This window comes from bacterium (assembly GCA_035380285.1).
Classification (GTDB): Bacteria; Auribacterota; Erginobacteria; order Erginobacterales; family DAOSXE01; genus DAOSXE01.
The window spans coordinates 57,672-98,666 of the sequence record DAOSXE010000010.1; the positions used below are offsets into that span (position 1 = coordinate 57,672).

44 protein-coding genes and 1 pseudogene (1 of these 45 cut by a window edge) are annotated in these 40,995 nt (G+C 64.9%); 28 read left to right on the forward strand and 17 right to left on the reverse strand.

Translation table 11 applies throughout. The features are described 5' to 3' along the window. From gyrA to dnaA, 5 genes are all read right to left on the reverse strand, one after another. Positions 1-725, reverse strand: the 5' portion of a protein-coding gene (gene gyrA / locus PLZ73_05280; GenBank protein ID HOO77284.1) for a DNA gyrase subunit A. It extends 1,843 nt beyond the left edge of the window; only the first 725 of its 2,568 coding nucleotides appear in the window; its start codon is at positions 723-725; the stop codon falls past the left edge of the window. A gap of 18 nt (positions 726-743) precedes the next feature. Continuing rightward, positions 744-3,158 carry a DNA topoisomerase (ATP-hydrolyzing) subunit B gene (gyrB, locus tag PLZ73_05285; protein ID HOO77285.1) on the reverse strand — a complete coding sequence of 805 codons (2,415 nt, stop codon included), beginning with the start codon at positions 3,156-3,158 and terminating at the stop codon, positions 744-746. Positions 3,159-3,173: 15 nt separating this feature from the next. Beyond that, entirely contained in the window at positions 3,174-3,518 is a 345-nt protein-coding gene (locus tag PLZ73_05290) for a DUF721 domain-containing protein (GenBank protein HOO77286.1), read from the reverse strand. Then, positions 3,518-4,609 (reverse strand): DNA polymerase III subunit beta, encoded by a 1,092-nt coding sequence (gene dnaN, locus PLZ73_05295; protein HOO77287.1) that lies wholly within the window; start codon positions 4,607-4,609, stop codon positions 3,518-3,520. Before dnaN ends, PLZ73_05290 begins: the two co-directional genes overlap by 1 nt. A gap of 267 nt (positions 4,610-4,876) precedes the next feature. Further along, positions 4,877-6,214 carry a chromosomal replication initiator protein DnaA gene (gene dnaA, locus PLZ73_05300; protein HOO77288.1) on the reverse strand — a complete coding sequence of 446 codons (1,338 nt, stop codon included), beginning with the start codon at positions 6,212-6,214 and terminating at the stop codon, positions 4,877-4,879. Positions 6,215-6,731: 517 nt separating this feature from the next. On the opposite strand from dnaA, the gene rpmH reads away from it, so the two are divergent. The 5 genes from rpmH to mnmE are packed head-to-tail and all read left to right on the forward strand — an operon-like array spanning position 6,732 to position 10,606. Continuing rightward, positions 6,732-6,869 carry a 50S ribosomal protein L34 gene (gene rpmH, locus PLZ73_05305; GenBank protein ID HOO77289.1) on the forward strand — a complete coding sequence of 46 codons (138 nt, stop codon included), beginning with the start codon at positions 6,732-6,734 and terminating at the stop codon, positions 6,867-6,869. Positions 6,870-6,903: 34 nt separating this feature from the next. Then, positions 6,904-7,233 (forward strand): ribonuclease P protein component, encoded by a 330-nt coding sequence (rnpA, locus tag PLZ73_05310; GenBank protein HOO77290.1) that lies wholly within the window; start codon positions 6,904-6,906, stop codon positions 7,231-7,233. Further along, positions 7,230-7,460: a membrane protein insertion efficiency factor YidD gene (gene yidD / locus PLZ73_05315; protein ID HOO77291.1), complete on the forward strand. Its 231-nt coding sequence runs from the start codon at positions 7,230-7,232 to the stop codon at positions 7,458-7,460. The genes rnpA and yidD overlap by 4 nt, the downstream gene beginning before the upstream one ends. After that, the gene (yidC, locus tag PLZ73_05320; protein ID HOO77292.1) at positions 7,460-9,199 is read left to right on the forward strand and encodes a membrane protein insertase YidC; all 1,740 of its coding nucleotides are present in this window, start codon (positions 7,460-7,462) and stop codon (positions 9,197-9,199) included. Before yidD ends, yidC begins: the two co-directional genes overlap by 1 nt. Positions 9,200-9,202: 3 nt before the next feature. Further along, positions 9,203-10,606, forward strand: coding sequence for a tRNA uridine-5-carboxymethylaminomethyl(34) synthesis GTPase MnmE (gene mnmE, locus PLZ73_05325; GenBank protein ID HOO77293.1), 1,404 nt, complete (start codon positions 9,203-9,205; stop codon positions 10,604-10,606). A gap of 41 nt (positions 10,607-10,647) precedes the next feature. Here the strand turns inward: mnmE and PLZ73_05330 are convergent, their stop codons facing one another. Further along, positions 10,648-11,424, reverse strand: coding sequence for a helix-turn-helix domain-containing protein (locus PLZ73_05330; protein HOO77294.1), 777 nt, complete (start codon positions 11,422-11,424; stop codon positions 10,648-10,650). Positions 11,425-12,033: 609 nt separating this feature from the next. Between PLZ73_05330 and PLZ73_05335 the strand changes: the two are divergent. The 22 genes and pseudogenes from PLZ73_05335 (at position 12,034) to PLZ73_05440 (ending at position 30,629) form a co-directional block, all read left to right on the forward strand. Continuing rightward, positions 12,034-12,789: pseudogene (locus PLZ73_05335) on the forward strand (AAA family ATPase). A gap of 88 nt (positions 12,790-12,877) precedes the next feature. Continuing rightward, positions 12,878-13,738 carry a ParB/RepB/Spo0J family partition protein gene (locus PLZ73_05340; GenBank protein HOO77295.1) on the forward strand — a complete coding sequence of 287 codons (861 nt, stop codon included), beginning with the start codon at positions 12,878-12,880 and terminating at the stop codon, positions 13,736-13,738. Further along, positions 13,735-13,950, forward strand: coding sequence for an AtpZ/AtpI family protein (locus PLZ73_05345; protein HOO77296.1), 216 nt, complete (start codon positions 13,735-13,737; stop codon positions 13,948-13,950). Before PLZ73_05340 ends, PLZ73_05345 begins: the two co-directional genes overlap by 4 nt. Positions 13,951-13,954: 4 nt before the next feature. After that, on the forward strand, positions 13,955-14,311 hold the full coding sequence (locus PLZ73_05350; GenBank protein HOO77297.1) for an ATP synthase subunit I: 357 nt from the start codon (positions 13,955-13,957) through the stop codon (positions 14,309-14,311). Next, entirely contained in the window at positions 14,312-15,142 is an 831-nt protein-coding gene (atpB, locus tag PLZ73_05355) for a F0F1 ATP synthase subunit A (protein HOO77298.1), read from the forward strand. It begins immediately after the preceding gene. Then, complete coding sequence (locus PLZ73_05360) at positions 15,142-15,630, forward strand: ATP synthase F0 subunit C (protein ID HOO77299.1); 489 nt, start codon at positions 15,142-15,144, stop codon at positions 15,628-15,630. The genes atpB and PLZ73_05360 overlap by 1 nt, the downstream gene beginning before the upstream one ends. A 49-nt stretch (positions 15,631-15,679) precedes the next feature. After that, positions 15,680-15,937, forward strand: coding sequence for an ATP synthase F0 subunit C (gene atpE / locus PLZ73_05365; GenBank protein ID HOO77300.1), 258 nt, complete (start codon positions 15,680-15,682; stop codon positions 15,935-15,937). Positions 15,938-15,958: 21 nt separating this feature from the next. After that, complete coding sequence (gene atpF, locus PLZ73_05370; protein ID HOO77301.1) at positions 15,959-16,447, forward strand: F0F1 ATP synthase subunit B; 489 nt, start codon at positions 15,959-15,961, stop codon at positions 16,445-16,447. Then, on the forward strand, positions 16,440-16,988 hold the full coding sequence (atpH, locus tag PLZ73_05375; GenBank protein HOO77302.1) for an ATP synthase F1 subunit delta: 549 nt from the start codon (positions 16,440-16,442) through the stop codon (positions 16,986-16,988). Before atpF ends, atpH begins: the two co-directional genes overlap by 8 nt. A gap of 39 nt (positions 16,989-17,027) precedes the next feature. Beyond that, positions 17,028-18,623, forward strand: coding sequence for a F0F1 ATP synthase subunit alpha (gene atpA, locus PLZ73_05380; GenBank protein ID HOO77303.1), 1,596 nt, complete (start codon positions 17,028-17,030; stop codon positions 18,621-18,623). 5 nt (positions 18,624-18,628) lie between these two features. Continuing rightward, positions 18,629-19,486, forward strand: a complete 858-nt coding sequence (gene atpG, locus PLZ73_05385; GenBank protein ID HOO77304.1) for an ATP synthase F1 subunit gamma — start codon at positions 18,629-18,631, stop codon at positions 19,484-19,486. 33 nt (positions 19,487-19,519) lie between these two features. Further along, the gene (atpD, locus tag PLZ73_05390; GenBank protein ID HOO77305.1) at positions 19,520-20,962 is read left to right on the forward strand and encodes a F0F1 ATP synthase subunit beta; all 1,443 of its coding nucleotides are present in this window, start codon (positions 19,520-19,522) and stop codon (positions 20,960-20,962) included. A gap of 5 nt (positions 20,963-20,967) precedes the next feature. Next, a complete protein-coding gene (gene atpC / locus PLZ73_05395) occupies positions 20,968-21,423 on the forward strand; it encodes an ATP synthase F1 subunit epsilon (GenBank protein HOO77306.1) in 456 nt (151 codons plus the stop codon). Further along, a complete protein-coding gene (gene rsmI, locus PLZ73_05400; GenBank protein ID HOO77307.1) occupies positions 21,410-22,291 on the forward strand; it encodes a 16S rRNA (cytidine(1402)-2'-O)-methyltransferase in 882 nt (293 codons plus the stop codon). The genes atpC and rsmI overlap by 14 nt, the downstream gene beginning before the upstream one ends. A 105-nt stretch (positions 22,292-22,396) precedes the next feature. After that, on the forward strand, positions 22,397-23,587 hold the full coding sequence (locus tag PLZ73_05405; protein HOO77308.1) for a cysteine desulfurase family protein: 1,191 nt from the start codon (positions 22,397-22,399) through the stop codon (positions 23,585-23,587). Next, entirely contained in the window at positions 23,584-24,219 is a 636-nt protein-coding gene (locus tag PLZ73_05410; protein HOO77309.1) for an iron-sulfur cluster assembly scaffold protein, read from the forward strand. The genes PLZ73_05405 and PLZ73_05410 overlap by 4 nt, the downstream gene beginning before the upstream one ends. 16 nt (positions 24,220-24,235) lie before the next feature. Then, positions 24,236-25,546 carry an O-acetylhomoserine aminocarboxypropyltransferase/cysteine synthase gene (locus tag PLZ73_05415; GenBank protein ID HOO77310.1) on the forward strand — a complete coding sequence of 437 codons (1,311 nt, stop codon included), beginning with the start codon at positions 24,236-24,238 and terminating at the stop codon, positions 25,544-25,546. Then, positions 25,543-26,700: a homoserine O-acetyltransferase gene (locus PLZ73_05420; protein HOO77311.1), complete on the forward strand. Its 1,158-nt coding sequence runs from the start codon at positions 25,543-25,545 to the stop codon at positions 26,698-26,700. Before PLZ73_05415 ends, PLZ73_05420 begins: the two co-directional genes overlap by 4 nt. Before the next feature lie 95 nt (positions 26,701-26,795). Next, positions 26,796-28,055, forward strand: a complete 1,260-nt coding sequence (gene eno / locus PLZ73_05425; protein HOO77312.1) for a phosphopyruvate hydratase — start codon at positions 26,796-26,798, stop codon at positions 28,053-28,055. Positions 28,056-28,103: 48 nt separating this feature from the next. Further along, a complete protein-coding gene (locus tag PLZ73_05430; protein HOO77313.1) occupies positions 28,104-28,406 on the forward strand; it encodes a septum formation initiator family protein in 303 nt (100 codons plus the stop codon). Then, positions 28,403-29,866 (forward strand): sodium:solute symporter, encoded by a 1,464-nt coding sequence (locus tag PLZ73_05435; GenBank protein ID HOO77314.1) that lies wholly within the window; start codon positions 28,403-28,405, stop codon positions 29,864-29,866. Before PLZ73_05430 ends, PLZ73_05435 begins: the two co-directional genes overlap by 4 nt. Next, a complete protein-coding gene (locus PLZ73_05440; protein HOO77315.1) occupies positions 29,856-30,629 on the forward strand; it encodes a hypothetical protein in 774 nt (257 codons plus the stop codon). The genes PLZ73_05435 and PLZ73_05440 overlap by 11 nt, the downstream gene beginning before the upstream one ends. A 5-nt stretch (positions 30,630-30,634) precedes the next feature. On the opposite strand, the gene PLZ73_05445 is transcribed toward PLZ73_05440, so the two are convergent. From PLZ73_05445 to PLZ73_05475, 7 genes are all read right to left on the reverse strand, one after another. Next, positions 30,635-31,849, reverse strand: a complete 1,215-nt coding sequence (locus tag PLZ73_05445) for a tetratricopeptide repeat protein (GenBank protein ID HOO77316.1) — start codon at positions 31,847-31,849, stop codon at positions 30,635-30,637. A gap of 27 nt (positions 31,850-31,876) precedes the next feature. Further along, positions 31,877-32,923, reverse strand: a complete 1,047-nt coding sequence (locus PLZ73_05450; GenBank protein ID HOO77317.1) for a bifunctional oligoribonuclease/PAP phosphatase NrnA — start codon at positions 32,921-32,923, stop codon at positions 31,877-31,879. After that, on the reverse strand, positions 32,920-33,255 hold the full coding sequence (locus tag PLZ73_05455) for a hypothetical protein (GenBank protein HOO77318.1): 336 nt from the start codon (positions 33,253-33,255) through the stop codon (positions 32,920-32,922). Before PLZ73_05455 ends, PLZ73_05450 begins: the two co-directional genes overlap by 4 nt. 137 nt (positions 33,256-33,392) lie before the next feature. Next, positions 33,393-33,980 carry an outer membrane beta-barrel protein gene (locus tag PLZ73_05460; protein ID HOO77319.1) on the reverse strand — a complete coding sequence of 196 codons (588 nt, stop codon included), beginning with the start codon at positions 33,978-33,980 and terminating at the stop codon, positions 33,393-33,395. A 49-nt stretch (positions 33,981-34,029) separates the two neighbouring features. Beyond that, positions 34,030-34,605, reverse strand: a complete 576-nt coding sequence (locus tag PLZ73_05465) for an outer membrane beta-barrel protein (protein HOO77320.1) — start codon at positions 34,603-34,605, stop codon at positions 34,030-34,032. A 60-nt stretch (positions 34,606-34,665) separates the two neighbouring features. Further along, positions 34,666-35,868, reverse strand: a complete 1,203-nt coding sequence (locus PLZ73_05470) for a hypothetical protein (protein ID HOO77321.1) — start codon at positions 35,866-35,868, stop codon at positions 34,666-34,668. Continuing rightward, positions 35,865-36,668: an ATP-binding cassette domain-containing protein gene (locus tag PLZ73_05475; protein ID HOO77322.1), complete on the reverse strand. Its 804-nt coding sequence runs from the start codon at positions 36,666-36,668 to the stop codon at positions 35,865-35,867. The genes PLZ73_05470 and PLZ73_05475 overlap by 4 nt, the downstream gene beginning before the upstream one ends. Positions 36,669-36,731: 63 nt before the next feature. Here PLZ73_05475 and PLZ73_05480 point away from each other — a divergent pair, with 63 nt between their 5' ends. Next, entirely contained in the window at positions 36,732-37,304 is a 573-nt protein-coding gene (locus tag PLZ73_05480) for an NUDIX domain-containing protein (protein ID HOO77323.1), read from the forward strand. A 6-nt stretch (positions 37,305-37,310) separates the two neighbouring features. Here PLZ73_05480 and PLZ73_05485 read toward each other — a convergent pair whose 3' ends face one another. The 4 genes from PLZ73_05485 to PLZ73_05500 form a co-directional block, all read right to left on the reverse strand. After that, complete coding sequence (locus PLZ73_05485; GenBank protein ID HOO77324.1) at positions 37,311-38,462, reverse strand: DUF2334 domain-containing protein; 1,152 nt, start codon at positions 38,460-38,462, stop codon at positions 37,311-37,313. Next, positions 38,447-39,541, reverse strand: coding sequence for a phospholipase D-like domain-containing protein (locus tag PLZ73_05490; GenBank protein HOO77325.1), 1,095 nt, complete (start codon positions 39,539-39,541; stop codon positions 38,447-38,449). The genes PLZ73_05485 and PLZ73_05490 overlap by 16 nt, the downstream gene beginning before the upstream one ends. A 37-nt stretch (positions 39,542-39,578) precedes the next feature. Beyond that, on the reverse strand, positions 39,579-40,259 hold the full coding sequence (locus PLZ73_05495; GenBank protein ID HOO77326.1) for a glycosyltransferase family 2 protein: 681 nt from the start codon (positions 40,257-40,259) through the stop codon (positions 39,579-39,581). After that, positions 40,259-40,995 (reverse strand): lipid II flippase MurJ (locus PLZ73_05500; GenBank protein HOO77327.1); only part of this gene is annotated, 737 nt, incomplete at its 5' end. The genes PLZ73_05495 and PLZ73_05500, both read right to left, overlap by 1 nt.

Consider the following 40,995-nt stretch of genomic DNA (forward strand, 5'->3'; position numbering starts at 1 on the left):
ACCCGGAGACGCCCGCGGCCGGTGGCGTAGGCGCGCTTGATCTCCTCGATGCCCGTGATCACTCCCCCGGTGGGGAAATCGGGCCCCGGAACGACCCGGATGAGTTCGTCGAGAGCGACATCGGGGTCGTCGATGCAGAGTTTGATCGCGGCCGCTATCTCCTTGAGGTTATGGGGGGGGATGTTGGTCGCCATCCCCACCGCTATCCCGGTTCCGCCGTTGCAGAGCAGGTTGGGGAACCGGCCCGGGAGCACGGTCGGCTCGGTCAGGGTTTCGTCGTAGTTGGGCACGAAATCGACGGTGTTCTTCTTGAGATCGGCCAGCATCTCCATGGCCACCGACGTGAGCCGGGCTTCCGTATACCTCATCGCGGCGGGGGGATCGCCGTCGATGCTCCCGAAGTTTCCCTGGCCTTCCACCAGCGGGTAGCGGAGGTTGAAGTCCTGGGCCATCCTCACCAGGGTGGGATACACCACGCTCTCCCCGTGGGGATGGTAGTTGCCGGAAGTATCTCCGCAGATCTTGGCGCATTTGCGGTAATGGGAGCGGGGACCGAGATTGAGATCGTTCATGGCCACGAGTATCCGCCGCTGGGACGGTTTCAGACCGTCCCGGGCGTCGGGGAGGGCCCGGGCCACGATCACGCTCATGGCGTAGTTGAGATAGGACTCCTGAAGCTCGTCCTTGATATCCTTGTCGATGATCTTTTCGTTGGGGTTATACATGGGCAGGCAACTCCGGGATCAAACATCCAGGTTCTTGACGAAAAGGGCGTTGGAGAAGATGAATTTTTTCCTGGGCTCCACGACATCCCCCATCAAAAGCGTAAACGCTTCGTCGGCGGCGACCGCATCGGCCATGGTTACTTTGACCAGGGTCCGCTTTTCCGGATCCATGGTCGTCTCCCAAAGCTGATCGGCGTTCATCTCCCCCAAACCTTTGTAGCGTTGAATACTCAAACCCTGCCGGCCGATCCTGCGGATGGCCGGAAGAATGTCCCTGACCCTCATGACCGGGTGCTCGGCATCCCCGTCCATGATCCGGTAAGCGGGCCCGTTGTCCTCCTTGCGCTTAATCAGGGGGATCCCCAATTCCTGCAGATGCTTGAGACATTTCACTATTTCCCGGGATTCGTATATTTCCACGACTTCGTAATCGTCGACCGCGCCGCCGTTTTCGTTCTCGGCGCCGTCGGTCTCCGCGGCTTCGCCTTCCAGCGAGGCGGAGAAGCGGGACAAGCCCTCGTCGTCGAAGATAAAGGTATGCTCGTGACCGAGTCGGGCCTGATAGCGGGGGAGCGCCCCCGTTTCCGCTTCCTGCTGCCCGATGTACGAGTCCCAGTTGATCGCGCGTTTTTCCACTTGCCCGATCAGATATTCGAGTCGCCCGAGTTCCTTGAGCACCTTCTTGAGCATGGCGGCGGAGAAGTCGTGCCCGTCGGCCAGGCGGGTCAGCTTGATGTCCTCCATTCCCATTTCCAGGAGGTACCGGTTCATGTGCTCGTCGCTTTCGACGTAGAACTCCCGTTTCTTGCGCTTGATCTTGTAGAGGGGGGGGCGGGCCAGATAGATAAAGCCGTTTTCCAGCAGTTCGGACATCTGCCTGAAGAAAAAAGTGAGCAAGAGGGTGCGGATATGAGACCCGTCGATATCGGCGTCGGTCATAATGACTATTTTATGGTACCGCGCTTTCTCGATGCTGAAATCCTCGCTCCCGATCCCGGTGCCGATGGCCGTAATCATGGTCTGGATCTCCTTGTTGGAGAGGACCTTGAGGGGAGCGGCTTTTTCGACGTTGAGGATCTTGCCTTTGAGGGGAAGAATGGCCTGGAAATGGCGGTTCCGTCCCTGCTTGGCCGAGCCGCCGGCGGAATCGCCTTCGACCAGGAACAGTTCGGAGACGCTCGGGTCGCGGGACTGACAGTCGGCCAGTTTCCCGGGAAGACCCCCGCTTTCCAACGCGCCTTTGCGCCGGGTTAGATCGCGCGCTTTGCGGGCGGCGTTGCGGGCCTTGGTGGCGTTGATGCATTTGCCGATCACGGCCCGGGCGGCGGTCGGGTTTTCCTCCAGAAACGCGCCCAGCCCGTCGTTGACGACGGCCTGAACGATCCCCTCCACTTCCCCGTTGCCCAGCTTGGTCTTGGTCTGTCCCTCGAACTGGGGTTCCGGGACCCGGACGCTGATGACGGCGGTCAACCCCTCCCTGACGTCGTCGCCCGCCATAGCCGGGTCTTTCTCCTTCAGCAGCTTATGGGTCTTGGCGTAGTAATTCAGGGTCCGGGTCAGGGCCGATTTGAACCCGGACAGGTGGGTGCCGCCCTCGATGGTGTTGATGTTGTTGGCGTAGCTGTAGATATTTTCGCCGTAGGAATCGTTGTACTGGACCGCGACCTCGACCTCGATCCCGTCCCGGCCCTTTTCCAGGTAGAGCACCTTGCGATGCAGCGTGTTCTTGTTCTGATTGAGAAACTGAACGAAACTCTGAATTCCTCCCTTGTAGCGGAATTCGTCGCTGCGGTCGGTGCGTTCGTCCGTAAGCGTAATCCGGACGTCTTTGGTCAAAAACGCCAGTTCGCGCAACCGCTTGGCCAGGATGTCGTAATTGAACTCCTGCTCCCCGAAGATCTCGGGGTCGTGCTTGAAGGTCACCTTGGTCCCGGTGCTCTTGGTCTTTCCCACGACCTTCAGCGCCTTTTCCCGTATCCCGCGGGCGAAGGTCATGTGGTAAATTTTCCCCCCGCGCTTGACCTCGACCTCGAGCCATTCGGAAAGAGCGTTGACCGCCGATACCCCGACGCCGTGGAGCCCCCCGGAAACCTTGTAGGTCGAGGAGTCGAACTTTCCTCCGGCGTGAAGAACCGTCATCACCACTTCCAGGGCCGGTATTTTTTCGGTGGGGTGCTTTTCGACGGGAATGCCCCGGCCGTCGTCGGTCACGGAAATGGAATTATCGCCGTGGATCACCACCTCGATCCGGTTGCAGAAACCGGCCATGGCTTCGTCGATGGCGTTGTCCACCACTTCGTAGACGCAGTGGTGGAAGCCCCGCGACCCGGTGTCGCCGATATACATGGCGGGGCGCTTGCGCACCGCCTGGATCCCCTTGAGGACCTTGATTTTCCCGGCATCGTATGCCTTGACTTGTGCTTCCCCGGCCATTCCTACCTCTGTCGGTTATTCGCGGTTTTCCAAGACGGAGTTATCGGGCCCGCCGATTCTAAAAATCAACCCGGTCACCAGCGCCCGGCCCAGATTCGAGTTCAGGGACTCGATAATCCGGCGCTTATGAAATCTTTCCAGCTGATAGAGCCATGCCGAGCTATCGACCAGAACGGTAAGCGTTCCTTCCCGGAAAGAACCGGGACGCGCATGGCGGGCCACCGCCGCTCCCACCGCGTCCTCCCACTTGGCCAACACCCGGCCGGCGGCCAGCAAGCCGCCGATCCTGTAGCCGTCCAGCAAGCCCTCCAGGACGTCCCCGACGGCGACGGGCCCCCCTCTCTCTCCCGCGCTTCCCATCAAAGAAGCTTTATCGGCATGATCAGGCAGAAAAAATGCTCGGATCGGAAAATCCCGGGCCTTCCGCCGTCTATCAATTCCAGCACCACCTCGTCTTTGTCGTCAACCGCCCTCAGTATTTCCAGAAGGAACTGAGGGTTAAACGCGATCGCCAGGGAATCTCCCTGGAAATCGATGTTCATTTCGTCGCGGGACTCGCCCACTTCGGGAGTCGTCGAAGATACCGTGAGCATTCCCGGCGAAAAGTCGAACCGAACCGAGTTCGATTTTTCGCTGGAAAGAAGCGAACCGCGGCGGACCACCTGCATGAATTCTTCCCGGGGCACCATCATCTTCACCGTGCTCTCCGAGGGAATGACCTGGCGGTAATCGGGGTAGCGCCCGTCGACCAGACGCGCGACGAGGAGGACGTTGCCCGCCTCGAACGCCGCCTGCTTCTGCCCGATCCGGATTTCCACGTCCCCGGAATCGCCGAGAATACGAAGCAGCTCGGAGACCGTCTTTTCCGGAAGCACCATCTCCCGGTCCAGCTCGTCGGGAAGTTGAGCCGGGTGCTCCGAAACCGCCAGCTTTTTCCCGTCGGTGGCGACCGCGGTCACCGCCCCCGATTTAAAACTGATATAGACTCCGTTGAGGATGTACCGGGACTGATCCTGGGACATGGCGAATGAGGATTGGCGCAGGAGCCGCTTCAGCTCCGCCTGGGGAATCCGGACGTCGACGGTCTCCCCCAACCGCGGTTCGGCGGGAAACTCGGAACAGGGGACCCCTACCATCTTGAACCGAGACCGGCCGCAGGAGATTCGGCTGGAGGTCTCGTCTCCTTCCAGAGAGATGGGATCGACCGGCGCTTCCCGGCAGATATTGAGAAAGCGGCGGCCCGGCAACGTGATCGACCCCGGATTTTCCACGACGGCTTCGAACCTGGAAGCGATCCAGATCTCCAGGTCGGTGGCTACGAGACAGCAACCGGTAGAATCCGCGGTTACAAGGATATTCGACAGGACCGGGACCATGCTTCTGGATCCGATGAGCCCTTGAAGCGGATGCAGCCCGGCCGCCGCCGCTTCCCGGGAAAACGATATTTTCATGCGCTTCCTCCAATGGGTCTATTAACAATGTAATTATAATGATAAACCTCTTTTATTAAAGGAAATAATAGTAATAAGGTCTGTTGATATCTGGATTTCTCCCTTGTCCCACGTTCGGGTCCGTCCGGGGATAACCGGTGGATGATCCGTTCGTTTCCGCATCCGTTTTGGGGACGACCGGCCGCGCCCGAGTTTTCCCCATCCTTTCCACACCGTTTCGTCGAGGTTATCCCGAACCCGGTGAGGATGGAACGTCCGGAGGGGGCGTCAGGCGCCGACGCCCTGGCGGATTCGGTTGCCGAGATGGGAAACGGTTCCGGCCAGATTCTTGTCCCACGTGGTTTTTTCCTCGATCGTGCGGCAGGCGTGAATAACCGTGGTGTGATCGCGTCCGCCGAACGCTTCCCCGATTTCGGACAAGGAACAGGGGGTCAGCTCCCGGGAGAGGAACATCGCGATCTGACGGGGAAAGGCTATGGTCTTGGGCCGGCGGGAGCTTTTCATGTCCGCTACCCTGATATCGAAAAACTCGGCTACCTTCTTCTGGATTTCATCGATGGAGATAAATCGCTCGACCTCGTTGTCGATGCTCCCCGCCAGCAGTTGCTCGACCAGGGGTATGGTCAACGGGGCGTTGGTCAAGGAAGCGAAGGAGGCGACCTGGATGAGGGCGCCCTCCAGTTTACGGATATTGGAGTGAATGCGTTCGGCGATGAACTGAAGGATTTCGTCGGGGATGTGCAGATGCTGCCATTCCGCTTCCTTGCGGAGGATGGCCACTCTGGTTTCGTGGTCCGGCGGCTGCAGATCGACCACCAGGCCCCACTCGAAGCGGGAGATCAGACGTTCCTCGATATCGGGAATATCTCCGGGGGGGCGGTCGCTGGAGAGAATGATCTGGCGGTGGGAGTCCCATAAGGCGTTGAACGTATGAAAAAACTGTTCCTGAGTCCGCACCTGTCCCCCCAGAAAATGGATATCGTCGATCAGCAGGGCATCGACCCCCCGGTACCTCTGCCGGAACCTGTCGGTGGTGCGGTTGGCGATGGAGTCGATGAACTCGTTGGTGAAAGTCTCGCTGGAAAGGTAGAGAATCCTGGCCCGGGAATTTCTGGCCAGGATCTCCTGGGCGGCAGCCTGCATCAGGTGGGTTTTACCCAAACCGACGCCCCCGTAGAGGAAGAGGGGGTTGTAGGCCTTGCCCGGTTCTCCCGACACCGCCAGGGTCGCGGCGTGCGCGAACCGGTTGCAGTTGCCGACCACGAAACGGTCGAAATTGTATTTGGGGTTGAGGGTGGGCGCCGGCGGCTTGGGGACCGCCGGCGGAACGACCGCCGCCGGCGCCGCCGGAGGGGCCGGCGACAGGGATTGATCGACGACGAACGCGGCCCGGGAAGGACTGCCCGAGATCTCCGCGGCCGCTTCCTCGATGACCTCCTGGTAATGTTCGCTGATCCAATCCCGGTAGAATTGGCTGGGGACGGAGAGCGACAGTGTTTCGTTTTCCCAGGACTGCACCGACAGCGGATAGATCCAGGTCTGGAAAATCTGGTCGCCCAACCGGTTTTTTAAGGCGGCAAACAGGTTTTCAACCTGGATATTCATGGTCCCACGCCCGGGGTGGAGGTTGAAGATGAACAGGTATTATCCACAGGGTATTGGAAGATACTTCATTTTTACGCAATAGCAAGCTCAAAGTGGTTTTCCGGGGTTCCGGAACCGGAACGGACAACGCGCGACGGCGCCCCGGGTAAAGCCATGAAGCTCGCAACATGTTCCCGGGCATGTGATTATAGTGTCAATGCCTTTAATTTCCAGCCCCCGCCAGCCTTTACGCCCCTTGTTTCCACGTCGGTGCTTGCCTAAGCAGGCTTACGACAACTGCTCCCGACCGCGGCCCCTATTCCTCACAAGTTATCCACATCCTTCTCCTTCCGCCCCCGCTTGCCAGCCGAAGTATATCTCCGGGGAAAGCGGAAATCAATGAAAAAGCGTCCGCGCAACGCCGCGGGCCGGAGCCGCCCGGGGAGACCGCGGGCGTGTATTATCGTGGTTGACACCGTTGCCGGGGTGAAGGATAATGCCCCGCTATCGTCGTTTAAACCGATTTGCGAGCACTGCAATGAAAAGAACGTACCAGCCATCGCGCCGCAAGAGGAAGAACAAGCATGGCTTTCTGGCGAGGAAGGCCACCAGAGGCGGACGCGCCATCATCCAGCGCCGGCGGAGCAAAGGCCGGAAAAGACTTGTGCCCTGCTGAACCGGTCCGCCGGAGTTTTCGCCTCGCTCCCTCCATGCGTCTGCGCCGAACCCGGGAATACGAAAAAGTCTACCGGGAAGGCCGCAGTTTTCGGGGGAGTCGGATCAGGGTTCATTGCCTGGAGACCGGGACGCCCGGGGTCCGGTGCGGGTTTTCAACCTCAAGGGGCCTGGGAACGGCGGTAGCCCGCAACCGGGCCCGGCGCCTGATGAAGGAAGTCTACCGGCTCAACGGTCATCGGCTGAGGTCCGGTTGCGAGATGGTGCTGGTCTGGTTCGGACCGGTGCAAGGTTGGAAGTACAGCCAGGCGGAGAAGGAGATCGGCGAACTGTGGAAAGCGATGCGCCTGCTGAAGGAACGATGAAGACGGTTCTGACAACCCTGATTCGCCTCTACCAGCGGCTCGTTTCTCCCTTCATACCGGCGCGGTGCCGGTTTTATCCCACCTGCTCGGAATACAGCCTCCGGGTTTTGGAACTGTGGGGAGTCCGGCGGGGCCTGCCCCGGGCCCTGGCGCGGATTCTCAAGTGCCACCCTTTTCATCCGGGAGGATACGATCCTGTTCCCGAGCCACCGGAAGGAACCGAATAATGGATAAGATCAGCAAGATCGGCGTCGGCATCTGCGTGGCGCTGTTGGCGGGCTGGTTCATCTACCAGTCGAAACAGGCTCCCCGGGAAGAGGCCGCTTCGGAAACGAAAGCTCCCGCCTCCGCCGGGGAAGAATCCCGAGCCGTCCCGCTCCCGCCCTCCCCCACCCCCCCCCGGCCCGCACCCTCGCCGGAGCCGGTCGTGGAGGAGAACCCCGCCGCCTCCGGACCGGTTTTCGGGGCGGCGGCCTCGGAAGTGAAGATAACGAACGGCTGGCTGGAAATCGCTTTCAGCAGCACGGGCGGCGTCCTGAGAAGGGTGGTGATCGGGGAAAACCCCGAGAACGGGGTCCGGGGCCTTCCCGGGGAGAACGGCGACGTCGTTCTCCAGGATTCGGTCGCTCCGGATAAAGCCCTGGGCTGGCTTCCTTTCGCTCCCTGCGGGGAGATGGAATCCGCGGTGCGCGACCGCGACAACGGGGACCGGGAGGTCAGCTTCCGGGGAAGTACGGCGGACGGGGGACTGGAAGTCGTCAAGACCTACGTGATCCACCCCGAAAAGTACCTGCTCGACCTGGAGATCTCCGTGAAAAACCTGGGGGCGACCCCCCTCGCGCTTCCGGGGGGGGCGAGCATGGTCTGCGGCTCCATGGGGCCGATCGATCCCCAGGACAGCCTGGGCGTCGACGTCATGACCCCCACCGGGATTCAGCGGCAGAGCGGCGTCGTCGAGCCGACCGCGGCCCGGATCGCCTGGCTGGCCCTGAAGACCAAGTATTTCACTTCCATCGTCAAGCCGCGGGAAGAGGACGCTTCCTCCTACCGCGTCGACGGTCTCCTCAAAGAGGTGGCGGCGGCGCGGGCGATCATCGGCTGCGGCCGGGGAGCGGCCGCCAGCCCGTACGAATACCTCAGCGCCGTTCTCAGCTTCAAGGAACGGACCCTGTCTCCGGGGGAAACGCTCTCCCGGTCGTTCGTGCTCTACCTGGGGCCGTCCGATTACAACCTGCTGCGGGAAGCCGGATTCGGCTTCGAAGACGTCATCAACCTGGGTATGCTGGCGCCGCTGTGCAAAGCCATCATCTGGCTCTTGGACCTGATCTACGGGTTCATCGGCAGCTACGGCTGGGCCATCATCTTCCTGACCCTGATCGTCAAGATCGTCCTCTGGCCGCTGACGCACAAGAGCTTCAAGTCGATGAAGGAGATGCAGAAGCTTCAGCCCAAGATCCAGGCCTTGAAGGAGAAATGCAAGGGGGACAGCAAGAAGCTCCAGGCCGAGACCATGAAGCTCTACAAGGAGCACGGCGTCAACCCCATGAGCGGATGCCTGCCCATGCTCCTGCAGATGCCGATTCTCTTCGCTCTCTACAACGCCCTGCGCAACACCATTCTCCTGCGCAACGCCCCGTTCTGGATCATCCCCGGGCGCTGGATCCGTGACCTCTCGGGGCCGGACCGGTTGGCGACCCTGCCGCAATCCTACCCGATCATCGGCGATCAGGTGAACATTCTCCCGTTGCTGATGGGGCTCACCTTCTACCTCCAGCAGAAACTGACCCCGCAGGCGCCGGCGGCCAACGACCAGGCCGCCCAGCAGCAGAAAATGATGGGGACCCTGATGCCGGTGCTCTTTACCCTCATGTTTTATACCCTGCCTTCCGGCCTCAACCTTTACTTCACCCTGAGCACCGTCATCACCATCCTCCAGCAGGGAGCGCTGCAGAAACGAGGTGCGTAAGGGGTGCCGGAAGCCCTGCCCGGGGAGATGAACGCCGCCGCCGGGACAATCGCGGCGATCGCCACCGCGGCGGGGCCGGGGGCGATCGGAATCGTCAGGATTTCCGGCCCCGGGGCGCGGTCGGTCGGCGCCCGGATTTTCCGGCCCTCGGGGGGAAAGCCGTTTTCGGCCCTTGAACCCAGGCGGATGCAGCCGGGATGGATCGTGGGCCCGGCGGGGGAGTTGGACCGCGCCCAGGTCTGCTTCTACCCGGAACCGGGGAGTTACACGGGGGAAGACCAGCTCGAGATCTTCACCCACGGGGGCCCCGGGATCATGGGCGAGGTTCTGAAGCTGGCGTATGCCGCCGGCGCCCGTCCCGCCGCCCCCGGTGAATTCACCCGGAGGGCGGTGCTGGCGGGGAAGATGGACCTGTTCCAGGCGGAAGCGGTCGCCTGGCTGATCGACGCCGAATCCCCGGCCGAGATCGAACAGGCCGCGCGCCAGCTCCGGGGCGGACCGAGCGAAGCTCTGCGCCGGATCCGCGGGCGTTTGATCGCTTTACGGGCCGAGGTCGAAATTTCGCTCGATTTCGAGGAATACGAGGAACGGCCCCTCCCCTACCCGGCCCTGGAAGCGGGGCTGGCCGGGGCCGCGGCGGAACTGAAAGAACTCGCCGCCGCGGCGGCTTCCGGGGAACAACTGCGCCGGGGACTGCGGGTGGTGCTGGCGGGGAGTCCCAATACCGGGAAATCCAGCCTCCTCAACCGGATCCTGGGGAGGGAGCGGGCCATAGTGTCTCCGCAGCCGGGGACGACTCGGGACACGCTGGAGGAGGAGATGGTTTTGGACGGTATGCGCCTGCGCCTGATCGACACCGCCGGTATCCGCGCTCGAGCCGAGGGAGTGGAGGCGGAGGGTATCCGCCGCGCGCGCGAGGAGGTCCGCTCCGCCGATCTGGTGGTGCTGGTGCTCGACGGTTCCGCCGCCTTGGGCAGCGACGACCTGGAAGCCTGCCGGCAGGCCGGCCGGGGAAGGCTGCTGATCGTGGCCAACAAAGCGGATCGGCGGCGCCGTCTCGAAAACCGGGCCGTAGTCCGGGAATTTCCCGGGGCCCGGGTCCTGGACGTATCGGCGGCCGACGGATCGGGGTTGGAGCGTTTTCGGGAGGAGTTGGCGCATTCGCTGCGCGAGCTTGCCGGGGTGGGCGCCCGGGCCCTTGCCGTCAGCCGCCGCCGCCGGGTGCTGCTGGAAGAGTGCGCGGAGGCGGTAGCGCGCACGCACGCGCTTCTCCGGGAGGAGCCGGGAGCGGAGCTGCTCGCCCTGGAACTGGGCGAAGCGGTCGACCGGATGGGGAAGGTGTTGGGGGAAGGCCATCCGGGCGAACTGCTCGATGAAATTTTCTCGCGCTTCTGCGTGGGAAAGTAAGATCCCCCCCCCCTGCCCCGCGTCGGCCTGGCGTATCGGGATTATTCGGATGTCGGACCGGGGGACGGAGCGGGAAGGACATCCGCGGATTCGGGCGCGGAAGGTGGCGCGGCGATCGCGGCCTGAAGCTCCGACCAGTCCCGGCGCCGGGCTTCGTCGCTAGCGGCCAGCAGCGTCCGGAGATCGGAGATTCCGGCTTGAAGTCCGGCTACCTGAGCCCGCAGGGTCTCGATTTCGATCCGGGCTTCCTCCAACTCCCGCAGCGAGGCCTCGCCCAGGCCCCGGGCGGTTCTGGCGCTGCGCATGGCGGTGGAGATATCGCGCCGGCTCCGCGCTTCCGCGCCCGCCACCAGAGTTCCGAGCTCTCCTTTGAGACTACGGGCGTCATCGCGGCTGAGACGATAAAACCAGTCCGCGCTCAGCATCACCGCGCCAACGAGGGCCAGCAGAACCGCGCCCATGCCGACCAGGAGCAGGATGCGGGTGCGCCTGAGACCGGAATCGCTGCGCCTGTGCCATTCGGAGACGGCCAGCCGCAGCATCTGTTCGGTATCGGCGGAGACCAATCCCGGGGCGTTGCCGGATTCGGCCCGGGGGTGGGAAGCGGCCAGGATCAGATCGAATGATGGAGCTTCTCTGAGCACGTCTTCCCGGGATACCAGGCGGATGGCCTTGTTCCCGCGGTATTCGACCATGCTCTTCATCTTGCCGGATTCCACCCGCCGCCGGATGGTTTTAATGCTGCAGTTGAGCAACAGCGCGGCTTGCTTCAGGGTGATCCAGTCGGGAAACGAAGGGCGATCTGAATTTTCCGGCATAAGCGGTACCTTTATTTTGGACATTTGTCCCGGACACAAGGATTCTAAAGGTGGACATCGCGGCAATATGTCCAGGACTCGTCGATCCGGTCAAAACCATACCAGGAGCACAACGTCCTGTCCAGAAAAAAATAAACAGGGCCGATAGGCCCAGTGTGGTGTACATATGTCTATATGCTGGGCTTTTTGTCCCGGACAATAGCCTGTCAATCGGGCAAATACGGTCAAATGACCGGATAAAGTCCATATAGGACATCTACCGGTCTGACGGCTTGTTCGGGCTTTATTCTAAACTACCTACCGGTAGGTATATGCCCTTCCCTTTCTCGGGGTCGCATGGATACTATTGGTTTCACGTGGAACATACCATATCCGAGGGGACGGAGAAGAGTGCGAAGCGATCAGGGGCTCCAGAAAGCGCCGGAGGGGCGAATATTCGACGGGCACCCGGAGAAACGGGGAGAAGAAGCAGGGAACGGAAAAAAAGAGGGTACAGTGGTGCCTTCCCCGGAAGATGATCCGTTCCACGTGGAACATCCGTATATTTTTCTAGCAAAGCCGGCCGCCCTGGTTTACTATACCCGGCATCGTTACCGGAGATTTGCAGCCATGGCCCGCACCATCGCGGTGGTTAATCAGAAAGGCGGCGTGGGGAAAACCACGACCGCCGTCAATCTGGCGGCCGAACTTGGAATTGCAGGGAGCAGGGTGCTGCTCTGCGATCTCGACCCCCAAGGCAACGCCACCAGCGGGGTGGGGCATCCTCGTGACGATCGGGACAAGAACGTGTACGCTCTGCTCGCGGGGAAAATCATGGCGGATGCAGCGGTGGCGCCTACGGCTTTCCGCAACCTCAGTCTGCTCCCATCCCACCCCGACCTGACCGGGGCGGAGGTCGAACTGGTGGGGATGCTGGGGCGGGAATTCATTCTCAAGGAACGCCTGGCCCCTCTGAGCCCAAACTTCGATTACATTATCATCGACTGTCCTCCCTCCCTCAATATCCTGGTCATCAACGCCCTGACCGCCGCCGGAAGTATTCTGCTGCCCATCCAGTGCGAATATTACGCACTGGAAGGGCTGTCGTTGCTGGTCAATACCGTGGCCCTGGTCCGGGAGCGGCTGAATCCGCACCTGTGTATCGAAGGTGTGGTCATGACCATGCGCGATGCCCGTACCAACCTTTCGACTCAGGTCATCGAAGAAGTGAGAAACTATTTCCGGGAACAACTCTTCACCACGGTGATTCCACGCAACGTCCGGTTGAGCGAAGCTCCCAGTTTCGGTCAACCCGCTGTCTATTACGACCCGGAATCTTCCGGCGCGGCCGCTTATCGGGAACTTGCCCGCGAACTTGTGGCCCGCGCCTTGCCCGGCAGCATGAACCGGCGGCATTTCGAGGCGGGAGCCGCCGCTGAAGAAACTTCACAACCCCGTTTCGAAGGAGAAGACCATGGCGCTTGGCCGGGGATTGAATGCCCTGATCGGAGAGAAACAACTTGATCGGGTCAGCGGGCCGGTAACGCACATTCCGCCGGACCGGATCGAACGCAACAGTTATCAACCCCGCGATCGGTTCGATCCACAGACCTTGACCGAACTTCAGGATTCGATCCGAGAAAAGGGAATCCTGCAACCTTTGCTGGTTTCGCGCACTCCCGAGGGATACCGGCTTATCGCCGGGGAGCGCCGTTTGCGGGCAGCCCTCGAACTGGGCCTCGATCTGGTTCCGGTGCTGGTTCGGGAGGTCGAGACCGACCAGGACTATCTGGAACTGGCGCTGATCGAAAATATCCAGCGCAGCGATCTCAACCCCCTCGAGCAGGCCGAGAGCTATCGACGGCTGTGCTCCGATTTCGGCTTGAGCCAGGAGGAAGTCGCCCGGAAAGTGGGTAAGGACCGGTCGACGGTGGCCAACACCCTGCGGTTGTTGGAGCTGGAAGAGGAGATCGCGGCCTTGGTGAGAAACGGGCGCCTTAACTTCGGCCAAGCCCGAACCTTGCTGGGGGTTGAAGATCCCGGAGACCGCCTGCGACTGGCCCGCCGCGTCGTCGCCGAGGGGATTCCGGTCAGAACCCTGGAAAAGCTGGTGGCCGACCGCAAAGGCCGGGCATCCGGACCTCGTCGCCGCCGGGCAACCCCGCCGCCGGATCCCCATGTGGCCGAGGCGGAAAGCCGACTGCGCGACGCCCTCAAGACCAAGGTTACGATCAAACCGGGCGGGAAACAAAGCGGCAGGATCGAGATCGAGTATTATTCATGGAACGACCTAGAAAGGATATATACTATTATTGAAAATAGTTTAAAATTATGAATAGCGATTGGAAGCCGATTATTGAGAATTTTTCGCTGGTCACCCAGGTCGGGCTGGTGGTGGTGATCTGCCTGGCTTTGGGCCTGGGGTTGGGCATGGTCGCCTCGCGCCTGGTGGGCCTGGCTTCGCTCTGCCGGGTTGCGGGGGTGGTCCTGGGCCTGGCGGCCGGGCTTTATCAGGCTTACCGGATTTTAATGGAAAAGATCGGGTAGGGCGGTGCCGGGGCTTCAGGTAAGCGGGAAATCGGGGCGGGTTTGCCTGGCGGCCGGCGCGGCCGGTTTCGTCCTGCTCTGGTTCGGCCTGGGGCCCGACCCGGCCTTCAGTTTTCTGGCCGGGGTCGTGCTCGCCTACATATATCTTGCCATGATGAACCGCCAAATCATAAAATCCCTGACCATGCATAAGGAACGGGTGCGCCAGGCCGTACTCCGAGGGCTGTTTTTCCGATATCTGTTTCTGATCGCGGCCTTGGCCCTGGTGAGTACGGTTCCGGCGGTGCGCCCGGTCTGGCTTCTGGCCGGGATCGCCCTGATACCGGTTTCGGTCATTGCCGCGGCCTGGAGGAGGGCCTGAGTGAAGCTGACCAAGGCGCAAAAATACGGTCTGTGGAGCGGAATCGCCGTTCTGCTCCTGGTCTGGCTGGCGGCGGCGACCCCGCTGGGCCCGGCGCTGGGAATTGTCAAGGCTCCCCTCATCGGCACCGATGTCTCCGGGATCGGGGAAGCGCCGGCCAAATGGCGCTCGATCTTCGGAATCGAGCTCCCGGGCGGTCTCAATATCGTCACCATGGTCATGACCTGGGCGATCATGGGCCTGATTCTTTTCTTCGGTTTCTCCGCCACCCGCCGCCCGCGCCGGGTCCCGGGGCGCCTGCAGCTGCTCTTCGAGATGTTCGTGGGTTTTTTCGATCAGATCTGCGCGGATTCGATGGGCCCTCAACTGGGAAGGAAGTACGTCCCCTTCGTCGCCACCATCTTCATCTTCGTCTTCATCTCCAACTGGATCGGCGTCGTCCCCGGCCTGGAGGAGCCGACCCGCGACCTCAACACCTGCCTGGGGTTGGGGGTGATCTGTTTCTTCGTCGCCCACGTCTCCGGGATCCGCTATAAGGGCTGGAAAAAATACCTGCTCGAATACGTCGAACCCGTCGGGCCGCTCTCGCCGTTTTTTCTCGTCATCAACGTCGTGGGCGAGATCGGCAAAACCCTCTCCCACTCCATCCGTCTTTACGGCAACGTCATGGGGGGAGCGGTCCTGATCCTGGTCATCAACCAGCTCAGCAAACAGCTGCCGCCCCTGAGCCTGTTCCTCACGCTCTGGTTCGGGCTGTTCGTGGGGCTGGTCCAAGCTTTCGTTTTCGCCATGCTGGCCATGACGTATATCGCGGTCAAGGTGGGCGACTGATGGACCTGGCGGCCCTCAGTCAGATCGCCGCGGTCGCCGGCGCCGCTCTCTGCATGGGCCTGGGCGCGATCGGGGCGGCGGTGGGGGAGGGGTACAGCGCCTTCAAGGCCGTTCAGGCCATCGCCCGCCAGCCCCGGGCTTCGGACGAGGTGGTCAGGCTGATGCTGGTGGGCATGGCCGTGGCCGAATCGGCGGGCATCTTCGCTCTCTTCATCGCCATCGTCCTGGCCATGACCAACCCCCAGGCGGCCGGCATCGTTCAGGTCGGCGGTTTTCTGGCCGCCGGCATCTGCATGGGAGTGGGGGCGCTGGGCCCCGGTATCGGGGCGGGCCTGGCCGCGGGGAGCGCCTGCGAAGGGGTGGGGGTGATCCCCGAAAACAACGCTTTGATCATGCGGACCATGCTCATCGGCCAGGCGGTTTCCCAGTCGACCGCCATTTACGCGCTGTTCGTGGCCATGCTTTTGATTTTCGTGGTCGGAGGCTAGGCTCCGGCGATCGGGACGACGAACGGGAACATCAACCAGGAGGTCAACCATGACGGAAATAACGGGACAGGAATTGATCAGGGTCGCCGCCCTCTTGGGGGCGGGCATCTGTATGGGCTTCGGCGCGATCGGCCCGGGGGTGGGGGAAGGCTTCGCGGCCGGAAAGGCCTGCGAGGGAGTCGCCCGGGAGCCGGAGAACGCCAGCCTCATCACCCGGACCATGCTCATCGGCCAGGCCGTCTCCGAATCCACGGGGATCTATTCCCTCTTCATCGCCATCCTCCTGCTCTTCGTGGTCAAGAGCTGACGTCGGGCGCCGGGGCAGACCATGGTCGATATCAGCGCCACAATCGTTTTCCAGTGGATTAACTTCGGGATACTCCTCTTCCTGATGACCGTGCTGGCCTACCGCCCGATCCTCGCCTTCATGGACCGCCGCCGCCGGGAGATCGGCGACACCCTGGAAGAAGCCGAGGGCGTGAAACAGGAGGCCGAACGGACCCTGGGCGAATACCGGCGGCGCCTGGACGCGGCGGAAGACGAAGCCCGGGGCCTGCTGGCCGAGGCCAGGACCAGGGGGGACAAGGAAAGAGCCCGGATCCTCGCCCAGGCCCAGGACGAGGCCCGCGGCATCCAGGACCGGGCCCGCCAGAATATCGAGCTGGAGGAGCGCAACGTCCGTCGGCGCCTGCAGGAGGACGCGGTGGGGATTTCCATCGCCGCGGCCGGGCGGCTCTTGGGCCGGGAGTTGACGGGCAAGGACCAGCGGCATTTCGTCGAGGAATCGATCCGAGAACTGGAGAAAACTCATGGCTGAGGATTCCTCGGGCCGTATCTACGCCCAGGCGCTTTTCAACGTCGCCCGCGGGGAAAAGGCGGTGGAGGAGTGCGGGTCGGCCCTGCAGCGCCTGGCCGCCGTCGTCGCCGGGAACCCGGATTTCCGGCTGTTTCTGGCCGCGCCGACGGTGCCCCCGGCCCGGAAGACGGCGGCGGTCGAAGCCGTCGCCTCGGCGCTGCGGCTCCCGGGACCGGTGGCGGGGATCTTCAGGCTGGCGGTCAAGCGCCGCCGGACGGCGGTACTGGCGGCGGCATCCCGGGAATACCGGGTCCTGGAAGACGAAAGCCGCCGCCGCGTCGACGTCACCGTGGAGACGGCGGAAGCCTTGAACGAAACCGAGAAATCCCGGTTGGAAACGGCCGTGAAACGCCGCCTCGACCGGGAGCCGAGAATCGAGTATCGGCTCGTCCCCGGCCTCCTGGCGGGGCTGGTGGTGCGCGCCGGGGGCAAGGTTTTCGACTGCAGCCTGTCCGGGCGCCTGAAGCGCCTCGAGGAACGAATGTTATGCCGGGAACGCTGACGCGGCTCCCGGCGCGGACAAGAGAGAACAGAGGGAACCATGGCAATAAATCCGGATGAAATAACGGCGATCATCGAAAAGCAGATAGCGTCTTTCCGCGACGTCCTGGAAGTCCGCGACGTGGGCACCGTGGTCGAAGTCGGCGACGGCGTCGCCACCATCTTCGGGTTGGAAGAGGCGATGGCCGGCGAGCTGGTCCGCTTCAGCGGCGGAGTCTACGGCATGGTCATGAACCTCAACGAGGACAACGTCGGAGTCGTGGTCCTGGGCGCGGACGAATCCGTCTCCGAGGGAGAGGAAGTCAAGACCACGGGCCAGGTGGTGGAGGTGCCGGTCGGCGACGCGCTTCTGGGCCGGGTCGTCAACGCTCTCGGCGCTCCCCTCGACGGGAAGGGGGAGATCGAGACCAAATCCCGCAACCCGGTGGAGCGTCTGGCACCGGGAGTGGTCGTCCGGCAGCCGGTGAAAGAGCCGCTGCAGACCGGGCTCAAGGCCGTCGACTCCATGGTTCCGATCGGGCGGGGACAGCGGGAGCTGATCATCGGCGACCGGCAGACCGGGAAGACGGCCATCGCCCTGGATACCATCCTCAACCAGAAGGGAACCGGCGTCGTCTGCATCTACGTGGCCGTGGGGCAGAAACGGTCGACCGTGGCCCGGGTGATCAAACTCTTCGAAAAGTACGGAGCCATGGATTACACGATCGTGGTTTCGGCCACCGCCAGCGATCCGGCCCCGCTCCAGTACCTGGCCCCGTACGCGGGGTGCGCCATGGGGGAGTATTTCCGCGATCACGGCCGTCACGCCCTGGTCGTCTACGACGATCTCAGCAAGCACGCGGTGGCGTACCGTCAGATCTCCCTGATCCTCCGCCGTCCCCCGGGGCGCGAGGCTTACCCCGGGGACGTTTTTTACCTGCATTCGCGCCTGTTGGAACGGGCGGCCAAGTGGGACGACGAACACGGCGGGGGCAGCCTGACGGCTCTTCCCATCATCGAGACCCAGGCCGGCGACGTCTCCGCCTACATTCCCACCAACGTCATCTCCATCACCGACGGCCAGATCTACCTCGACAACGACCTCTTTTACGCCGGCCAGCGGCCGGCCATCGACGTCGGCCTTTCGGTTTCGCGGGTGGGGGGCAACGCTCAGATCAAGGCCATGAAACGGGTGGCCGGGCACCTGCGGTTGGAACTGGCCCAGTATCGGGAACTGGCGGCCTTCGCCCAGTTCGGAACCGATATGGACGCTTCCACCCGCCGCCAGATCGAGCGGGGGAGGAGAATGACCGAGCTGCTCAAACAACCCCAATACCGGCCCATGCCGGTGGACCATCAGGTGATGGTCCTCTTCGCCGGGATCAACGGTTTCCTCGACGATATTCCCGTGGCGGACTGCCTCCGGTTCGCCGCCGAGTATCTCGACTTCGCGGCCGACCGCGACCCGGAACTGGGCGCGGATATCGCGGCCAAACAGGACCTCGACGATGCCCTCACCGGCCGGCTCAAGTCCTCGATCGAGGAGTTCAAGAAAACCTTCGTGCCCTCGGTCAGGCCCGGTGAAAGCAGGGAGGCGGAAGCGGCTTCCGAGGCGGCCGGGGAAGGCGCCGGCGGGGAAGAGACGGAGGCCGGCTGAGTACGGTGGCGACCCTCAGGGACATCAAGACCCGGATCCGCAGCGTCCGCCAGATCCAGAAGATCACGGCCGCCATGAAACTGGTCTCCGTGGCCAAGCTGCGCAAGCACCAGACGGCCCAGCGGCGGTTCGAGGATTTCCGGGGAAGAATCGGTTCCCTCTTCGACCGATTCAGCTCGGCGGCCGACATCCGGGAATTTCCCCTCATGGCCGCCCGCAGCGGCGCCGCCGGGACGCTCCTGATCGCGGTTACGGCGGAGCGCGGTCTCTGCGGCTCCTATAACCATGGAGTGCGCCGCGCCGCCGAGGCCTACCTGGAACGAGAGCCCGGTCCGTCGAAGCTGCTGGCGCTGGGTTCGTCCAACCGGAAGTATTTCCGCAACCAGGGCGCCGACCTGGTCGAGGCGGCGCTCCCGGAAAGCGTCGCCGAGCGGGCGCGGGTCATCGGCGACCTGGCCCGCGGGAAATTTCTCGACGGTTCGGTCGACCGGGTGGTGGCGGTCAGCGACCGGTTCGCTCTCGACCGCAGCCGCGGTATCCGCCTTCGGCAGCTGTTGCCCCTGGCCGCTCCCGCGGACCCGGATCCGGCGGTCCGGCGCCGGGTCGAAGCCTACCTTCTGGAACCCGGGTTCGGTTCGATCTACGAATGGATCTGCGAGTACTATCTCTACACCGAACTCTACGGTCTTCTCCTCGACGCCGCCGCCGCCGAAGAGTTCGCCAGGATGAAGGCGATGGAACTGGCGACCAGCAACGCCGACGAACTGATCTTCGAACTTACTCTTTCCTACAACAAGGCGCGCCAGGAGGCGATCACCCTGGAGCTGCTCGACATCGTGGGAGGAACGGCGACCGGAACCTAGTCGCGGCCGCCGGGAAAGAACACGGAGAAAGACATGGCCGAAAAACACGAGAAGAAAGAACACAAGGGCGTCGTTGCCGCCGTCATGGGTCCGGTGGTGGACGTCACCTTCGACGACGGGGTCATCCCCCCGATCAACACCGCCCTGGAAATCCCCCTGCCCCGCGAACTCCAGGAACGGTCGGGAGGGGAAAAACACCTGGTGGTCGAAGTCTCGATGCACCTGGGCGATAACCACTTCCGCTGCGTCTCCATGGGCCCGACCGACGGCCTCAAGCGGGGGATGGAAGTGATCGACACCGGGTCGCCGATCAAGATCCCGGTGGGGAAGGGGACCCTGGGCCGGGTCATCAACGTGCTGGGCGAGCCGGTCGACGAATTGGGGCCGATCAAGGCCCAAAAATATTATCCCATCCACCGGCCGGCGCCGGTTCTGGAAGACCAGGAGACCTCGACCGAAATGTACGAAACGGGTCTTAAGGTCATCGACCTGATCGCCCCCTACAGCAAGGGGGGCAAGACCGGCCTCTTCGGGGGGGCCGGTGTGGGCAAGACCGTGCTGATCATGGAATTGATCCGCAACATCGCCCAGGAACACGGGGGCATCTCGGTCTTCGCCGGGGTGGGGGAACGGACCAGGGAGGGGAACGACCTCTGGCTGGAGATGCAGGAGAGCGGGGTTCTGGAGAAGACCGCGCTTATTTTCGGCCAGATGACCGAGCCTCCGGGCGCGCGCCTCCGGGTGGGTCTGACCGGCCTGACCGCCGCCGAATACTTCCGGGACGAGGAGGGACAGGACGTGCTCCTCTTCATCGACAACATCTTCCGCTTTACCCAGGCCGGCTCCGAGGTTTCGGCTCTGCTGGGGAGAATGCCCTCGGCGGTCGGGTACCAGCCGACCCTGGCCACCGAGATGGGGGCGCTGCAGGAGAGGATCACCTCCACCCGCAAGGGGTCCATCACCTCGGTTCAGGCCATCTACGTCCCCGCCGACGATCTTACCGACCCGGCGCCGGCCACCGCGTTTTCCCACCTCGACGCCACCACGGTTCTCTCCCGCAAGATCGTGGAGATGGGCATCTACCCCGCCGTCGATCCCCTCGACTCCACCTCCCAGATTCTCGACCCCAACGTCGTGGGGGAAAAACACTATTCGGTGGCCCGGGAGGTGCAGAAGGTTCTGCAGAAGAACAAGGAACTGCAGGACATCATCGCCATCCTGGGGATGGACGAACTCTCGGACGAGGACAAGGTCGTGGTCTCCCGGGCCCGCAAGATCCAGCGGTTCTTTTCTCAGCCTTTCTTCGTAGCCGAACAGTTCACCGGGACCCCGGGCAAGTACGTCAAGCTCGAAGACACGATCGAAGGTTTCGAGAAGATCGTAGCCGGGGATCTCGACGAGATCCCCGAGCAGGCGTTCTACATGGTGGGGAACGTCGAGGACGTCATGGAAAAGGCCGCCACGCTCAAGGACTGAAAAAAGTGACCGCCGCGACCCTGAAACTGCGCATCGTCTCCCCCCGGGGGGTGCTCTTCGACGACGGCGACATCAGTTCGATCGTGGCCTGGGGCGCCGGGGGGAAGCTGGAGATCCTTCCCGGCCACACCCGGTTTCTGACGTCGTTGCGGATCGAGGAAATGCGCATCCGCAAGGGAGCCGGCCGCCACCTCCAGGAGACGATCTGGGCGGTTTCGGGGGGCTTTCTCGAGGTGGACCGGGAGGGAGTCACGGTCACGACCACGTCCGCCGAGACCTCGGCCGAAATCGATGTCGAACGGGCCCGCCAGAGCCGGGAGCGGATGCTGGCCTTCCTCAAGAACGGCGAGGGGGGCGGGGTGGAGACGCTCCGGGCCCGCTGGGCGCTCAAACGCTCGGAAATCCGCCTCAAGATCTCGACCTGGAGAGAAGGCGGGGACCGCGACGATGCCCGGAGCTGAACCGCCGGCCCCGGTTGTTCCCGAGGAAAAGAAAGGGGGGCGGCTCTATCTGGTCGCCACCCCGATCGGAAACCTCGAGGATATCTCCCCCCGGGCTCTGCGGGTGCTGAAGGAAGCGGCCGCGGTAGCGGCCGAGGATACCCGCACCACTCGGCGCCTCCTGGCCCGTTTCGGCCTCGACACCCCCTTGATCAGCTACCACGACCACTCCCCGCCCGCTCGCCGCCGCGAACTGCTGAGCCGCCTCCGCGGCGGGGAGGACCTGGCCCTGGTGTCGGAAGCCGGGACCCCGGGGTTCAGCGACCCCGGTTTCCGGCTGGTCCGCGCCGCCGTCGAGAACGGGATCGACGTGGTTCCCGTGCCCGGCCCCTCCGCCCTGATGAGCGCCCTGCCGGCATCGGGCCTGCCCGGGAACCGTTTCGCGTTCGAGGGGTTCCTCCCCGCGCGGCGCGCGGCCCGGCGCAAACGTCTGTACCGGCTGGCGAACGAAGAGCGCACCCTGGTTTTCTTCGAGTCGCCCCGGAGGGTCCGGGCTTTTTTGGAGGACGCTCGGGAGATCCTGGGCGACCGCCCCGCCGTTCTGGCCCGGGAGATGACCAAGCGGTTCGAGGAATTCGTCCGCGGTTCGATCTCCGACCTGCTCGCCCGGGTCCCGGAGGGGGGGCCGCGCGGTGAAGTGGTCCTGATTCTGGGGGGAAGAGGAGGGGAGCCGGCCCCGGGGTCCCCGGACCCGGCCGGGGAAGTGGCCTCGCTCGTGAAAACGATGAACATCTCCCGGATGGAGGCGATCAAGCTGGTGGCCGCCCGCCGCCGTGCGCCCAAGGGGGAAATCTACCGGGCCGTTCACGGAACCGGCGCCGACCGGTAGACCGGGGCTCCTCTCCGCGTCCCTTTTTCTTCGCCTCCGGAGCGGGTGTGCTATACTCCCAACCCGGCCCCGGGGTCCCGTCCCGTCGCCGGCGGAGCAGAAAAAATGGTTCGACAGGTATACATGGACAACAACGCGACCACGCCCCTTCACCCCGAGGTGAAGCGGGCCATGGCCGAAGCGCTGGAGATGTACGGAAACGCCTCCAGCCTCCACGGTCTCGGCCGCAGGTCCCGCGAGGCGGTCGAGGAGGCCCGGGCGACGGTGGCGGCTTTTATCGGGGCCCGGCCCGAAGAGATCATTTTCGTGGGCAGCGGGAGCGAAGCCAACAACACGGTGCTCAATATCGCCGCGGGCCGGTGCGCCGAGTGCGCGCCGGCGGCAGCCTCCGACCCGGGGATTCTCACCAGCGCCATCGAGCACCCCTGCGTGCTGGAAACCGCCAAATGCCTGGCGGCGCGGGGGGTGGAGGTCAGGATCGCCGGCGTGGACCGCTTCGGAGTGGTCTCCCCCGAGGCCGCGGACGAGCTCCTGGAGGACGGCCGCATCAGCCTGGTTTCGATCATGGCGGCCAACAACGAGATCGGAACCCTGCAGGATATTCCCGCCCTGGCCGCGGCCGCCCGCAGACGGGGGGCGCTTTTCCACACCGATGCCGTCCAGGCGGTGGGGAAAATCCCGGTCGACGTCGGCGCCTGGGGGGTGGATTTCCTCACCGTTTCGGCGCACAAGATCTACGGACCCAAGGGAGTCGGGGCGCTGTACGTCCGCAGCGGAGTCCCGTTCTGTCCCATGATCCGGGGCGGCCACCAGGAACGGGGGCGCCGCGCCGGGACCGAGAACGTACTGGGAATCATCGGCCTGGGCGCGGCCGTGAAGGCGGCCTCGCGGGAGTGGGAAGAGGACGCGCGCCGGCTGGGGGAACTGAGGGACCGGCTCTGGGCGGGGATCGAGCGCTCCGTTCCCGACGTCTTCCGGAACGGCCACCCCGTCGCCGCGCTTCCGGGGACCCTGAACGTTTCCTTCCCGGGGGCGGAGGGGGAGGCCATCCTACTGTATCTCGACCTGGAGGGGATCGCGGTTTCGACTGGCTCGGCCTGTTCTTCGGGGTCCCTGGAGCCGTCCCACGTGCTCATGGCCATCGGCCTGGGGGCCGAGGCCGCCCACGGCTCGATCCGCTTCAGCCTGGGGCGGGAGAACGGAATCGAGGACGTGGAGTACGTGCTGGCCAAGCTCCCCCCCGTCATCGCGCGCATCCGGCGCATGTCCACGGCTTACCCGGGAGGAGGATCATGAGCGATTGGGCCTACAGCTCCGTGGTCAAGGAGCACTTCATCAACCCCCGCAACATCTTCGACGACGCCGAGGGTTTCCGGGCGGACGGCGAGGGGACGGTGGGAAACCCCAAATGCGGCGACCAGATGCTCATGCTGATCAAGGTCGATCCCGAAAAGGAGGTCATCACCGATTGCCGGTGGAGAACCTACGGCTGCGCCAGCGCCATCGCCAGCACCTCCATCCTCTCGGAGAAAATCAAGGGGATGACCCTGGACGAGGCGTTCGCGGTTTCTCCGCAGGATATCATCCGCGATCTCGGGGGCCTGCCGGAGCAGAAGGTGCACTGCTCGGTCCTGGGGGACAAGGCTCTGCGGGCGGCGATCAACGATTACTACCGCCGCCGGGGGTTGACGGAAAAGGTCCGCGAGGAAGCCAGCCGGCTGGTCTGCCGGTGCATGGAGGTAACGGACCACGAGATCGAGGAAGCGGTCCTGGAGGGGGTTAGGACGTACGTCCAGCTCCAGGAAAAAACCAAGCTGGGTACCGTTTGCGGCCAGTGCCGGGACGACGCCGAGCGGCTGCTGCAGCTGTATTTCGCCAAGCACTTCTCCTGCGGTTCCCCGTCGGCCGAGCCGTCCCGGGAAAGCTGAGCCCGGGGGAACGACCGTGAAGAAGCAGAAGACGAAGATCGAGACCGCCTGCCTGCACGCCGGGCAGGAACCCGACCCCGCCACCTTGGCCCGGGCGGTTCCCGTCTACCGGACCAGTTCCTACCTGTTCCGCTCCACCCGCCACGCGGCCGACCTTTTCGCGCTGCGCCAACCGGGAAACATCTACAGCCGCCTGATGAACCCGACCCAGGACGTTCTGGAGCGGCGGGTGGCGGCCCTGGAGGGCGGCGCGGCCGCCCTGGCCCTGGCCTCGGGCACCAGCGCCGTGTTCTACACGGTCGTCAACATCTGCCGGGCCGGGGACGAAGTGGCCGCGGCCCGCAACCTCTACGGGGGCACCTACACCCAGTTCAACGACATCCTGCCGCAGCTGGGGATCAGGGTCCGTTTTTTCGAGCCGTCCGATCCCCGGAGCTGCGCCCGTGCGATCACCAAGAAAACCAAGCTCGTTTATTGCGAAACCATCGGCAACCCCGGCCTGGAGGTCGCCGACCTGGAAGTTCTGGCGGAGACGGCCCACTCCCGTGGCCTTCCCCTGGTCGTCGACAACACCTTCGCCACCCCCGTCCTCGCCCGGCCCCTGGAGCGGGGCGCCGACATCGTCGTGCACTCCCTGACCAAATGGCTGGGGGGCCACGGCGCCGGGATCGGGGGGATCGTGGTCGACTCGGGGAAATTCGACTGGACCTCGGGGAAGTTCCCCCTCCTCTCCGAGCCCGACTCCTCCTACCACGGCCTAGTGTACACCCGCGACCTGGGCGCGCTCAACCCCCTGGCGTTCATCGTCAGGATGCGGCTGGTGCCCCTGCGCAACCTGGGAGCCTGTATCTCCCCGGACAACGCCTGGATCTTCCTCCAGGGCATCGAGACCCTGCCCCTGCGGATGGCCCGGCATTGCGAAAACGCCCTGGCCGTGGCCCGCTACCTGCAGGCGCATCCCCGGGCGGCCTGGGTCCGCTATCCGGGGCTGGAGGACGATCCCTCCCACGCCCTGGCCCGGAAATACCTCGCCGGAGGGGCGGGGGGGGTGGTCGTCTTCGGGATCAGGGGAGGGGCGGCGGCCGGAGCCCGGTTCATCGATAGGCTCCGTCTCTTTTCGCACCTGGCCAACGTGGGCGACGCCAAGAGTCTGGCCATTCATCCGGCCTCGACCACCCACGCCCAACTCAGTCCGGCCGAGCGGGCCCGGTCGGGCCTCGGCCCCGATCTGATCCGGCTCTCGGTGGGGATCGAACACATCGACGATCTGATCGAGGACCTGGATCGGGCTCTGAAACCGGTGCGCCCGCGGGCGGGGAGAAGATGAAATCCGTCGCCGTCTCCACCCGGTTCTTCACCTTCGCCGATTCCCCCCGGAAGCGTTTTCTTCTCCAAAACGGGCGCCGGCTCGGGCCCGTCACCTTGGCTTACGAGACCTACGGCGAACTGTCGCCCCGCCGGGACAACGCCATACTTCTTTTTCACGCCCTCTCCGGGAGCCAGCACGCCGCCGGTTTCAACCCCTCGGTCCCGGGAGTGGCTCCGCTCTGGAGAAAAGAAAATCACGCGGGCTGGTGGAACGGTTTCATCGGGCCGGGGAAGGCCTTGGACACCAGGCAGTTCTTCGTGGTCTGCGCCAACTACCTGGGCGGTTGCTACGGGTCCACGGGACCGCGCTCCCTCAACCCCCGCACCGGCAAACCCTACGCCGGTTCCTTTCCCGAGATCGGCGCTTCCGACATCGTCGATTCCCAGATCCGGCTGCTCGACCACCTGGGCATTCAGACGCTCCAGGCCGCGGTGGGGGGGTCCCTGGGGGGGATGCTGGCCCTCAACCTCGCCGTCCGCTATCCCTCCCGGGCCCGGACCATCGTCGTTCTGGCGTCGGGAATGAGGGTCCCGGTTCTCCAGAGGATTCTCAACCTGGAGCAGATCTATGCCATCGAGGAGGACCCTAATTTCCGGGGAGGAGACTACTACGGGGGACCGCTGCCGAGGCAGGGTCTGACGCTGGCCCGGATGATTTCGCACAAGACCCTGGTCTCGCTCGATACGCTCTCCCGCCGGGCCAAGCGGGAGATCCCGCATCCCTCCCGGGACATCCGCCGCTACCGGATCGGGCACCGGGTGGAGTCGTACATGCTGCACCAGGGGAAGACCTTCGTTCGCCGCTTCGACGCCAACACCTACCTGCGGATCGTTTCCGCCTGGCAGCATTACGATCTGGCCGCCGCTGCCGGTGCCAAGAATGCGTCCGCGGCCGTGCGTCGCTGCCGCGGCCAGCGCTTCCTTATCTTCAGCATCGACACCGACGTCTGTTTCTACCCTGAAGAGCAGGCGCTGCTCGCCGCCGAATTGGGGAAGGCCGCCATCCCCTACCAGCACATCACCGTCCATTCTTCCAAGGGTCACGACGCCTTTCTTCTGGAACCGAGCCTCTTCACCCCCCACCTCTCCTTTGCCCTGCAGGGGAAATGGTGAACGGTCCCGCCCGTCTGCGAAAAATCTGGAATTTCCCGGTTCGAGCACGTAAGGTGCTAGCGTTTCCGCCACGGTGAATATCAAGGAGGTTTTCGGTGAGCGAAATAACCACGATCAAGGCCCGGGAGATCCTCGATTCCCGGGGGAACCCCACCGTCGAGGTGGACGTCAGCCTGGGTTCGGGCGCCTTCGGGAGAGCTTCGGTGCCTTCCGGGGCTTCCACCGGGGAGCACGAGGCCCTGGAACTGAGGGATAAGGACCCGGGACGCTACCAGGGGAAAGGCGTTCTCACCGCGGTCGCAAACGTCGAAAACGTCCTGGGCTCGGCCCTGACGGGGAAGTCCTTCTCCGGCCAGCGGGAGCTGGACGACCGGTTGATCGAACTGGATGGAACGCCCACCAAGAGCAAGCTGGGGGCCAACGCCCTGCTCGGTGTCTCGCTGGCCTACGCCAAAGCCTGCGCCTGGGAGAAAGGGCTTCCCTTGTTCCGTTACCTGGGCGGCGACGACGCTCGGGTGCTTCCCGTCCCCATGCTCAATATCCTCAACGGCGGTTCCCATGCCGACAACAACGTCGACCTGCAGGAGTTCATGATCATGCCCCGGGGCGCCGCGACCTTCCGCGAAGGTTTGAGAATGGCGGCCGAAGTTTTCCACACCCTGAAGAAGGTGCTCTCCGACCGGGGACTGGCCACGGGGGTGGGGGACGAGGGGGGGTTCGCTCCCAGCCTCGAATCCAACGAGGAGGCCATGGAGGTCATCGTGGAGGCAGTGGCCCGGGCCGGTTACGAAGCCGGGCGCGATATCTTTCTCTGCCTGGACCCGGCCGCCAGCGAATTTTACCGGGACGGCGCCTACGTTCTCGCCTCCGAGAACCGTTCCCTGACCTCCGAAGAGATGGTCGATTTCTATGCGGGCTGGGTCGATAAATATCCGATCTACTCCATAGAAGACGGGTTGGCCGAGGACGATTGGACGGGATGGAAACAGTTGACCGATATTCTCGGGGCCCGGGTGCAGCTGGTGGGGGACGACCTCTTCGTCACCAACACCCGCCGCTTGGAGCGGGGAATCCGGGAAGGGGTGGGGAATTCCATCCTGATCAAGGTCAACCAGATCGGGACCCTGACCGAGGCCCTGGACGCCATCGAGATGGCGCGCAACGCCGGCTATTCCTCGGTCATCAGCCACCGCAGCGGAGAAACCGAGGACAACTACATCGCCGACATCGCGGTGGCCACCAACTGCGGCCAGATCAAGACCGGCGCTCCCTGTCGGTCCGAACGGGTCGCCAAGTACAACCGGTTGCTCAGGATCGAGGAGATGCTGGGGGATCGGGCGGTCTACGGCATCTGACCGGTCCGTCCACCCCGCCGGCCGGCATCCTTCCGCCGCCGGAGCAGGATGAATTGGCAGAAAACAGCGTTCCTCGTGCTTCTGGCCGGTCTTCTGGCCGTTTTCGCCCCCCGGCTGGTGCGGCAGTGGAAAGAACTGGGGCGTCTCCAGCGGATGGAGGAACAGGGCCGGGAAGAGGAACTGCGCCGCCGCCGCTACTACGTGGAACTGGTCCGCCGCAAGGAAGAACTGGCGACCGACCCGGAGCGTCTCGAACTTCTGGCCCGGGAAAAACTGGGCCTGGTTAAGGAGAACGAAATCATCTTCGTCTTCGAACCCACCCCGGTCCCGGAGGGGGAGACCGCCCGGTGACCTTCGGTCTCGCCGATTACCTGGTCCTGGGCGGCTATTTTCTTTCCCTGGGCGTCATCGGGGTCCTGGCGTCGCGGCGCGAACGCGACACCGAGGATTTTTTCCTGGGGGGGCGCCGGATGCCCTGGTGGGCGGTGACTTTCTCCATCCTGGCCACCGAGGTCAGCGCGGTTACCTTCATCGGGGCTCCCGGAGATTCCTACCGGGGGGACTATACCTACCTTCAGTTCGCGTTCGGTTCCCTGGCCGGCCGGCTGCTGATCTCGCTTCTCTTCCTCCCCGCGTTCTACGGGGGGAAGGTTACCTCCATCTACCAGTACCTGGAACAGCGGTTCGGGAACCGCAGCCGCCTGACCGCCGCCGGGTTTTTTTTCGTGACCCGGCTCCTGGCCAGCGGGGTCAGGCTCCTGATCGTCTCCATCGCCCTGGCGGTGGTCAGCGGCCTTCCCCTGGGGCTCATCGTCGTCGGGGTCGCCGCCTGCGCCCTGCTCTACACCCTCCTGGGGGGGATCAAGGCCGTGATCTGGACCGACGTTCTCCAGTTCGCGGTCTTCATGGGAGGGGCCTTGACCGCGATCGGGTTCCTCCTGGCCGCCCTTCCCGGGGGCTGGGCGGGCCTGGGGGAGCTGATCCCTTCCGAAAAATTCCGGGTCTTCGATTTCCGGTTCAGCCTTTCCGACCAGGCGGTTTTCCTGGTGGCCTTCGTCAACGGCTGCGTCCAGACCTTCGCCGCCCTGGGGACCGATCAGGACCTGACCCAGAGGATGCTGACCTGCCGCCGCCTGGGGGAAGGGCAGCGGGCCCTGATCCTGACCGGGTTCATCGATTTCCCGGTGGTCCTGGTGTACCTGTTTCTCGGCACCTGCCTCTACGCCTATTACGCCGTCCTCGGCCATGCGCTGCCCCCGGGAATAGGGCCCGACCGGGTCTTTCCCCATTATATCGCGTCCGTCCTTCCCCCCGGCGTACGGGGCCTGTTGATCGCCTCCATCTTCGCCGCGGCCATGTCCAGCCTGGATTCGGCCATCAACGCCCTCTCCTCCAGCGCGATCATGGACGTATACCGGCCCTTCATCCGCCCCGGCGCCACCGAGCGGCACTACCTCAAGGCGTCCCGGGTCTTCGTCGCGGTCTTCTGCCTGCTCCTGATCGCCGCGGCCTTCGCCCTCAACCATATCCCCGGCGGGAAGCTCTGGCTGGGGTTCAAGGTCACCGGCTTCACCTACGGGGCCATGCTCGGGGTCTTTCTGCTGGGCGTTCTCACCCGCGGGGGCAGCGACCGCCTCAACCTCTGGGCCATGGTCAGCAGCGTGCTCCTGCTCGCGGGCCTGGCGGCGGCGGACGAGCACTTTTTCCCCGATCGGGTGATGCTGGCCTGGCCCTGGTACGTGGTGATCGGGACCGTCTGGACCTTCGTCTTCGGGTGCGTGTTCCGGCCCCGGGCGGCCCATGCCCGCTGAGACCGCAGCTCGGATCCGGTCCCTGGTTTCCCGCTGCGACCTGGCGGTCGTCGACCTCGATCAGTGTCTCGTTCCCCGCTTCACCCAGACCCGTCTGGGCCGGAAGCTGCTGGCCGGCGCCTTCCGGGGGACTTCCCCGGCCCTGCGGGCGCACCTTCCGCGCCTGATCGGGGGAGCGGGGTTCATCGTCGCTACCCGCCTCCGCCGGCCCTGGAAGGGGAAGCCGGGGAACCGGGAACTGATGGAGGCGTTTATCCGGGTCCTGGCCGGGCTTCCCCTGGAGGAAGTGGAAGCGGCGGCGTCCGGCCTTCCCGGCCGCTCCGGGCCCTGGCGGAGCGCCCTGGGGCGGCTGGAGATGCCCGTTTTCCTCCTGACCGCCTCCATCGAACCGGTGGCCCGGGCGTACGGATCGGTCGCCGGGCCCACCGGGCCGATCTTCTCGGGGTGGAAAGGCACGCCCCTGCGCGTCCGCCGCGGCCTGGTCGCCGACGCCGACTGGGAGGAGTGCCTGCTCGAACCCGCCGACAAGAAGCGGTGGCTGGAAGCCCGGATGGCCGCGGGCGGCTACCGCCGGCCCCTGATCATCGGCCACGGCCGCGACGAAGAAGCCATGGCCGCCCTGGCCGCCCGGGCCGGGGGCGGGTCGATCGCGGTCAAGCGCTGGGGGAGCGATCCATCCGGTTTCGGGATCGTTCTCGGCACCGGCGCCTGGCGGGCGCTGGCGCGCGCCCTCGGGGGCGGCGAGCCCCCCCGGGAGCCCTGAGCCGGCTAGGGCTGGAAGCCGTTGCGGTTCAGAACCTCGGCGGCTTCGGCCGCTTCGGGGGTTCCCGGGTAGCGGGAGACGATCTCCCGCAGCGCCCCCGCTCCCTGGGCCCGGTAACGGTCCCGGTTGACCGCCTCGTTCTCCGTCTCTCCGGCCTTGAACGCCGCCGCCGCCAGTGCCAGCGAGGCCCGGACCCAGTGTCGGCTGCGCGGCCAGTTCCGGCGGATACGTTCGTAGACGGGGACAGCGACGCTTCCCCCCAGCATCTCCGCTTCCCGGAAGAGCGCCCGCACCGCCCATTCGCTGGCGGGCCAGTTGAGGGCGATCCCGTCCAGGCTTTCGACCGCTTCCGCGGTCTTTCCCTGTTTGTGCAGCAGTTCCGCCCGGCGCAGCCGCGCCTGCATGGCCACGTTGGTGGCCGGGTGGGCGCGGATGACGTTGCCGGTCACTTCCGCGGCGAACCCGGGATCTTCCTCGGACAGGGCGTCGTCGATCAGACCTTCCAGCGCTTGATCGACGGTCGTGCCCTTGAAACCGCACTGATCGTCGAAGAAGCCGTCGATTCCGAACGAAGCGACGATCTCGCTGTAGATGCCGATCGCGGAAGCGGGATCTTCCAGGGCGGACATCCCCCGCGCCTGCAGAAGCTTGGCCAGCGCCGCGGTTTCGGGGAGCTTCACCACCGCTTCCTGCCAGGCGGCCACGGCCGGTTCCCAGATCCCCGCTTCGGAAAAGCTGCGGCCCATGAGAACGGCGGCCTCCCCCGCTTTTTCCGGGTAATGATCGATGACTTCCCGGAACCAGGAGCGTCCGGCCGCTTCCTCCCCGGGGGCGTGAAAGGCGTAGAGTTTCCCCAGCCGGATCCTGGCCTCGGCGGCGACGGCCGGGTAGGCGGCGGCGGCGCGGTAGGCCTCGTCCGCCTTGTCGAAAAAACCGCTCCGGGAACCCGTGTCGTCTCCGCCGGAGGCTTTCTCCCGCTCCAGGTGGAGGGCCAGGTAGGCGTCTCCGACGATCAGCCAGGCCCGCTGGCATTGCGCCGATCCCGGGCTCCCGTCGATCACGGCCCGGTAGGTTTCGATGGCTTTTTCCTTCTGCCCCACCTGCAGGTAGTAGTTGCCCAGGTAGTAGCTTTCGACGAGGGTGGGGTGGGCGAGATCGGCCCGGGAAACGGTCGCCGCCGCCGGGAGCAGGAGCGCCGCCGCGGTCAACAGTCGTTTCATGTTAGTTCCTCCGGCTTCGGTATCGGTTCAGGCTTTTCTCCAGACCTCGGACCGGTGTTCTTCGCTGTTTTCCCGGTCCCGTGCCCGGCGCAGGCGGGCGTCGACCTCGGTCAGGGTCCGGTAGATGACTCCGGCCGCTTCCCCCCTGACCCGGGCGCCGGCGGCGCCGGCATGGCCGCCCCCTCCCAGGAGCTTGGCCACTTCGGCGACGTTGACCAGGCCCTGGGAACGGAGTTCGATAAGAATTTTCCCCGGCTCGTATTCGAGAAAGAGAATCCCCACCTCGATCCCGCGCACGGTCAGGAGGTAGACCGGCAGCGCGGGGAGCTCGTCCAGCCGCGGAGTGAAGCGGCGGTAGAGGTCGTGGTGGATGACCGAGTAGGCGATCTTGCCCTCGTACCCCACCTGGGCGGTGAGCAGGGCGATCCCGGCCAGGCGCATGAAGGCGCTGCTGCGGTCGAGCGCGAGCTTGCGGTGAACCTCGTAGGGCTGGACCCCGGCGGCCAGGAGCCTTCCGGCTTTTTCGTGGGTGCGCTGCGTCGTCCCCGGATAGTTGAAGTTCCCGGTGTCGGTGACGATGGCGACGTAGAGGGGGAGGGCGAGGTCCAGGGTCAGCTCCACCTCCAGGGCGTCGAGGATGTTCATGATCAGCGCCCCGGTGGACGAGGCTCCGGGGATGACGTAGTTGAGGGTTCCGAAGAAGCGGTTGGTCGAGTGGTGGTCGACCACGATCAGGGGCTGGGGCAGCGAGACGATCTTAGCGCCCAGGTTGCCGGCCCGGTCGGCTCCGGCGCAGTCGATCATGATGAAAAGGTCGGCTTCCTCCAGGATCCGGTCGTCGTGCCGGGGATCGTAGCGGATGATTTCGTTGTCGCCGGCCAGGATGAAACGGAGCCCGTAGGGGATGTGCGAGGGGATGATGGCCCAGGTTTTTTTTCCTACGGCCTTGAGGGCCCGCAGCAGGGCCAAGGTCGATCCGACCGCGTCGCCGTCCGGCTGGATGTGGGAAGTGAGCACGATCCGCTCGGCCCGGTCGATGAGTTCGACGATGGGAGCGATTTCCGGGTCCGTCACCGCTGTTCCTCCCGGAAGTCGCGCCAGACGGCGTTGTCGACGCGGATGACCGCCAGCCCGGGGTCGAAGACCAGGGAAAGCGTGCCCGGATCGACGACGGAATCGATGTAGACCAGCTCGTGCACGGGGGCGGCGACCCGGCCGGGGCGGACCGTGGTCCGGGAGGTGGGGAGGCCGAGGACGGCGACCGCTTCCTCGATGGACATGCCGCCCCGCAGATCTTCCAGAGCCCCCCGGCCGCCGGGGCGCACGTCCCCGCCCCCGGCGCAGCCGATCCCGAGAAGGACCAGCCCCGCTGCGCCCAGAACCATCGCCCCGCTTTTCTTCGTCATTCGTGCCCCTTCTTTTCGCCGTCCGTCCGCCCCGGGTCCGGGCCCCCGGCGGCCTACCCAGTATAGCAGGGTAGGGCGGGAGAAAAAAGAGAGCCGGCGCCCGGAGGCGCCGGCTCTGGAGGTGAAACGACCGGGACTCAGAAGTAGAAGGCCACTCCGGCCCGGACCTGCATGTGGTCGAACTTGATCTCTTCCTTGTCGCCCGAGGGCTTGAATTTTAAGTCGGGGCGCATCCAGACGTAGCGGAACTCGCCCCGGATCGCGATCTGCGGGCTCAGGAAGAGCTCGGCTCCGCCGCAGCCGTGGTAGGTGAAGCTGTCCTCGAGTTCGAAGACGTCGTCATCGGGACCGTCGTACTCGTTGAAGCTCCAGCCCCCGCCGCCGCCGACGTAGAGGTACAGGACCTCGGCGACCGTTCCCCCCAGCCGGAGGGTTCCGGCCACGGGGATGAACTGGAATTTCATATCGCTGGAGAACTTGCTCTCGGGCTTGAAGTAATCGGCCCCGAGATCGAGCTTGACGAAGTTCCCCAGGCAGAAGACCAGCGACCCGCCGCCGCCGAAGACGTTGTCGGGCTCGTTCCCGCTGCCGAAATCGTCGTCGTTGAAGTTGAAGGCATACAGGCCGTGGGCTTCCAGGCCTACTTTGGGCGTCTGGGCGCCGGCCGTACCGGCCACTAAGCAGACCGCGGCCAGCGCGAAAATACCGGCAATGATCGTCCTCATGTCGACCTCCCTGTTGCGGTTTCCCGGGCGGTCCCCGGGCTACTTGGGTTTAAAAATAAAACGCCAGTCCCAGGCGGGCTTCCATGTGGTCGAAGTTGAGGTCCTTGTGCTCGAGGTCGAAATCCAGGTTTTTGAGATCGGCCCGCAGCCAGGTGTAGCGGTACTGCGCCTGGAGCGCGAGGTTGTCGGTGAGGAAGAACTCCAGCATGCCGTAGGCGAACCAGACGATGCCGTCCTTGAGGTCGGAACCGTCGCCGTGCTTGAGGTGGTTGAACGACCACCCGGTGCCCCCTCCCATGAAGAGGTAGAAGCCCTCGGTGATGAACCCGCCGACTCCGGCCCCGATGGTGACGGGTATGAATTCGGCCCTGAGATCGTCGGGGGCGTATTGGCAGCCCCGGACCTTGGGACCGTAGTAGTCCGCGCCGGCGTCGATCCGGAAATAGGGGCAGATTTTCCAGGCCAGGGACGCGCCGCCGCCGAACTCCTCGTTGGTGGAAATGTCGGCGTTGCTGTACTCGAACGTGTACAGCCCGTGGGCTTCGACCCCGACTTGGGCGGGAACGCTCCCGGCGGCGAAAACCAGCAGCCCCGCGGCCAGTACGGTTACGGCAAGATTCCTCATCATAAACCTCCAGCGCGGTTGATGATCACGCTCAAAGCATAGCGAACCGGCCCCGAAGTGTCAACACTTCGCTGGGACCCCGCCGCCGCGACGGGAACGGCCCCCGGGCGCGCTCGAAGCCGCCAGGGCCGAGCCGGCCGCGACCAGGGAGAAGGCGGCGCCGCAGAGCAGGATCCGGTTCCAGCTCTGACGCAGCAGCGCTTCCGGCCGGAAACTGACCGTGCTCCACCAGTGGAGCCGGTAGTTGGCCGGCGTGATGGGCAGGTAGGCCCGCATCAGGAAAAGCTGAACCGCGGCCGCAAAGACGAGGAAGCCCGGCCTGAGGTAGATCGCCCGCCGGCGTTCGACCGCCTGCGCCGCCAGGAGGACGACGGCGGGAAAGGCCGTGAACAGGATCCGGCAGCGGTCGGCCCCGCCCACCGCGGTGAAGAGGACGCAGGCGCCGAGATACAACGCCGCGCCGGGGTTGGCGGCCAGGCAGCGCCCGGCGCCGCGGGGGTCGAGGATGACGAGGAAAAGTCCCACGCCGAAGACGTTGAAGGCGGCATGGACCATCCGGGGCCAGTAGAGGAAAAAAAGACGGCCGAAATAGACGGCGTGGCCGGCGTAGTCGAACCCGCGGTTGACCGCCGGGATCAGCGCCCGCAGGGCGACCGCCGCCGCCACGGGGAGGGCTCCCAGGGCCAGGCCCCGGAGGAGGATGGGGCCGTCGACGAGTTTGCCCGGAGTTTTGCGGAAAAAGTACCAGGCGCCGAGCAGGGCCACGAAGTATTCCCGCGAGAGGGCGCCGGCCAGGAGAAAAACCAGGAACCAGCCGTCGCGTTTCCGCGCCATGGCCCAGAAGGCTCCCGCCACCGCCAGGTAGTAGGTGGCGTCGATATGGATGGGGTTGTAGAGGGCGAAGCGGAGGTTGACCCAGGAAGTGAGAAAGAGTCCGGTCCCGAAGCCGGCGGCCCCCGGCCCCAGGCCGCGGGCGCGGAGAAAGGCGAAGAGGAGGGCGGCGGCGGCGGTTTCGGCTCCCACGGTGTAGACGGTGTACACCCCCAGGGCCGGCCCGGGGACGAAGTGGAGGACCCAGGCGGGAAAGATCCGGAAAGCGTAGGGCGCGGTCAGGGTCCGGTCCGCCCCCCCCCAGGGGGACTCGGTCATGGCCCGGTAAAAAGCGCCGTCGTACCCGACCGTCTGCACCGGGGTCAGGACCCGGAGGGCCAGGGCCATCGCCAGGGACGCCGCGCCCGCCGCCAGCCAGCCCGGAAGCCTCACGTTCCGGCTCCGGCGAGGCGGTAGCGGCCGCCCTCCCGCTCGACCCGGAAGGGCCGGCCGAAGGCCTCCTCCAGGATCGGGGCGGCCAGGGTCTCGTCCGGGCTCCCCGCGGCCAGGATTGTGCCGGCGCGCAGGATCAGGACCCGGTTGATTTCGGGGACGATCTCCTCGACGTGGTGGGTGACTAGAAGCAGGGTGGGGGCGCTCCCCCCCCGCAGGATTCTCCTCAGGTCCTCCAGAAAAAACTCCCGGGCGGCGGGATCGAGCCCGGCGCACGGTTCGTCCAGGACCAGAAGGAGGGGCTCGGCCACCAGGGCCCGCGCCACCAGGACTCTCTGGCGTTCGCCCTGGGAAAGATGCCCGACCGGCCGCTGCTCCAATCCGGCGCAGCCGACCTCGCCCAGGACGGCCCGCGCCCGCCCGACCTCGGCGGCGCTGAAGGCGCGGTATACCCCCAGGGTCGCTTCCAGGCCCGAAAGCACCGTCTCCAGCGCGGTATCGGCTCCCCGCAACCTGGTTTCCAGGGAATGGCTCACCCACCCGATCAGACGCCGCAGGCGCCGGAGGTCGCAGCGCCCGAACTCCCGGCCCAGGACCGACACCCGCCCGCGGGTGGGCCACTCGTAACCGGTGACCACCTTGAGCAGGGAGGTTTTCCCGGCGCCGTTGGCGCCCAGGAGTGCCCAGTGTTCGCCGCGGGCGATCGCCCAGCTCAGGGAGGAGAGGATCACCGTCCGGTTGCGTTCCAGACGGACGTCCTCGAGTTCGATGATGTTCGGCGCTCCGGCCTGTGCTACCATGTGCCGCCTCCCTCGCCCGGCCATGATACGTCGGTCGGGGCGCGGGACGCAAAAAAATACGCCGTGGACAAAATCGGAGAAAAGACGCTTTTTCGGGGGTCCTGGCTCTCCCTGCGGAATTTGACCTACCGGACCGCGGCCGGCAGCCGCCTCGAATGGGAGATCATCGTCCGCAGCCGGGAGGAGACGGTCGTGGTCGTGCTGGCCCGCCTGCGCCCCTCGGGCCGGTACCTGCTCATCCGCCAGTTCCGTCCCGGGGTTCAGGCCCGGGTCATCGCCCTTCCCGCCGGCTGCGTCGCCCCCGGGCGCGACATCCGCCTCCAGGCCGAGGCGGAACTGAAGGAAGAGACCGGATATTCGGGAACGATCGTCTCGGTCTCCCCGCGTCTGAAGATCAACCCCGCCGTGCTCGATTGCGACCTGTACCTGGTGGAGATGGAGGTGGACGAAACCGCGCCCGAGAACCTGGAGCCCCGCCAGGAGCTGGAGCCCGAGGAGGAGATCGAGGTTTTCCCGGTCGAGCCCGCCCGCATCCGGGAATTTCTCCGGGCCCAGGCCGCCGCCGGCTGCGAAATCGCCTCGGCCTGCTGGCTTATCTTCGAAACCGGTCCGGGTCCGGCGTCCGCCGGCGGTTGAGCCGGTTCAAAATCCGGTTTCGCCCGGCACCGAGAAGAACAGTTTTTCCCGGACGGGAAGCGCGCCCTCGGCCAGTGCCACCCCGTTGTGGTCCTGGAGCCGGTAGCGCCTCGCCCCGGAAGGAGAACGGGAGATCCAGAGCCCGATGTCGTCGAGGGGATAGGGGGTGGGGTTGGTGAACGTGACCACCAGGCAATCGCCCTCGCGCGCGCTCTCCACGCGCAGTTTTTCCCGGGCCAGCCACCACCGGCTCAAGGTGGAAAGAGTGGTGCACCAGGTGTTTTCGGAGAGGATGATTTCGAAAAATTCCTCCAGGATCTGGAGGTTTTCCGGCTTGGAGACGCTTCCGATGTAGGTGTGGTAGACGAAGACGCCGTTGAGGGAATGGATGCGGCGGAAGATCCGAACCCCCTTGTCGAACTTCTGCAGGGGGTTGACCTGGTCGGTGAACTCCAGGAGCCGGTAGCCGGAGGGGTGGTAGGGGTAGAGGACCCCCTCGGTCAACGGCCGGCGCAGGAGGCTGGAGAAAGTCCGCGGCGGGGAGAGGGTGCTGGAGGAGTAGAGGAAGTCGCAGATCTCCAGGATCCGGAACGTGTCCGGGGTGGTGACGAATTCCGGAGCCCGGAAACCGACGGGGAAGAAACCGAGCTCGGCCAGGGCGTTGTGCCCCTGCTCGATCCGTTCGCGCTGCTCGTCGTACGGCAGTTCGAAGAGTTCTCCGCCCTCCGGGGCGCCCCGGGCGAGGTCGGGGCCGTAGGTGTGGTACGTTCCCTCCTGGGCGATTTCGTGGCCTTCCTCGGTCAGGCTGCGGAGTTCGGCCAGGACCTGGGGGGCGTCCTTGACGGGGTAGGTGTCGATATAGTCGGGGATGACGAAAAAGACCCCGGGAATTCCGTGTTTGCGCAGGAAGAGGCGGAGGATGGCGATATCCTCGGGCGGGGTGGTGGCTTCGATGTCGCAGTTGGTGAAGACGCTGGCCGATTGAAAGCCGTGGGGGTAGATGTCCAGGGAGAGATAGCGGTTGCGGATGAAGAGCATGGGGGGGCCGTAGATATAGTCGCGGGCCAGGGAAAAGTAATTGAAGAGAACGTAGATCGCCCCCGCCAGGAGCAGCAGTCCGGCCAGCAGGGCCGCCCGTTTTTTTATTTTCCAGGACATGGTCGGGGAGGCGTCGGCTCCGGCGCGGGGCTCGGCGTCGCGGCCGGCCCGGCCGGAACCGGCGTCGGGGGCGGGTAGATCCGCCCGTTCCAGATTTCGGTGAAATAATCGCCGAAGAACGCCACCGCGGCGGGATCGGTGATCATCAGGCTGCTTTCGTTGCGGACCTCCAGGGCCTGGTACCCCCAGTTGGCCGAACCCACCAGGGCCGTCTGATCCGCCAGCACCAGCTTGGCGTGGGTGGTGACGTCCTCGCGGTCGAACCGGACGTCAACGCCGCCTTTTTTCAGCAGCTCGGCGGTCTCGCGGTTGAGGCGGTTCAGTCCCTGGTTGTAGTCGCTGAGATCGAGGATCACCCGGACGTCCAACCCCTTGCCGGCCGCGAGGATGAGGGCGTCGATCAGGGCGTTGGCCTTGGAATCCGGATAGCTGCGCGAATAGTTCATGCCGTAGACCATGACCCAGACCCGTTGCCGGGCGCCGGCGATCATCTTCTCCAGGACGGGGAAGTGCCCGCGGTTGACCACCGTCGCCGCGCCGGGGATCTCGACCGCCTCCAGTACGGGCTCGGCCTCGCTGTTCTTCCAAAGCTGTTCGAAGTAGCGCGCGAAGAACTCTCCCACCGCCGGGCTCTCGACCAGGACGTTGGTCTCGTTGTTGTTGTCCATGGAGTTGGCCGAAAGGTTGGTGGACCCGAGGAGGACCCGGCGACGGTCGGCGACGAACAGTTTGTTGTGCAGCTGCTTGCGGGGGGTGTCGAGACGGGTCTCGATGCCGAAACGGTTCAGATAGCCCTCGCTGGTGCGGTTGAAGGAGATCTTGTCTTCGATCAGGCCCCGCACCGCCACCCCGCGCCCGACCGCTTCCCGGAGCGCATCCTGGACTTTTTTCACCTGGGGGTCGTAGTGGAATTCGAGCTGGATGAAGTCGATGGACGTCCGCGCCGAGGCGATCAGCTCCAGGAGGACGGGGAGATAGTCGCGGTTGACCACCGGGACGATCGTCTCGGCCCCCCCGCAGAGAACCGCCGGGGAAAAGAACAGCAAGCTCGCCAGCAGGATACCGAGGGCGATCCTCATCAACGGCCGTTTCTCCTTGCGGGGAATCCCCCGCCGGTCAGTCGCAAAAACGGAACTTGACGATGGTCCAGAACGCGACAAAACCGTCTTTCCAGGTGATTTTCTTGCCCTCTTCGTAGGTGCGTCCGAAATAGGAGATCGGCACCTCGTAGAGGCGGTAACCGCGTTTCACCATCTTGGCGGTGATCTCGGGTTCGATCCCGAACCGTTCCGACCGGAGTTCGACCCCGGTCAGGACGTCCCGGCGAAAAACCTTGTAACAGGTCTCCATGTCGTTGAGGTTGATGTTGTAGAGAATATTGGTGAGCAGCGTCAGGAGCTTGTTGGCGACATAGTGCCAGAAGTAAAGGACCCGGTGCGGACCGCCCAGGAACCGGGCTCCGTAGACCACGTCGGCGACCCCGTCCATGATGGGTCGGCAGAGCTTCCGGTACTCCCCGGGGTCGTATTCCAGGTCGGCGTCCTGGACGATGACGATATCCCCCCGGGCCTCGGCGAAACCGCGCCGGATGGCGGCGCCCTTTCCCCGGTTGCGCTCCTGGACGAAGACCCGGACCTTCTCGTCCTCGAGAGCCTCCAGCAGCGCGGGGGTGCCGTCGGAGGAGCCGTCGTCGACCACCACGATTTCGGTGACCAGGTCCTGGGCTTTGACCCGGGCGATGATATCGAGGAGGGTCTTCTCCTCGTTGTAAACCGGGATAACGACGCTGACCGACATCATGGGAACACCTCGGGTTGAGCGGCGGGCTTCTTCCCCCTGACAAACAGGGAAGCTAGCATCGCCAGGTCTTTCCTGTCAACTTCTCCCGTCGCCGCCAGCACCGCCGCCGCCGCCCCCCCCAGGGCGGGAAGAACGACGAGGAGGAGCCAGCCCCGGGGGGCGATCGCGGCGGCTCCCCCCCCGGCGACGGCGGCCGCCAGGAGCGTCCTGCGAGCCGTCGCCCATCCCGCGGGGTTCCCCAGCCTCCGTCCGGCGGCCGCCCAGGCCGCCCCCAGGCCGCCGGCGCAGGCCAGGGCGGTGGCGGCCGCCGCCCCCAGGGTCCCCCGGGCCGGAACCAGGAGGGCGCAGAGCGCCGTGTCCGCGGCCAGGGTTCCCCCGACCAGGATGAAGGCGGTCCAGGGGGCTCCGTCGGCGGCCAGGGCGCTGGCCAGAAGAAAGAGGAAGGCCAGGGCGGTCTGTCCGAAGACCAGCACCCGCAGCGGCGCGCCCGCGGGAAGGCTGTCGGTCCCGTAGACCCAGGCCGCGAGCCCGTCCGCGGCGGCGCCGATCAAAGCCGCGGCGGGCAGGGAGAGAATCAATCCCCAGCGGACCCAGGTGCGCAGGGTCCTGCGGACGGCTTCCCGGTCGCGGGACCGGGCGGCGATGGTGGGGAAGAGCGTCAGGCTGAGGGCGTAGAGGAGCATGTAGGGTATCCGGGCGAACTGTTGGGCGCAGGTGTAGTACCCGGCGGCCG

Excerpts from the sequence above, each read along its gene's own strand:
- PLZ73_05360 (HOO77299.1), top strand. The coding sequence starts at position 15,142 with ATGGACCTGGCGGCCCTCAGTCAGATCGCCGCGGTCGCCGGCGCCGCT.
- PLZ73_05290 (HOO77286.1), bottom strand. The coding sequence starts at position 3,518 with ATGGGAAGCGCGGGAGAGAGAGGGGGGCCCGTCGCCGTCGGGGACGTC.
- rnpA (HOO77290.1), top strand. The coding sequence starts at position 6,904 with ATGCGTCTGCGCCGAACCCGGGAATACGAAAAAGTCTACCGGGAAGGC.
- PLZ73_05340 (HOO77295.1), top strand. The coding sequence starts at position 12,878 with ATGGCGCTTGGCCGGGGATTGAATGCCCTGATCGGAGAGAAACAACTT.
- PLZ73_05465 (HOO77320.1), bottom strand. The coding sequence starts at position 34,605 with ATGAGGAATCTTGCCGTAACCGTACTGGCCGCGGGGCTGCTGGTTTTC.
- atpH (HOO77302.1), top strand. The coding sequence starts at position 16,440 with ATGGCTGAGGATTCCTCGGGCCGTATCTACGCCCAGGCGCTTTTCAAC.
- PLZ73_05495 (HOO77326.1), bottom strand. The coding sequence starts at position 40,259 with ATGTCGGTCAGCGTCGTTATCCCGGTTTACAACGAGGAGAAGACCCTC.
- PLZ73_05345 (HOO77296.1), top strand. The coding sequence starts at position 13,735 with ATGAATAGCGATTGGAAGCCGATTATTGAGAATTTTTCGCTGGTCACC.
- atpE (HOO77300.1), top strand. The coding sequence starts at position 15,680 with ATGACGGAAATAACGGGACAGGAATTGATCAGGGTCGCCGCCCTCTTG.
- atpA (HOO77303.1), top strand. The coding sequence starts at position 17,028 with ATGGCAATAAATCCGGATGAAATAACGGCGATCATCGAAAAGCAGATA.
- PLZ73_05445 (HOO77316.1), bottom strand. The coding sequence starts at position 31,849 with ATGAAACGACTGTTGACCGCGGCGGCGCTCCTGCTCCCGGCGGCGGCG.
- PLZ73_05405 (HOO77308.1), top strand. The coding sequence starts at position 22,397 with ATGGTTCGACAGGTATACATGGACAACAACGCGACCACGCCCCTTCAC.
- PLZ73_05440 (HOO77315.1), top strand. The coding sequence starts at position 29,856 with ATGCCCGCTGAGACCGCAGCTCGGATCCGGTCCCTGGTTTCCCGCTGC.
- PLZ73_05330 (HOO77294.1), bottom strand. The coding sequence starts at position 11,424 with ATGCCGGAAAATTCAGATCGCCCTTCGTTTCCCGACTGGATCACCCTG.
- yidC (HOO77292.1), top strand. The coding sequence starts at position 7,460 with ATGGATAAGATCAGCAAGATCGGCGTCGGCATCTGCGTGGCGCTGTTG.
- rsmI (HOO77307.1), top strand. The coding sequence starts at position 21,410 with ATGCCCGGAGCTGAACCGCCGGCCCCGGTTGTTCCCGAGGAAAAGAAA.
- PLZ73_05410 (HOO77309.1), top strand. The coding sequence starts at position 23,584 with ATGAGCGATTGGGCCTACAGCTCCGTGGTCAAGGAGCACTTCATCAAC.
- PLZ73_05420 (HOO77311.1), top strand. The coding sequence starts at position 25,543 with ATGAAATCCGTCGCCGTCTCCACCCGGTTCTTCACCTTCGCCGATTCC.
- PLZ73_05455 (HOO77318.1), bottom strand. The coding sequence starts at position 33,255 with ATGACGAAGAAAAGCGGGGCGATGGTTCTGGGCGCAGCGGGGCTGGTC.
- PLZ73_05475 (HOO77322.1), bottom strand. The coding sequence starts at position 36,668 with ATGGTAGCACAGGCCGGAGCGCCGAACATCATCGAACTCGAGGACGTC.
- atpD (HOO77305.1), top strand. The coding sequence starts at position 19,520 with ATGGCCGAAAAACACGAGAAGAAAGAACACAAGGGCGTCGTTGCCGCC.
- dnaN (HOO77287.1), bottom strand. The coding sequence starts at position 4,609 with ATGAAAATATCGTTTTCCCGGGAAGCGGCGGCGGCCGGGCTGCATCCG.
- yidD (HOO77291.1), top strand. The coding sequence starts at position 7,230 with ATGAAGACGGTTCTGACAACCCTGATTCGCCTCTACCAGCGGCTCGTT.
- PLZ73_05490 (HOO77325.1), bottom strand. The coding sequence starts at position 39,541 with ATGAGGATCGCCCTCGGTATCCTGCTGGCGAGCTTGCTGTTCTTTTCC.
- rpmH (HOO77289.1), top strand. The coding sequence starts at position 6,732 with ATGAAAAGAACGTACCAGCCATCGCGCCGCAAGAGGAAGAACAAGCAT.
- PLZ73_05430 (HOO77313.1), top strand. The coding sequence starts at position 28,104 with ATGAATTGGCAGAAAACAGCGTTCCTCGTGCTTCTGGCCGGTCTTCTG.
- atpF (HOO77301.1), top strand. The coding sequence starts at position 15,959 with ATGGTCGATATCAGCGCCACAATCGTTTTCCAGTGGATTAACTTCGGG.
- dnaA (HOO77288.1), bottom strand. The coding sequence starts at position 6,214 with ATGAATATCCAGGTTGAAAACCTGTTTGCCGCCTTAAAAAACCGGTTG.
- PLZ73_05460 (HOO77319.1), bottom strand. The coding sequence starts at position 33,980 with ATGAGGACGATCATTGCCGGTATTTTCGCGCTGGCCGCGGTCTGCTTA.
- PLZ73_05485 (HOO77324.1), bottom strand. The coding sequence starts at position 38,462 with ATGTCCTGGAAAATAAAAAAACGGGCGGCCCTGCTGGCCGGACTGCTG.
- gyrB (HOO77285.1), bottom strand. The coding sequence starts at position 3,158 with ATGGCCGGGGAAGCACAAGTCAAGGCATACGATGCCGGGAAAATCAAG.